This is a genomic window from Burkholderia sp. AU6039, assembly GCF_002223365.1.
Taxonomy (GTDB): domain Bacteria; phylum Pseudomonadota; class Gammaproteobacteria; order Burkholderiales; family Burkholderiaceae; genus Burkholderia.
This window is the reverse complement of the sequence record NZ_NKFK01000002.1, coordinates 169336-219377: the sequence shown is the minus strand read 5'-3', so window position 1 is coordinate 219377 and position 50042 is coordinate 169336. Positions and strand designations below refer to the sequence as shown.

Annotated in this window: 49 protein-coding genes (1 of these 49 running past the window's edge); 28 read left to right on the top strand and 21 right to left on the bottom strand. The window is 66.2% G+C overall.

From position 1 onward, the window contains the following. Positions 1 to 490: 490 nt before the first annotated feature. The gene (locus CFB39_RS02565; protein ID WP_089472093.1) at positions 491 to 1267 is read right to left on the bottom strand and encodes an enoyl-CoA hydratase; all 777 of its coding nucleotides are present in this window, start codon (positions 1265 to 1267) and stop codon (positions 491 to 493) included. A gap of 129 nt (positions 1268 to 1396) precedes the next feature. Here CFB39_RS02565 and paaN point away from each other — a divergent pair, with 129 nt between their 5' ends. The 5 genes from paaN (at position 1397) to paaK (ending at position 7021) form a co-directional block, all read left to right on the top strand. Continuing rightward, a complete protein-coding gene (gene paaN / locus CFB39_RS02560; RefSeq protein ID WP_089472092.1) occupies positions 1397 to 3103 on the top strand; it encodes a phenylacetic acid degradation protein PaaN in 1707 nt (568 codons plus the stop codon). 87 nt (positions 3104 to 3190) lie between these two features. After that, entirely contained in the window at positions 3191 to 4393 is a 1203-nt protein-coding gene (gene pcaF / locus CFB39_RS02555; RefSeq protein ID WP_089472091.1) for a 3-oxoadipyl-CoA thiolase, read from the top strand. A 45-nt stretch (positions 4394 to 4438) separates the two neighbouring features. Further along, positions 4439 to 5230: a 2-(1,2-epoxy-1,2-dihydrophenyl)acetyl-CoA isomerase PaaG gene (gene paaG / locus CFB39_RS02550; protein ID WP_089472090.1), complete on the top strand. Its 792-nt coding sequence runs from the start codon at positions 4439 to 4441 to the stop codon at positions 5228 to 5230. A 1-nt stretch (position 5231) separates the two neighbouring features. Beyond that, the gene (gene paaI, locus CFB39_RS02545; RefSeq protein ID WP_071335534.1) at positions 5232 to 5684 is read left to right on the top strand and encodes a hydroxyphenylacetyl-CoA thioesterase PaaI; all 453 of its coding nucleotides are present in this window, start codon (positions 5232 to 5234) and stop codon (positions 5682 to 5684) included. 38 nt (positions 5685 to 5722) lie between these two features. Then, positions 5723 to 7021: a phenylacetate--CoA ligase PaaK gene (gene paaK, locus CFB39_RS02540; RefSeq protein ID WP_089472089.1), complete on the top strand. Its 1299-nt coding sequence runs from the start codon at positions 5723 to 5725 to the stop codon at positions 7019 to 7021. Positions 7022 to 7285: 264 nt separating this feature from the next. Here paaK and CFB39_RS02535 read toward each other — a convergent pair whose 3' ends face one another. Then, positions 7286 to 8410, bottom strand: coding sequence for a murein transglycosylase A (locus tag CFB39_RS02535; protein ID WP_226275398.1), 1125 nt, complete (start codon positions 8408 to 8410; stop codon positions 7286 to 7288). 28 nt (positions 8411 to 8438) lie between these two features. Here CFB39_RS02535 and CFB39_RS40690 point away from each other — a divergent pair, with 28 nt between their 5' ends. Beyond that, on the top strand, positions 8439 to 8570 hold the full coding sequence (locus CFB39_RS40690) for a hypothetical protein (RefSeq protein ID WP_256940834.1): 132 nt from the start codon (positions 8439 to 8441) through the stop codon (positions 8568 to 8570). A 22-nt stretch (positions 8571 to 8592) separates the two neighbouring features. Here CFB39_RS40690 and apaG read toward each other — a convergent pair whose 3' ends face one another. Then, on the bottom strand, positions 8593 to 8967 hold the full coding sequence (gene apaG, locus CFB39_RS02530; RefSeq protein WP_011350820.1) for a Co2+/Mg2+ efflux protein ApaG: 375 nt from the start codon (positions 8965 to 8967) through the stop codon (positions 8593 to 8595). Between the two features lie 178 nt (positions 8968 to 9145). On the opposite strand from apaG, the gene rpe reads away from it, so the two are divergent. The 8 genes from rpe to CFB39_RS02490 all read left to right on the top strand — a co-directional run bounded on the left by rpe (position 9146) and on the right by CFB39_RS02490 (position 16460). Next, positions 9146 to 9832, top strand: a complete 687-nt coding sequence (rpe, locus tag CFB39_RS02525; protein ID WP_011883156.1) for a ribulose-phosphate 3-epimerase — start codon at positions 9146 to 9148, stop codon at positions 9830 to 9832. Between the two features lie 4 nt (positions 9833 to 9836). Beyond that, on the top strand, positions 9837 to 10601 hold the full coding sequence (locus tag CFB39_RS02520; protein WP_089472088.1) for a phosphoglycolate phosphatase: 765 nt from the start codon (positions 9837 to 9839) through the stop codon (positions 10599 to 10601). A gap of 357 nt (positions 10602 to 10958) precedes the next feature. Next, positions 10959 to 12452: an anthranilate synthase component I gene (gene trpE, locus CFB39_RS02515; RefSeq protein ID WP_089472087.1), complete on the top strand. Its 1494-nt coding sequence runs from the start codon at positions 10959 to 10961 to the stop codon at positions 12450 to 12452. 13 nt (positions 12453 to 12465) lie between these two features. Further along, positions 12466 to 13056: an aminodeoxychorismate/anthranilate synthase component II gene (locus CFB39_RS02510; RefSeq protein ID WP_089472086.1), complete on the top strand. Its 591-nt coding sequence runs from the start codon at positions 12466 to 12468 to the stop codon at positions 13054 to 13056. Between the two features lie 13 nt (positions 13057 to 13069). Next, positions 13070 to 14101: an anthranilate phosphoribosyltransferase gene (gene trpD, locus CFB39_RS02505; RefSeq protein WP_043191545.1), complete on the top strand. Its 1032-nt coding sequence runs from the start codon at positions 13070 to 13072 to the stop codon at positions 14099 to 14101. 29 nt (positions 14102 to 14130) lie between these two features. Next, the gene (gene trpC / locus CFB39_RS02500; protein ID WP_089472085.1) at positions 14131 to 14916 is read left to right on the top strand and encodes an indole-3-glycerol phosphate synthase TrpC; all 786 of its coding nucleotides are present in this window, start codon (positions 14131 to 14133) and stop codon (positions 14914 to 14916) included. Continuing rightward, positions 14916 to 15542 (top strand): CYTH domain-containing protein, encoded by a 627-nt coding sequence (locus CFB39_RS02495; RefSeq protein ID WP_089472084.1) that lies wholly within the window; start codon positions 14916 to 14918, stop codon positions 15540 to 15542. The genes trpC and CFB39_RS02495 overlap by 1 nt, the downstream gene beginning before the upstream one ends. A 12-nt stretch (positions 15543 to 15554) precedes the next feature. After that, positions 15555 to 16460: a uracil-DNA glycosylase gene (locus CFB39_RS02490; RefSeq protein WP_089472083.1), complete on the top strand. Its 906-nt coding sequence runs from the start codon at positions 15555 to 15557 to the stop codon at positions 16458 to 16460. A 117-nt stretch (positions 16461 to 16577) separates the two neighbouring features. Here CFB39_RS02490 and CFB39_RS02485 read toward each other — a convergent pair whose 3' ends face one another. The 4 genes from CFB39_RS02485 to CFB39_RS02470 form a co-directional block, all read right to left on the bottom strand. Continuing rightward, positions 16578 to 17174 (bottom strand): FMN-dependent NADH-azoreductase, encoded by a 597-nt coding sequence (locus CFB39_RS02485; RefSeq protein ID WP_089472082.1) that lies wholly within the window; start codon positions 17172 to 17174, stop codon positions 16578 to 16580. A gap of 147 nt (positions 17175 to 17321) precedes the next feature. Then, on the bottom strand, positions 17322 to 19121 hold the full coding sequence (locus CFB39_RS02480) for a M61 family metallopeptidase (protein ID WP_089472081.1): 1800 nt from the start codon (positions 19119 to 19121) through the stop codon (positions 17322 to 17324). Between the two features lie 103 nt (positions 19122 to 19224). Beyond that, positions 19225 to 19953: a DsbC family protein gene (locus tag CFB39_RS02475; protein WP_089472080.1), complete on the bottom strand. Its 729-nt coding sequence runs from the start codon at positions 19951 to 19953 to the stop codon at positions 19225 to 19227. Positions 19954 to 20047: 94 nt separating this feature from the next. Beyond that, positions 20048 to 21226: a UbiH/UbiF family hydroxylase gene (locus tag CFB39_RS02470; protein ID WP_089472079.1), complete on the bottom strand. Its 1179-nt coding sequence runs from the start codon at positions 21224 to 21226 to the stop codon at positions 20048 to 20050. 246 nt (positions 21227 to 21472) lie between these two features. Between CFB39_RS02470 and ychF the strand changes: the two genes are divergently transcribed. Then, entirely contained in the window at positions 21473 to 22567 is a 1095-nt protein-coding gene (gene ychF, locus CFB39_RS02465; RefSeq protein ID WP_089472078.1) for a redox-regulated ATPase YchF, read from the top strand. Positions 22568 to 22709: 142 nt separating this feature from the next. Here the strand turns inward: ychF and CFB39_RS02460 are convergent, their stop codons facing one another. From CFB39_RS02460 to CFB39_RS02440, 5 genes are all read right to left on the bottom strand, one after another. After that, positions 22710 to 23771 (bottom strand): radical SAM protein, encoded by a 1062-nt coding sequence (locus CFB39_RS02460; protein ID WP_089472077.1) that lies wholly within the window; start codon positions 23769 to 23771, stop codon positions 22710 to 22712. Positions 23772 to 23810: 39 nt separating this feature from the next. After that, complete coding sequence (locus tag CFB39_RS02455) at positions 23811 to 24713, bottom strand: alpha/beta fold hydrolase (protein WP_256991349.1); 903 nt, start codon at positions 24711 to 24713, stop codon at positions 23811 to 23813. A gap of 317 nt (positions 24714 to 25030) precedes the next feature. After that, positions 25031 to 26422 carry a GABA permease gene (gabP, locus tag CFB39_RS02450; protein WP_089472076.1) on the bottom strand — a complete coding sequence of 464 codons (1392 nt, stop codon included), beginning with the start codon at positions 26420 to 26422 and terminating at the stop codon, positions 25031 to 25033. Between the two features lie 417 nt (positions 26423 to 26839). Beyond that, on the bottom strand, positions 26840 to 27184 hold the full coding sequence (locus tag CFB39_RS02445) for an MmcQ/YjbR family DNA-binding protein (protein ID WP_047851577.1): 345 nt from the start codon (positions 27182 to 27184) through the stop codon (positions 26840 to 26842). Between the two features lie 81 nt (positions 27185 to 27265). Next, positions 27266 to 28570 (bottom strand): MFS transporter, encoded by a 1305-nt coding sequence (locus tag CFB39_RS02440; RefSeq protein ID WP_089472075.1) that lies wholly within the window; start codon positions 28568 to 28570, stop codon positions 27266 to 27268. A 192-nt stretch (positions 28571 to 28762) separates the two neighbouring features. Here CFB39_RS02440 and gcvA point away from each other — a divergent pair, with 192 nt between their 5' ends. The 3 genes from gcvA (at position 28763) to ettA (ending at position 31941) form a co-directional block, all read left to right on the top strand. After that, positions 28763 to 29680 carry a transcriptional regulator GcvA gene (gene gcvA / locus CFB39_RS02435; RefSeq protein WP_089472074.1) on the top strand — a complete coding sequence of 306 codons (918 nt, stop codon included), beginning with the start codon at positions 28763 to 28765 and terminating at the stop codon, positions 29678 to 29680. Positions 29681 to 29760: 80 nt separating this feature from the next. Next, positions 29761 to 30069, top strand: coding sequence for a DUF3761 domain-containing protein (locus CFB39_RS02430; protein ID WP_089472073.1), 309 nt, complete (start codon positions 29761 to 29763; stop codon positions 30067 to 30069). Positions 30070 to 30273: 204 nt separating this feature from the next. Further along, complete coding sequence (ettA, locus tag CFB39_RS02425) at positions 30274 to 31941, top strand: energy-dependent translational throttle protein EttA (protein WP_089472072.1); 1668 nt, start codon at positions 30274 to 30276, stop codon at positions 31939 to 31941. 137 nt (positions 31942 to 32078) lie between these two features. Here ettA and CFB39_RS02420 read toward each other — a convergent pair whose 3' ends face one another. The 4 genes from CFB39_RS02420 to CFB39_RS02405 are packed head-to-tail and all read right to left on the bottom strand — an operon-like array spanning position 32079 to position 35393. Then, positions 32079 to 32702 (bottom strand): HAD family hydrolase, encoded by a 624-nt coding sequence (locus tag CFB39_RS02420; RefSeq protein ID WP_089472071.1) that lies wholly within the window; start codon positions 32700 to 32702, stop codon positions 32079 to 32081. Continuing rightward, positions 32699 to 33250 carry a cysteine hydrolase family protein gene (locus tag CFB39_RS02415; RefSeq protein WP_089444871.1) on the bottom strand — a complete coding sequence of 184 codons (552 nt, stop codon included), beginning with the start codon at positions 33248 to 33250 and terminating at the stop codon, positions 32699 to 32701. Before CFB39_RS02415 ends, CFB39_RS02420 begins: the two co-directional genes overlap by 4 nt. Before the next feature lie 55 nt (positions 33251 to 33305). After that, positions 33306 to 35120: an aminopeptidase P family protein gene (locus CFB39_RS02410; RefSeq protein WP_089472070.1), complete on the bottom strand. Its 1815-nt coding sequence runs from the start codon at positions 35118 to 35120 to the stop codon at positions 33306 to 33308. Positions 35121 to 35138: 18 nt separating this feature from the next. Then, positions 35139 to 35393, bottom strand: a complete 255-nt coding sequence (locus CFB39_RS02405; RefSeq protein ID WP_039352130.1) for a hypothetical protein — start codon at positions 35391 to 35393, stop codon at positions 35139 to 35141. 171 nt (positions 35394 to 35564) lie between these two features. On the opposite strand from CFB39_RS02405, the gene CFB39_RS02400 reads away from it, so the two are divergent. The 7 genes from CFB39_RS02400 to CFB39_RS02370 all read left to right on the top strand — a co-directional run bounded on the left by CFB39_RS02400 (position 35565) and on the right by CFB39_RS02370 (position 41662). Then, positions 35565 to 36329 (top strand): response regulator transcription factor, encoded by a 765-nt coding sequence (locus CFB39_RS02400; protein ID WP_089430538.1) that lies wholly within the window; start codon positions 35565 to 35567, stop codon positions 36327 to 36329. 26 nt (positions 36330 to 36355) lie between these two features. Continuing rightward, positions 36356 to 37654 (top strand): glutamyl-tRNA reductase, encoded by a 1299-nt coding sequence (gene hemA, locus CFB39_RS02395; protein ID WP_089424380.1) that lies wholly within the window; start codon positions 36356 to 36358, stop codon positions 37652 to 37654. An 81-nt stretch (positions 37655 to 37735) separates the two neighbouring features. After that, on the top strand, positions 37736 to 38818 hold the full coding sequence (prfA, locus tag CFB39_RS02390; RefSeq protein WP_089430537.1) for a peptide chain release factor 1: 1083 nt from the start codon (positions 37736 to 37738) through the stop codon (positions 38816 to 38818). Positions 38819 to 38825: 7 nt separating this feature from the next. Further along, entirely contained in the window at positions 38826 to 39668 is an 843-nt protein-coding gene (gene prmC / locus CFB39_RS02385; RefSeq protein ID WP_089472069.1) for a peptide chain release factor N(5)-glutamine methyltransferase, read from the top strand. Between the two features lie 67 nt (positions 39669 to 39735). Then, positions 39736 to 40047, top strand: coding sequence for a Grx4 family monothiol glutaredoxin (gene grxD, locus CFB39_RS02380; protein ID WP_006477066.1), 312 nt, complete (start codon positions 39736 to 39738; stop codon positions 40045 to 40047). Between the two features lie 16 nt (positions 40048 to 40063). Next, positions 40064 to 40660, top strand: a complete 597-nt coding sequence (locus tag CFB39_RS02375; RefSeq protein ID WP_048251007.1) for a UbiX family flavin prenyltransferase — start codon at positions 40064 to 40066, stop codon at positions 40658 to 40660. A gap of 210 nt (positions 40661 to 40870) precedes the next feature. Further along, positions 40871 to 41662, top strand: coding sequence for a class III extradiol ring-cleavage dioxygenase (locus tag CFB39_RS02370; protein ID WP_089472068.1), 792 nt, complete (start codon positions 40871 to 40873; stop codon positions 41660 to 41662). Positions 41663 to 41774: 112 nt separating this feature from the next. On the opposite strand, the gene CFB39_RS02365 is transcribed toward CFB39_RS02370, so the two are convergent. Next, positions 41775 to 43373 (bottom strand): APC family permease, encoded by a 1599-nt coding sequence (locus tag CFB39_RS02365; protein ID WP_089472067.1) that lies wholly within the window; start codon positions 43371 to 43373, stop codon positions 41775 to 41777. 420 nt (positions 43374 to 43793) lie between these two features. On the opposite strand from CFB39_RS02365, the gene CFB39_RS02355 reads away from it, so the two are divergent. Beyond that, positions 43794 to 43997 (top strand): cold-shock protein, encoded by a 204-nt coding sequence (locus CFB39_RS02355; protein ID WP_006477070.1) that lies wholly within the window; start codon positions 43794 to 43796, stop codon positions 43995 to 43997. 98 nt (positions 43998 to 44095) lie between these two features. Here the strand turns inward: CFB39_RS02355 and CFB39_RS02350 are convergent, their stop codons facing one another. From CFB39_RS02350 to CFB39_RS02335, 3 genes are all read right to left on the bottom strand, one after another. Beyond that, on the bottom strand, positions 44096 to 45346 hold the full coding sequence (locus CFB39_RS02350) for an Hsp70 family protein (RefSeq protein ID WP_089472066.1): 1251 nt from the start codon (positions 45344 to 45346) through the stop codon (positions 44096 to 44098). A gap of 188 nt (positions 45347 to 45534) precedes the next feature. After that, complete coding sequence (locus tag CFB39_RS02345) at positions 45535 to 46140, bottom strand: nitroreductase family protein (protein ID WP_089472065.1); 606 nt, start codon at positions 46138 to 46140, stop codon at positions 45535 to 45537. A 165-nt stretch (positions 46141 to 46305) separates the two neighbouring features. After that, positions 46306 to 47589, bottom strand: a complete 1284-nt coding sequence (locus CFB39_RS02335; protein WP_089472063.1) for an MFS transporter — start codon at positions 47587 to 47589, stop codon at positions 46306 to 46308. Positions 47590 to 47808: 219 nt separating this feature from the next. Between CFB39_RS02335 and CFB39_RS02330 the strand changes: the two genes are divergently transcribed. Together CFB39_RS02330 and CFB39_RS02325 are read left to right on the top strand one after the other, a co-directional pair. Further along, positions 47809 to 48429, top strand: coding sequence for a TetR/AcrR family transcriptional regulator (locus CFB39_RS02330; protein WP_089472062.1), 621 nt, complete (start codon positions 47809 to 47811; stop codon positions 48427 to 48429). A gap of 55 nt (positions 48430 to 48484) precedes the next feature. Continuing rightward, a complete protein-coding gene (locus tag CFB39_RS02325; RefSeq protein WP_089472061.1) occupies positions 48485 to 49057 on the top strand; it encodes a DUF1415 domain-containing protein in 573 nt (190 codons plus the stop codon). 111 nt (positions 49058 to 49168) lie between these two features. Here CFB39_RS02325 and CFB39_RS02320 read toward each other — a convergent pair whose 3' ends face one another. Continuing rightward, a protein-coding gene (locus tag CFB39_RS02320) for an SAM-dependent methyltransferase (RefSeq protein ID WP_089424408.1) crosses the window boundary here: on the bottom strand, positions 49169 to 50042 show its 3' portion. Its footprint extends 17 nt past the window's final position; 874 of the gene's 891 nt are visible here — the last part of the coding sequence; its start codon lies beyond the right edge, outside the window; the stop codon is at positions 49169 to 49171.

Below are 50042 nucleotides of genomic sequence, written 5' to 3'. Positions count from 1 at the left end.
AACCTGACTTACTTTAGTGTGAGACTCTTGATACTTTCGCTATCTGATCCGAGGATCAGCTCGCTTTCATCAAGCGCCCACACTTATCGGCTGTTAATTTTTAAAGAGCATTCTGCGAGGAACTTCGTGTTTCCCGGCAGCGCTGCGTTTTCAGCAGCAGAGAAGCGAGATTATGAACCGTGTTTCGCAGTTCGTCAACAACTTTTTTACTGCATCGTTGCGACTGCGGGGCTCAACTTCCAGGCCAGCTGCGCGCTCCAGACTGCAAGCACACCGCCACCCTGCTTCCCTTCTCCCGCGCCGCGTTTCCGTTAGCGCGAAAGAGGCGTGATTCTAAGCACCCACCCTCGTCTACGCAAGCCCTTTGTGAAAATATTTTGAAAAAGCCCCCGTGCGCCGGCGCGCACGGGGGCTTTGGGCTCGACGGGCCGGGCAATCATGCAGACGACCGATACCGCAACGTCGCCGGCCAACTACCCCAGCAACTCGATCAGCGGTGCTTGAACACTGGCTTCCGTTTTTCGACGAATGCCGCCATCCCTTCCTTCTGGTCTTCGGTCGCGAACAGCGAATGGAACAGCCGACGCTCGAAGTGGACGCCTTCGGCCAGCGTCGTCTCGTACGCGCGGTTGACCGACTCCTTGACCATCATGACCGCCGGCAGCGAAAACTCGGCGATCGTCGCCGCGGCGGCAAGCGCCTCGTCGAGCAGCCTGTCGGCCGGCAGCACGCGCGACACGAGCCCCGCGCGCTCCGCTTCGGCAGCATCCATGAAGCGAGCCGTCAGGCACATATCCATCGCCTTCGCTTTCGACACCGCGCGCGGCAAGCGCTGCGTGCCGCCCGCACCCGGCATGACACCCAGCTTGATTTCCGGCTGGCCGAACTTGGCTGTGTCCGCCGCGAAGATGATGTCGCACATCATGGCCAGCTCGCAGCCACCACCCAGCGCAAAGCCCGAAACCGCCGCAATGATCGGCTTGCGGATCTCGCGGACCGTCTCCCAGTTGCGCGTGATGTAGTCGCCCCGGTAGACATCCATATAGGAGTAGGTCGCCATCATGCCGATGTCCGCGCCAGCCGCGAACGCCTTCTCGCTCCCGGTCACGACGATCGCACCGATGCCATCGTCCGCATCGAACGCTTTCAGCGCGGCTCCCAGTTCATCCATCAGCGCATCGTTCAGCGCATTCAGCGCCTTCGGGCGGTTCAGCGTAACCAGCCCGACACGCCCCCGGGTCTCCACCAGGATGTTCTCGTAAGCCATCTATTTCTCCTCGATCAATGAAATGAGAAACGCCTCGCACATGCGAATAGTTTGATGCTACCATTCTCCGACCAACCGGTCGGTTAATTAATCGATCCAACCCCTCTCAACGTCCATCAGGCTGCCGCCATGACCCATGCACTGTTCACGAAGCACGAAGACACGCTGAAACACGCACTCGCCGCCATCGAGAGCCGCGGGTACTGGAGCCCATTCGCCGAAATGCCGAGCCCCAAAGTGTACGGGGAAAGCGCGAACGCAGAGGGTGAGGCCGCGTTCAAGTCGCACCTCGACAAGACGTTCGCGATCGACCAGCCGGCATCCGGAGAAACGGTCGGCGCAGAGCGGTCGCCGTACGGCATTGCACTCGGCATCCGGTATCCGAAGTCGACGCCCGACGAACTGATCGCCGCCGCTGCCGCAGCACAACGCTCGTGGCGCGAAGCCGGCCCGAGCGCCTGGATCGGCGTCAGTCTCGAAATCCTCGCGCGCCTGAATCGCGCCAGCTTCGAAATCGCCTACAGCGTGATGCACACCACGGGGCAGGCATTCATGATGGCGTTCCAGGCCGGCGGCCCGCACGCGCAAGATCGTGCGCTCGAGGCAGTCGCCTATGCATGGGACGAACTGCGCCGCATCCCGGCCGACGCGCACTGGGAAAAGCCGCAAGGCAAGAACCCGCCGCTCGCGATGCACAAGCGCTACACGATCGTCCCGCGCGGCACCGGGCTCGTGCTCGGCTGCTGCACGTTCCCGACCTGGAACGGCTATCCCGGCCTGTTCGCCGATCTCGCAACCGGCAACACCGTGATCGTCAAGCCGCATCCGGGCGCGATCCTGCCGCTCGCCATCACCGTCCGGATCGCTCGCGACGTGCTGCGCGAAGCCGGTTTCGATCCGAACGTCGTCACGCTCCTCGCGACCGAACCCAACGACGGCGCACTCGTCCAGGATCTCGCGCTGCGCCCCGAGATCAAGCTGATCGACTTCACCGGCAGCACGCAAAACGGCACGTGGCTCGAACGCCATGCCCACCAGGCACAGGTCTATACAGAGAAGGCCGGCGTCAACCAGATCGTGATCGACTCGACCGACGACCTGAAGGCCGTCGCCAAGAACATTGCGTTCTCGCTGGCACTGTACTCCGGCCAGATGTGCACGGCACCGCAGAACATCTACGTGCCGCGCGACGGCATCCGGACGGCGGACGGCCATGCGAGCTTCGACGAGGTCGCACAAGCCATCGCCGTTGCCGTGCAAAAACTCACCGGCGACCCGGCACGCTCGGTCGAACTGATCGGCGCAATCCAGAACGAAAGCGTGACCGCACGCATCGACAACGCCCGCGAGCTCGGCCGCGTGCTCGCCGACAGCCTGACCCTCCAGCACCCTGCGTTCCCAGATGCCCGCGTGCGCACGCCGCTCGTGCTGCAACTCGACGTGGCCGATCGCGAGAAATTCACGCAGGAGTGGTTCGGCCCGATCTCGTTCGTGATCGCGACCGACTCGACCGCGCAGTCGCTCGACCTCGCCGGGGAAATCGCGGCCGAACATGGCGCGCTGACCCTCTCCGTCTACAGCACCGACGACGCGATCGTCGACGCCGCCCACGACGCGGCGGTACGCGGCGGCGTCGCACTGTCGATCAACCTGACGGGCGGCGTGTTCGTGAACCAGTCTGCCGCGTTCTCGGATTTCCACGGCACGGGCGCGAATCCGGCAGCCAACGCGGCGTTGGCCGACCCGGCGTTCGTCGCCAACCGGTTCCGCGTAGTGCAAAGCCGTGTCCATGTTGCGCCGAAAGCAGCACCGGTGGAAGCCGGCCAACCGGCATAACCCGAATGGCCGACGTGCAAACGCCGCCACGTTCTCTACCATGAACGAATCCGCCACCCGGCGGGTTCGTTGCTCATCGATACGCCCATGACAGACGCCTATATCTGCGACGCGATTCGCACTCCCATCGGCCGCTACGGCGGCGCCCTGAAAGATGTCCGCGCCGACGACCTCGGTGCGGTGCCGCTCAAGGCGCTCGTCGAGCGCAACCGTGACGTCGACTGGACGGCGATCGACGACGTGATCTACGGCTGCGCGAACCAGGCCGGCGAGGACAACCGCAACGTCGCGCGCATGTCGGCGCTGCTCGCCGGCCTGCCGACCGACGTGCCCGGCACGACGCTGAACCGGCTGTGCGGCTCCGGGATGGACGCGGTCGGCACAGCCGCGCGCGCGATCAAGGCGGGCGAGGCGCGCCTGACGATCGCAGGGGGCGTCGAGAGCATGACGCGTGCGCCGTTCGTGATGGGCAAGGCCACGAGCGCGTTCGCACGCCAGGCCGACATTTTCGACACGACGATCGGCTGGCGCTTCATCAATCCGCAGATGAAACAGCTGTATGGCGTCGATTCGATGCCCGAGACGGCCGAAAACGTCGCGGTCGACTACAACATCAGCCGAGCCGACCAGGATCTGTTCGCGCTCCGCAGCCAGCAGAAGGCCGCACGTGCGCAGCAGGACGGCACGCTTGCCGACGAAATCGTTGCCGTCACGATTCCGCAGAAGAAAGGCGATCCGGTGGTCGTCTCGCGTGACGAGCATCCGCGCGAGACATCGCTCGAAGCGCTCGCGAAGCTGAAGGGCGTCGTGCGCCCGGACGGCTCAGTGACGGCCGGCAACGCCTCGGGCGTCAACGACGGTGCGTGCGCGCTGCTGCTCGCCAATGCGCAGGCAGCCGACCAGTACGGCCTGCGCCGCCGCGCACGCGTCATCGGCATGGCGACAGCCGGCGTCGCGCCGCGCGTGATGGGCATCGGCCCCGCGCCGGCGACGCAAAAACTGCTGCATCAGCTCGGCATGACCATCGACCAGTTCGACGTGATCGAGCTGAACGAGGCGTTCGCGTCGCAAGGTCTCGCGGTGCTGCGCATGCTCGGCGTCGCCGACGACGATCCGCGCGTGAACCCGAACGGTGGCGCAATCGCATTGGGCCATCCGCTCGGCGCATCGGGCGCCCGGCTCGTGACCACGGCGCTCCACCAACTCGAGCGTACGGGCGGCCGCTTTGCGCTCTGTACGATGTGCATCGGCGTCGGCCAGGGCATCGCACTCGCGATCGAACGCGTGTAACCGACGCACCGCACGCCTATAACGAAGTCATGAAGGAGACACCGCATGTCCTATCAGGCGATTCAGCTGGAAATCGATCAGGCCTCGAACGTAGCCACGATTACCCTCAACCGCCCCGACAAGCTGAACAGCTTTACGCGGGCGATGCATCGCGAGTTGCAGTCGGCACTCGATGATGTCGAGGCGGCCGGCGCGCGCGCGCTGATCCTGACAGGTGCGGGGCGCGGCTTCTGCGCGGGCCAGGACCTGGCTGATCTCGACTTCACGCCGGGCGCGTCCACCGATCTCGGCGCGCTGATCGACGAGCACTTCAATCCACTGATCCGCCGCCTGCAGCGTCTGCCGATTCCGGTGATCGCCGCCGTCAACGGCACGGCGGCCGGCGCCGGTGCGAACCTCGCGCTCGCCTGCGATCTCGTGTTCGCCGCCCGCTCGAGCAGTTTCATCCAGGCCTTCGTCAAGATCGGTCTCGTGCCCGATTCGGGCGGCACGTGGTTCCTGCCGCAACGCGTCGGCATGGCACGCGCGCTGGCGCTCGCGCTGACCGGCGACAAGCTCGGCGCCGAACAGGCCGAGCAATGGGGCTTGATCTGGCGCGCGGTCGACGACGACGCGCTCGCTGCGTCAGCCCGTCAGCTCGCCACCCAGCTCGCGCAGCAGCCGACGCTCGCGATCGCATCGATCAAGCAATCGATGCGTGCCAGTGTCACGAACACGCTCGACCAGCAACTCGACATGGAACGCGACCTGCAGCGCATGCTCGGCCAGTCGCAGGACTACGCGGAAGGCGTGAAGGCATTCATCGAGAAGCGTGCGCCGCGCTTCGAGGGGCGTTGACATGACAAACGCCACTGCCACGCTCGACCCCGATGCGCTCGCCCGCGCCACCGCGCGGGCCATGTACGACGCCGACGCATGCAGCCGTGCGTTCGGGATGGAAATCGCCGAAGTACGCGCCGGCTACGCGCGCCTGCAGATGCGCGTGCGGCCCGAATTCCTGAACGGGCATCAGACCTGCCATGGCGGAATCATCTTCACGCTAGCCGATTCGACCTTCGCGTTCGCGTGCAACTCGTACAACGTGAATACCGTCGCGGCCGGCTGCTCGATCGAATTCCTGCGCCCCGTGCACGGCGATGACGTGCTGACGGCCGAGGCGATCGAGCAGGCGCGCGCCGGCCGCCAAGGCATCTACGACATCCGCGTCACGAACCAGACCGGCGAAACCGTCGCGATGTTTCGCGGCAAATCCGCCCAGATCAAGGGCACGGTCATCCCGGAAGACCGCTGACGTCGACGGCTCGCACAAAACAAACACTGGAGACATGCATGACTACCCCGCTACCGCTCGAGCCGATCGAGACCGCCTCACGCGACGAGCTGACCGCGCTGCAGCTCGAGCGCCTCAAGTGGTCGCTCCGGCATGCGTATGACCACTCCCCCGTCTATCGTCGCAAGTTCGACGACGCGGGTGTCCATCCGGACGACCTGAAGACGCTCGCCGACCTGTCGCGCTTCCCGTTCACGACGAAGAGCGACCTGCGCGACAGTTACCCGTTCGGGATGTTCGCGGTGCCGCAGGACCAGATCTCGCGCATTCATGCGTCGTCGGGCACGACCGGCAAGCCGACGGTCGTCGGCTATACGGCCGGTGACATCGACACATGGGCGAATCTCGTCGCGCGCTCGATCCGCGCCGCCGGTGCGCGCCGCGGCGACAAGGTGCACGTCAGCTACGGCTACGGCTTGTTCACGGGCGGGCTTGGCGCACACTACGGCGCCGAACGCGCAGGGCTGACCGTGATCCCGTTCGGTGGCGGCCAGACCGAGAAGCAGGTGCAGCTGATCCAGGATTTCCGACCCGACATCATCATGGTGACGCCGAGCTACATGCTGTCGATCGCCGACGAAATCGAGCGCCAGGGTCTCGATCCCGTGCAGAGTTCGCTGCGCATCGGCATCTTCGGCGCGGAACCCTGGACCAACGACATGCGCGTCGCGATCGAGCAGCGGATGGGCATCGATGCGGTCGACATTTACGGGCTGTCCGAAGTGATGGGCCCCGGCGTCGCGTCCGAATGCGTCGAGACCAAGGACGGCCCGACCATCTGGGAAGACCACTTCTATCCGGAAATCATCGATCCCGAAACCGGCGAAGTGCTTCCGGACGGTGAACTCGGCGAGCTCGTGTTCACGTCGCTGACGAAGGAGGCGCTGCCGATCGTCCGCTACCGGACCCGCGACCTCACGCGGCTGTTGCCCGGCACTGCCCGCACGATGCGCCGGATGGAGAAGATCACCGGGCGCTCGGACGACATGATGATCGTGCGCGGCGTCAACGTGTTCCCGACGCAAATCGAGGAGCAGTTGCTCAAGCAGCGCGCGCTCGCCCCGCACTATCAGATCGTGCTGACGAAGGAAGGCCCGCTCGACGTGCTGACGCTTAATGTCGAGCCTTGCCCCGAGACAGCACCCGATACGGCGGCGATCCATGCGGCAAAACAGGCGCTCGCCTACGACATCAAGTCGCTGATCGGCGTGACGGCCGTGATCAACGTGCTGCCCGTGAACGGGATCGAGCGGTCGGTCGGCAAGGCGCGACGCGTCGTCGACAAGCGCAGGGTCTGACGAAAATCGCTGCGCGTCAATCACGCGCGGTGAATCCGTGGCTGCAAATGAAACAGCCTGATCGGCCAACACCGATCGGGCTGTTTCATTCCGGGATGCCTTTGGCCATCCGCCGACGCAACAAGCGCATCACGAAATCTGACACAGCACGTCCGCCCTCACGATCCGAGCGACGTGCCCCGCGCACACCGCCGCTTCCGCGAATGCCGCGTCTACCGCATCGGCGGTGACCCGAGAAACCCCAGCCACCCGCGCCGCGTCACATCAGGAATTCGGGAACAGCAGCCACATCCGGCCGACCTGCTTCATCCGCCCGGCCTGATCGCCAGCATCGTCGCCGAGCCCCCAGAAATAGTCGGCCCGCACGCCGCCCTTGATCGCGGAGCCCGTATCCTGCGCGAACACGAGCCGGTTCATCGGCGTATTCGTCAGCGGGCGCGTGGTCTGCAGGAACACGGGCGTGCCAAGCGGGATCGACGACGGGTCGACGGCGATCGAACGCTCCGGCGTCAGCGGCACGCCCAGCGCGCCGATCGGGCCGTCCGCGCCGCCGTGCGGTGCATCTTCCTTGGTCGGCATGTCGCGGAAGAACACGAACCGCGGGTTCGTGTCGAGCAACGCGTCGACCCGGGTCGGGTTCGCCTTCGCCCACGCCTTGATGCCCTGCATCGTCGCCTGGGCGGGCGTCAGCTCACCGCGATCGAGCAGCCACTTGCCGATCGAGCGGTACGGCTGGTTGTTGGTGCCGCCGAAGCCGACCCGCATCACCGAACCGTCGTCGAGCAGCACGCGCCCCGAACCCTGCACCTGCAGGAAGAACGCTTCGATCGGGTCGTCGACCCACACGAGTTCGTTGCCGTTCAGGATGCCGGCGCGTTCGAGCTGCGCGCGTGCCGGCAGCGCGGCGCCCGCGCGATAACCGGCCGGCCAGCGGTAGAGCGCGTACTGATACGGACCGCGACGCACGCGCGAACCGTGCAGCAGCGGCTCGTAATAGCCGGTCACGAGCCCGTCGAGCGTACCGTCGGTGTTCGCAAGCTGGAACGGCGTGAAATACGTTTCGAAGAACGTGCGTGCACTGCTGACGTCGAGCTCGTCGAGCCGGTCGGCGGCCGCGCAAGCGCGTGCCCAGGCTGGCTGGCGCGCGAGCCGCACGCAGTTCTGTCGCAGCGCGGCGGTTGCGCCGAGCAGCGAATCGTCCTGCCAGCCCGGCACCTGCTGCCACGCGACCGGCGTGAGCCGCTTCGCGGCGACCTGCCCCGGCACGATCGCCGCGCCGGTCGGCGGCTTCAGCGACGACGTCCGCGTCGGCGCGCCACCGCACGCTGCCAGCAGCGCCGCTGCCGCAGCGGCCGCCACCCACCCGGCCACCCGGGGCCCAAACCACATACAATGTCCGTTCTTGATGGAAACCGCCATGTCAGATTTTCTCGACCAATATCCGATGCTCATCTTCGCGCTCGAAGCCTTCGTCGCGCTCGCCCTGCTGATCTTCATCGTCGTGTGGACGTCGTCGGGCAGAAAGAAGCACACCCGCAAGCCGCGCTAACACCCTGACGCACTCCGCCCGCTCAATGCAACGTGCGCGGCATGTGCAGTGCGAACTCGTCGACCGGCGCCTCGAAACGCTCGCCGTCCTCCGCCACGCAGAAGTACGCGCCACGCATCGTGCCGACCGGCGTCGCGATCACGGCCCAGCTCGTGTACTCGAAGTGCTCGCCCGGCTGGAGCAGCGGCTGGTGCCCGACGACGCCGAGCCCCTTCACTTCCTGCACGTGGTTCTCGCTGTCCGTGATGATCCAGTGACGCGCGATCAGCTGTGCTGCGACCTGTCCCGTGTTGCGGATCGTCAGCGTGTACGCGAATGCGTATTGACGGCGATCGGGGTCGGATTGTTCCGGCAAGTAGCTGGTTTTCACCGAAACGGTGAATTGATACTGACTCATGGTGTTTCCGCTGGAAGATGACCGCCCGTGCCGGCATGGGCAACGGGGCCGCGGGCGCGCCGCATTGGTTCGGCATTCTATGCGCAATCCGGCCTCGACCGCACGGCCTGCCGCCGCGCACCGGGTCGCCGGACGGTAGAATGGCGGTTTTGCGCCGCAACGTCCCCGCTCCCCTGCCATGACCCAATTCCGCATCGCTCCCAGCATCCTGTCGGCCGATTTCGCACGGCTCGGCGAAGAAGTCCGCAACGTGGTCGCCGCCGGCGCCGACTGGATCCACTTCGACGTGATGGACAACCATTACGTGCCGAACCTGACCATCGGTCCGCTCGTGTGCGAAGCGATCCGCCCGCACGTGCAGGTGCCGATCGATGTGCACCTGATGGTGCGCCCGGTCGACCGGATCGTGCCCGATTTTGCGAAGGCCGGTGCCAACCTGATCAGCTTCCACCCGGAAGGCTCCGATCACATCGACCGCACGCTGTCGCTGATCCGCGACCACGGCTGCAAGGCCGGCCTTGTGTTCAACCCGGCCACGCCGCTGAACTACCTCGACCACGTGATGGACCGCCTCGACTTCGTGCTGCTGATGTCGGTCAACCCGGGCTTCGGCGGCCAGTCGTTCATTCCGGAGACGCTGAACAAGCTGCGCGAAGCACGCGCACGCATCGACGCGTACACCGAGCGCACCGGCCGCGAGATCCTGCTCGAGGTCGACGGCGGCGTGAAGACCGACAACATCGCGGAAATCGCGGCGGCCGGCGCCGACACCTTCGTCGCGGGTTCGGCGATCTTCGGCAAGCCCGACTACCGCAAGGTGATCGACGAGATGCGCGCCGCGCTCGCTACCGTCGAGCGGAGCTGACGCCGTGGCCGACTCGTCGCTCGCCGGCCATGCGCCGGCCGGGGCCGTACCGGAAGCCACTCCGATCCGCTTCGCCACGTCACGCATCGACGCGGCGCTGATCGATCTCGACGGCACCATGGTCGATACGGCCGACGATTTCACGGCCGGCCTGAACGGGATGCTCGCGCAGCTCGGCGCGCCGGCCACGTCGCGCGACGAGGTGATCGGCTACGTCGGCAAGGGCTCCGAACACCTGATCCAGAGCGTGCTGAAGCCGCGCTTCGCGGCCGACGAGGCGCACGCGCGCTTCGACGACGCGCTGGCGATCTACCAGACCGAGTACGCGAAGATCAACGGCCGCCACACCCGCCTCTACCCGGACGTGGCCGCCGGTCTCGACGCGCTGCGCGCAGCCGGCATCCGGCTCGCGTGCGTGACGAACAAGCCGCATCGCTTCGCGGTCGAGCTGCTCGAGCAATACGGGCTGGCCGATTGCTTCGGCATCGTGCTCGGCGGCGACAGCGTCGCGCGCAAGAAGCCCGATCCGCTGCCGATGCTGACGGCCTGCAACGCGCTCGGCGTCGCACCGGATGCGGCAGTCGCGATCGGCGACTCGGAAAACGATGCGCTGGCAGGCCGCGCGGCCGGGATGGCGACGCTGACGGTGCCGTACGGCTACAACCATGGCAAAGCTATACAAACGATAAATTCGGATGGTATAGTCGATTCGTTGCTGGTCGCAGCTCGCGCAATCTCCGCGCACAACGCCGGCCGGCCAACCCTCTGATTATTTCTTCCATCTGCATGTTTCTGAATAAAAAACGGAGTCTGAGCAGCATCGACCGGGGAGCCTGGCCCTGGCGTCGCTGGTCGCGCTAACCTCTTCGATGAGGTACGCTGAAGCACGTCTTCAGCGCCGTTTTTTATCTCGCTGCGCATCCGCGCGCCGATCGTCGCACCACCTCGAGTTCTACCGCGTCCGAACGCCTGCGTTCAGGCACGGCCGCAGGCTCGCGACGTTCACGCCCGGAGTGCCGGCCGGCAACAGGCACTTCTCGATCGACCGCCCTTTCGCCGACGGCAACCCGCGCAGCGTCAAGTGATCCCTGGCGCACGCGCCGCTCGTCCCGAACAGGACCGGAACATGACCGAACTCGAATTTCAATCGCTCGCGAACGAAGGCTACAACCGCATCCCGCTGATCGCGGAAGCCCTCGCCGATCTCGAAACGCCGCTGTCCCTCTACCTGAAGCTGGCCCAGCCTGAACGCTCGGGCGCCAACTCGTTCCTGCTCGAATCGGTGGTCGGCGGCGAACGCTTCGGCCGCTATTCGTTCATCGGCCTGCCCGCCCGTACGCTCGTGCGGACCCGCAACGGCGTGTCGGAAGTCGTGCGCGACGGCCAGGTCGTCGAGACGCATGACGGCGACCCGTTCCAGTTCATCGAATCGTTCCAGGCGCGCTTCAAGGTGGCGCAGCGCCCGGGCCTGCCACGCTTCTGCGGCGGTCTCGCCGGCTATTTCGGCTACGACGCGGTGCGCTACATCGAGAAGAAGCTCGCGAACACCGCACCGCGCGACGATCTCGGCCTGCCCGACATCCAGTTGCTGCTGACCGAGGAAGTCGCGGTCATCGACAACCTCGCCGGCAAGCTGTACCTGATCATCTACGCGGACCCGAGCCAGGCCGAAGCCTATACGAAGGCGAAACAGCGCCTGCGCGAACTGAAGCAGCGCCTGCGCACGACCGTGCAGCCGCCGGTCACGTCGGCGAGCGTGCGCACCGAGACGTTCCGCGAATTCAAGAAGGATGATTATCTGGCCGCCGTGCGCCAGGCGAAGGAATACATCGCGGCCGGCGAGCTGATGCAGATCCAGGTCGGCCAGCGCCTGACGAAGCCGTACCGCGACAATCCGCTGTCGTTGTATCGCGCGCTGCGTTCGCTGAACCCGTCGCCGTACATGTACTACTACAACTTCGGCGATTTCCACGTGGTCGGCGCATCGCCGGAAATCCTCGTGCGCCAGGAAAAGCGCGGCGAAGACCAGATCGTCACGATCCGCCCGCTTGCCGGCACGCGCCCGCGCGGCAACACGCCCGAGCGCGACGCGGAACTCGCGACCGAGCTGCTCAACGATCCGAAGGAGATCGCCGAGCACGTGATGCTGATCGACCTCGCGCGCAACGACGTCGGCCGCATCGCGGAAATCGGCTCGGTGCACGTGACCGACCAGATGGTCATCGAGAAATACTCGCACGTGCAGCACATCGTCAGCTCGGTCGAAGGCAAGCTGAAGCCCGGCATGACGAACTACGACGTGCTGCGCGCGACGTTCCCGGCCGGCACGCTGTCCGGCGCGCCGAAGGTCCGTGCGATGGAACTGATCGACGAACTCGAGCCGGTCAAGCGCGGGCTGTACGGCGGCGCCGTCGGCTACCTGTCGTTCTCGGGCGAGATGGATCTCGCGATCGCGATCCGCACGGGCCTGATCCACAACGGCAACCTGTACGTGCAAGCGGCGGCCGGCGTCGTCGCGGATTCGGTGCCCGAATCCGAATGGCAAGAGACTGAGAACAAGGCGCGCGCGGTGCTGCGTGCGTCCGAACAGGTCCAGGACGGCCTCGATAGCGACTTCTGACCGGAGACTGACCATGCTGCTCATGATCGACAACTACGACTCGTTTACCTACAACCTGGTCCAGTACTTCGGCGAACTCGGCGAGGACGTGCGCACCTACCGCAACGACGAAATCACGCTCGACGAAATCGCGCGCCTGAACCCCGATGCGATCTGCCTGTCGCCCGGCCCGAGCAATCCGCAGCACGCGGGCATCACGCTCGACGTGCTGAAGGAATTCGCGGGCAGGAAGCCGATCCTCGGCGTGTGCCTCGGCCATCAGGCGATCGGCGAGGCCTTCGGCGGCCGCGTCGTGCGCGCGAAGACCATCATGCACGGCAAGGTGAGCAAGATCGAAACCGACTGCCGCGGCGTGTTCGCCGACCTGCCGAAGCACTTCGACGTCACGCGCTATCACTCGCTCGCGATCGAGCGCGAATCGCTGCCCGACTGCCTCGAGGTGTCCGCCTGGACCGACGACGGCGAAATCATGGGCGTGCGCCACAAGACGCTGCCGATCGAAGGCGTGCAGTTCCACCCGGAATCGATCCTGTCCGAGCATGGCCACGCGCTGCTCGAGAATTTCCTGAAACAGGCCCGCGCCGCGGCCGCGCAAGCCGCCTGACGGGAGCCTCACGATGACGATTACCCCGCAGGAAGCGCTGCAGCGCACGATCGAACACCGCGAAATCTTCCACGACGAGATGCTGCATCTGATGCGGCTCATCATGCGCGGCGACATGTCGCCCGTGATGGCGGCCGCGATCATCACCGGGCTGCGCGTGAAGAAGGAGACGATCGGCGAGATCGCCGCCGCCGCGACCGTGATGCGCGAATTCGCGAACCACGTCGAGGTGCAGGACAACTCGAACTTCGTCGACATCGTCGGCACCGGCGGCGACGGCTCGCACACGTTCAACATCTCGACCGCGTCGATGTTCGTCACGGCCGCGGCCGGCGCGAAAGTCGCGAAGCACGGCAACCGCGGCGTATCGAGCAAGTCCGGCAGCGCCGACGTGCTCGAGGCGCTCGGCGTGAACATCGACCTGCAGTCCGACCAGGTTGCCGCGTCGATCGCCGAAACGGGCATGGGCTTCATGTTCGCGCCGAACCATCACCCGGCGATGAAGAACATCGCGGCCGTGCGCCGCGAGCTCGGCGTGCGCACGATCTTCAACATCCTCGGCCCGCTGACCAACCCGGCCGGCGCGCCAAACCAGCTGATGGGCGTGTTCCACCCCGACCTCGTCGGCATCCAGGTGCGCGTGATGCAGCGCCTGGGCGCGCAGCACGTGCTGGTCGTGTACGGCAAGGACGGGATGGACGAGGTATCGCTCGGTGCGGCAACGCTCGTCGGCGAGCTGCGCGACGGCAAGGTGCACGAATACGAGATCCATCCGGAAGACTTCGGCCTGCAGATGGTGTCGAACCGCACGCTGAAGGTTGAAAATGCCGACGAATCGCGCACGATGCTGCTCGGCGCGCTGGACAACCAGCCGGGCGTCGCGCGTGAGATCGTCACGCTGAACGCCGGCACCGCGCTCTATGCGGCGAACGTAGCCGAGTCGATCGCGGACGGCATCCAGCTCGCCCGCGAAGCGATCGCGAGCGGCAAGGCCCGCGCGAAAGTCGACGAACTCGTGCGCTTCACGCAGCAGTTCAAGCGCTGACTCCCCTTACGAATCAAGCAGGAATCCACATGAGCGACATTCTCGACCGAATCATCGCCGTCAAGCGCGAAGAAGTCGCGGCGGCCATGCGCAGCGCGCCGCTCGAGGCACTGAAACTGGAAGCGTCCGCGCGCGACCTGCGCGACTTCGTCGGCGCATTGCGCGCGAAGCATGCGGCCGGCCACGCGGCCGTGATTTCCGAAATCAAGAAGGCCAGCCCGTCGAAGGGCGTGCTGCGCGAGCATTTCGTGCCGGCCGACATCGCGCGTTCGTATGCAGCGCACGGCGCCGCGTGCCTGTCGGTGCTGACCGACGAGCAGTTCTTCCAGGGCAGCGCCCGCTATCTCGAACAAGCGCGCGCGGCCTGCGAACTGCCGGTGCTGCGCAAGGACTTCATCGTCGACGCGTACCAGATCATCGAAGCGCGCGCGATGGGTGCCGACGCGATCCTGCTGATCGCCGCCGCGCTCGACACGCCGCTGATGCAGGATCTCGAAGCGTATGCGCACTCGCTCGGCCTCGCGGTGCTGGTCGAAGTCCACGACCGCAACGAGATGGAGCAGGCGCTGACGCTCAAGACGCCGCTGCTCGGCATCAACAACCGCAACCTGCGCACGTTCGAGACGTCGATCCAGACCACGCTCGACATGCTCGACATGATTCCGGCGGACCGGATCGTCGTGACCGAATCCGGCATCCTGTCGCGCACCGACGTCGACACGATGCGTGCGGCAAACGTGAACACGTTCCTCGTCGGCGAGGCGTTCATGCGCGCCGAGCAGCCGGGCGAGGAACTCGCACGGATGTTCTTCTGATGGCAATCGAAAAGGAAATCAAGCTCGCGCTGCCGGCCGGCCATGCCGACGCCGCGCGACGCTTCTTCGAGACGCTGACCGGCGAACCCGGTCGCGACGTCACGCTCGCGAACGTCTATTACGACACGCCCGATCTCGCGCTGGCCCGCTCGAAGAGCGCGGTGCGCGTGCGCCGCACGCCGCAAGGCTGGCTGCAGACGTTCAAGACGGTCGGCAGCGCGGAAGGCGGCCTGCATCGCCGCCACGAGTGGGAGCTGCCGGTCGCCGGCGACGCGCTCGAAATCGACGCGCTCGTCGCGGCCTGCGACGTGCCGGAAGCCGCCGCCGCGCTGAATGACGCGGCCGGCTCGCTGTCGGCGCTGTTCCGCACGGATTTTTCGCGTACGCTGTGGCGCATCGCAATCGGCGGCGCAACGGTCGAAGCCGCGGTGGACCTCGGCGAGATCGTCGTCCAGGCGGAACACGAAACGCGCCGCGAACCGATCAGCGAAATCGAACTCGAACTGATCGACGGCCCGGAGGCGGCGCTTGCAACGCTCGCCGCCGAATTGCAGCAAGCGCTGCCGGGCCTCGTTCCCGAAAACATCAGCAAGGCGCAGCGCGGCTACCGGCTGCGCGCGCAATAACCCGCATCACGCATGGCAACCCGCAAGACTTCCCGCGCGCCGCAACAGGCGTCGCTGTTCGATGATCCCGTGCCGGAAACGGCACCGGCCGATATTCCGCCGCCGGCGCCCGAAGCGCCCGCGGCCGGACGCAAGCCCGCCAAGAAAGCCGCCGCTCCTGCTGCGGCCCCGACGGCACCCCAGCCCGTTGCCGCCGACGTCCCGCACCTCGCCGCGCAATTCGACGCGCTGCCGCCCGTCTGGCGCGACGTGCTGAAACCCTTTACCGACAGCGACGCGTACGCGCCGCTGTGCCGCTTCGTCGATGACGAGCGTGCGGCCGGCAAGACGGTCTACCCGACCGACGTGTTCCGCGCGCTGCGCCTGACGAGCCCGGACGACGTGAAGGTCGTGATCCTCGGCCAGGATCCGTACCACGGCGACGATCGCGGCACGCCGCAGGCGCACGGGCTCGCGTTCTCGGTGCCGCCGGCCGTGCGCATGCCGCCGTCGCTGCGCAACATCTTCAAGGAAATCACCGCGAACTTCGGCCACGACACACCGCGCCACGGCTGCCTCGACACCTGGGCGCGCCAGGGCGTGCTGCTGCTCAACACGGTGCTGACGGTCGAGCGCGGGGCCGCCGCGAGCCATGCGAAGCGCGGTTGGGAGCAATGTACGGACACGCTGATCCGCGAACTCGCCGGCCGCCATCAGGGGCTCGTCTTCATGCTGTGGGGCGCCCACGCGCAGGCGAAGCGCGCGCTGTTCGACGCCAGCGCGCACCGCGTGCTCGAGGCGCCGCATCCGTCGCCGCTGTCCGCGCACCGCGGCTTCCTCGGCTGCCGCCATTTCGCGCTCGCGAACGATTATCTGGTCGAGGCAGGCCGCGAACCGATCGACTGGCGCCTGCCTGACGTGGCGGAAACGCTCGCGTAACCGCTGCACCGCCGTTCGTTCGCCACGGCAGCCGGTATGCAAAAACGCCGCGCCCCTTTCGGGACGCGGCGTTTTTTTGTCGGGCGACGCGGCGGGTGCGACGCACCCGCATCGACCTTACGCGGCGGCGATCGCTTCGCGTGCGCCAGCCAGCGCTGCGCTTTGCGCATCCGCGCCGAGGTTCAGGCCTTCCGCGAAGATGAAGTTCACGTCGGTCATGCCGACGAAGCCGAGGAACGTGCGCAGGTACGGGGTCTGGCTGTCGTTCGGCGTACCGGCGTACTTGCCGCCGCGGGCCGTCACCACGTGAACCTTCTTGCCCTTGATCAGGCCTTCCGGACCGTTCTCGGTGTAGCGGAACGTGACGCCTGCACGTGCGATCCAGTCGAAGTACGTCTTCAGTTGCGACGAGATGCCGAAGTTGTACATCGGTGCGCCGATCACGATGATGTCGGCAGCTTGCAGTTCGGCGATCAGTGCATCGCTCTTCGCGACGATCGCATTCTGTTCCGCGGTGCGCTGGTCGGCCGGCGTGAAGAACGCGCCGAGCACCGATTCGTCGAGGTGCGGCAGCGCATCGGCCAGCAGGTCGCGAACCACGACGTTCGCGCCGGGGTTCGATTGTTGCAGCTTTGCCGTCAGTTCGTTGGCCAGCAGCGTGGATTGCGCACCTTGCGAACGCGCGGCGGAATTGATTTGCAGAATGGTCGTCATGTCAGGCTCCAGTAGGGTTGCGCTTTGGTAGCGCGAGTGACGCCATTGTGCGTGGCCGAATGATCGCGAAAAAGCGGGTTCAGGGCGACGGATTGTTGCAACAGCAGAACAATCGTTGATCGTGCCCCGATACCCGCTTCCGACCGCTCACCCCTTCAGCCAGGCCTCCCGGGCCTTCGAGACCGCGGCCGGCTTCGCGGCCGCCGTCAGCCGGTAGCGCGTGACTTCCGGGCCGTCGAGCTTCAGTTTCGCGATGCGCAGCTCGTCGCGACGGAAGGCGTGAACCTCGATCTTGTCACCCGGCCGGTAGCGCGCGAGCAGTGCGTCGAGGTTGGTGCCCGTGACGCGCAGCCCGTCGACCGCGATCAGCGTGTCGCCAGCCGACAGCCCCGCGCGATGTGCGGCGCCGCCTTCGTAGACGGCCGCGAACGTGCAGTCCGCGCCGCCGCGCAGGCGCGCGCCGATCGTCGGCTTCGCGATCGCGCCGTTCGCCACATCGGGCGCGAGCGTCACGCCGAACGGTGCGAGCAGTTCGGCGAGCGGCAGGTCGCGCGTGCCGTGCACGGCATCGGCGAACAGGCGGCCGAGCGCGACGCCCGTCGCCTCCTCGATCAGCGCCTCGACTTCGTTCTCCTCGACGCCCGCCTGCTTGCCGCGATAGAAATCGCGGCCGTAGCGCTGCCACAGCAGGCGCATCACGTCGTCGAGCGACTTCTTGTTGCGCGTCTGCGCGCGGATCGCGAGATCGAAGGCGAGCGCGACCAGCGAACCCTTCGTGTAGTAGCTGACGATTGCATTGGTCGCGTTCTCGTCCTGGCGGTAGTACTTGATCCACGCGTCGAACGAGCTTTCGGCGACGCTTTGCTTCAGGCGCCCCGTGCCGCGCAACACGCCGCCGACCGTACGGCCGAGCGCCGCGAAATATTCGTCCTGCGACATCAGCCCGCTGCGCACCAGCATCAGGTCGTCGTAATACGACGTGAAGCCTTCGAACAGCCACAGCAGCGACGTGTAGTTTTCCTTCGACAGGTCGTACGGCACGAACGCCGCCGGCTTGATGCGCTTCACGTTCCACGTATGGAAGTACTCGTGGCTGCAGAGCCCGAGATACGTGCGATAGCCTTCCGTCGTTTCGGGCCGCCCTTTCACCGGCAGGTCGGTGCGGTTGCAGATCAGCGCGGTCGACGCGCGGTGCTCGAGGCCCCCGTAGCCGTCGCTGACCGCCAGCGTCATGAACACGTAGCGGTCCATCGGCGCTTTCTTCGATTTCGGCTCGAACAGCGCGATCTGCGCTTCGCACACGCGCTTCAGGTCGGCGCGCAGGCGCTCCAGGTCAAGCTGCGTCACGCGCCCCGCGATCACGATGTCATGCGGCACGCCATGCGCGTCGAACGTCGCGAGCGCGAATTCGCCGATCGTCACCGGATGGTCGGAGAGCTCGTCGTAGTTCGCTGCGCGATATGCACCGAACCCGTAGCGCTTGGTGCCGCGCGCCTCAGGCAGCGACGTACCGACGCGCCATGCGCGGAACGCCGCACCGGCCGGCTTCGCGATGTCGACTTCACACGGCGCATCCTCGCGGCCCGCAACGCTCAGGAACACGGCCGTCGCGTTGAAGAAGCCGCCCGATTCGTCGAGATACGCGGAGCGTACCGACAGGTCCCACGCATACACGTCGTAGCGCAGCGTCAGCGTGCCGTTCACGGGTGCGGCCTGCCACGTGTGCTTGTCGGTCTTCGCGATCCGCACCTTGCGGCCCGCGTCATTGAAAGCGCCGAGCGTCACGATATTGCGCGCGAACTCGCGCACCAGGTAGCTGCCCGGAATCCACACCGGCAACGAAAAGCGCTGGCCTTCGGGGTCGGGATCGGTGACCGTCACCGACACTTCGAACAGGTGCGCGGCAAGATCTTTCGGAACAATCGAATAGCGGATCGGCTGGGTCATCGTGGCAATCGGTCGGTCGAATACGGCGGCGGAAACGAAGAGAGGCGCCGGCAGATGCGGGCGCCCCTCGCTGGCCAGGCCATGCGGCCCGGCGTGTGGTCGGTTACTTGCTCGAGGCGAGCGCCTGATTGAGCTGGTCGGCCGACACGGCGCCCGGCAGGCGGCGGCCGTCCGGCAGGAAGATCGTCGGCGTGCCCGTGACGTTCATCCCACGGCCGAGCGCGAGGTTCTTGTCGAGCGCGGTCGTATCGCAGGTACCGGCGCCGGACGGCGCGCGGTGGTCGAGCATCCAGCCCTGCCACGTTTTCGCGCGGTCGGTCGCACACCAGATCGCCTTCGACTTCGCGGTCGAATCCGGCGACAGCACCGGGTACAGGAACGTGTAGACGGTCACGTTGTCGACCGACTGCAGCGTCGTCTCGAGCTTCTTGCAATACGGGCAGTTCGGATCGGAGAACACCGCGATCTTGCGGGCGCCGTTGCCCTTGACGACCTTGATCGCATTCGCGAACGGCAGGCTCGCGAAGTCGATCTTGTTGATTTCGGACAGGCGCGCGTCGGTCAGGTTCTTGTGCGTCTTGGTGTCGACGAGATCGCCGAGCAGCACGTAATCGCCTGCCGCATCGCTATAGATGATCTGCGAGCCGAGGTTGACTTCGTAAAGGCCCGCGACCGGCGCTTTCGACACGCTCTTGATCGGCGCGTCGTTGCCGAGGCGGGCCTGCAGCGTTGCTTTCAGCTTGTCGGTGGTCTGGTCGGCCTGCGCGGTGCAGCCAAGCGTCGCCATCGTGACGGCCAGCGCCAGCGACGCGATGCGGATCGTTTTTTTCATCGAAATCTTCCTTCAGCTCAATCGGAGTGCACGGCACAGTGTACGCCGTAACGGAACCGTGTCCGACCGGCGAAGCGGCCGAAGGTTCGATCGATCAGCCGAGCGCGGCCGATACGAGCCAGCGCTTCACGAGCGGCTGCGCGCCGACGAAGGCCATGCCCGCGTTGCGCACGGCCTTCGCGAGCGAGCCCGGCACCGCGAACAGCCGCTGCAGCCCGTCGGTCGCGACCATCAGCGCGCGGATGTCTTCGCGACGCGAACGCTCGTAGCGGCGCAGCAGCACCGTATCGCCGAGGTTGCGGAAGCTTTCCTTGCCCGCGATCGCGTCGGCAAGCGCCGCGACGTCACGCAGGCCGAGGTTCATCCCCTGCCCCGCGAGCGGGTGGATCAGGTGCGCGGCATCGCCGACGAGCGCGACGCGCGGTGCGATCAGCTTGTCGACCGTCTGCAGCGCCAGCGGGAAGCCGGCAGCCGGCGTCACGCAGTCGAGCGTGCCGACCTGGCCGTGCGACACGCGCTCGACTTCGGCCGCGAGCTGCGCCGGATCGAGTGCGAGCAATTCGTCCGCATGCGCGGTGTGCGCGGACCAGACGAGCGACACATGGCCGTCCGGCAGCGGCAGCAGCGCGACGATCTCGCCTTCGTGAAACCACTGGTAGGCGGTCTCTCGGTGCGGCAGCGACGCCTTGAAGTTCGCGACGACGCCGGTTTGCCGGTAGTCGCGCCGCTCGACCTTGGCCCCCATTTGCGAGCGCACCCACGAATGCGCGCCGTCCGCGCCGACGACGAGGTCCGCTGCCAGCACCTGCCCCGACGACAGCGTGAGCACGGCCGCATCGTCGCGCACGTCGAAGCCCTGTGCGCGCGCATCGAACCACGTGAGGTTCGGCTGGAACCGCAGCGCGGCGTCGAGCGACGCCTCGACCAGCGACGATTCGGCGATCCACGCGAGCTGCGGCACGGACGCCTGGTACGCGGAGAAATGCAGTTCCGCGTGCGCGTCGCCATACACGCGCATGTCGTAGACCGGCGCAAGCCGGCTGTGATCGAGCGCCTGCCAGACGCGCAGCCGCTCGAGCAGCGCCTGCGAACTGGAGGACAGCGCGTAGACGCGCGTGTCGAAGGCGAGATCGGCGGGGCGCGGCGTGGCCGGCTGGGCGAGCAAGGCTGTCTTGTAGCCGGACTGGGTCAGCGCGAGCGCGGCCGTCTTGCCGACGAGCCCGCCGCCGACCACGGCGACGTCGAAGGTGTGGTGGGCAGTCATGGCGGGCATTATAGCCGCGGGGCCAAACCCTTACGCGGCCGGACTTTGCGGGAAATCAGCAGAATCGCAGGCCGATGCGGCAACGCGGCGGCCCGCCGCATCGGCCATTCGGCGCCTGCCCGGAATCCGGGGCGTCGGCACGGTACAATAGCGACTTTGACCGTCGGCCCGCCGCGCCCCACGCGCCGGCCGCCCTTTTTTCCCGCGCCGCCGTGCCCTGTCCGGCCGCGCCGCCTTACCCGTCCGAAGGATTCCATGAGTCTCAAATGCGGCATCGTCGGCTTGCCCAACGTCGGCAAGTCCACCCTGTTCAATGCGCTGACCAAGGCCGGCATCGCCGCCGAGAACTACCCGTTCTGCACGATCGAGCCGAACGTCGGCATCGTCGAAGTGCCCGATACGCGCCTGAAGGCGCTCTCCGAGATCGTCAAGCCGGAGCGTGTCGTGCCGGCCGTCGTCGAATTCGTCGACATCGCGGGCCTCGTCGCGGGCGCGAGCAAGGGTGAAGGCCTCGGCAACCAGTTCCTCGCGAACATCCGCGAAACCGACGCGATCACGCACGTCGTGCGCTGCTTCGAGGACGAGAACGTCATTCACGTCGCCGGCAAGGTCAGCCCGATCGACGACATCGAAGTCATCAACACCGAACTCGCGCTCGCCGACCTCGGCACCGTCGAGAAGGCGCTCACGCGCTATTCGAAGGCGGCGAAGTCGGGCAACGACAAGGAAGCGGCGAAGCTCGTCGCGGTGCTCGAAAAAGTGCGCGCGCAGCTCGACCAGGGCAAGGCCGTGCGCGGGCTCGAACTGTCGGACGACGAAGAGGCGCTGCTGAAGCCGTTCTGCCTGATCACGGCGAAGCCGGCGATGTACGTGGCCAACGTGAAGGACGACGGTTTCGAGAACAACCCGCACCTCGACGCGGTGCGCAAGTACGCGGAAAGCGAGAATGCGCCGGTCGTGGCCGTGTGCGCGGCGATCGAGGCGGAAATCGCCGATCTCGACGACGCGGACAAGGAAGCGTTCCTCGCCGACATGGGCATGGAAGAGCCGGGCCTCGACCGCGTGATCCGCGCGGGCTTCAAGCTGCTCGGCCTGCAGACGTACTTCACCGCGGGCGTGAAGGAAGTGCGCGCATGGACGATCCATATCGGCGACACGGCGCCGCAGGCGGCCGGCGTGATCCACACCGACTTCGAGCGCGGCTTCATCCGCGCGCAGACGATCGCGTTCGACGATTTCATCACGTACAAGGGTGAGCAAGGCGCGAAGGAAGCCGGCAAGATGCGCGCGGAAGGGAAGGAATATGTCGTGCACGACGGGGATGTGATGAACTTCCTGTTCAACGTCTGAGCGTTGCGTTATCGCCTCAGTGAAAAGCCCGCTTCTGCGGGCTTTTTTCTTTTCGGTGTACCGGCCTAGTCACGACCGGAGCCGCCCGTGTCCGATTTAGATCCGGCTATGCATGGCTGCATGGTGACCTCCCTGTGCCGTCTCATTGCATTGCGCAAATCGACGCGCGCTCCATACGGTTGCGCGGATGGTATTTCGACCAGACAAACTGACTGAAATAGCTTTCAGCAACCTCCGTCCATGTCCGAAGTCCGTCGTCTTCCTGCAGTACGTGCCTCGCGTTAACCAGCAACCAGGACATCACGGCCTGGCTGTCGCGACACTTCGCGCATTCTCCTGACGTACAACAGCGCGCAAGCGAGACAAAATCGGCACGATACGCATTGAACCTGGGGAGCGCGGGCCACCCCGACGCGAACCGATCCACGTTTTGCGGATGATCTTCGCTGACGCTCGGACAACTTGCACCATTGAATGCTCCCCAGGCGGTCTCACCCCGCATCAGGGCCGTCAGATAATAGGGATGGCTTGCAATGGTTTCAGGGTATTTCGCTTTCAAGTCGAGCAGGACGTCCAGCAACCGCTCCTCGCCTCGTCGACGTAGCGGGCCGTCAACGTCGTAGGGACTGTAGTAATTGAACAGCAACCGATTCCCGTTATCTCGAATTTTGCGCACCGTTTCCTCGATGTACGCAATACCGTCAATCGTCACGGCATAGACAAAACCCGCACGTTCGTCGTCGCGATAGTTTGCCAGCGCCTTGTCGAACAAGCCGGTGAAGCGTTTTCCGTTCGGACCAATCGCACGCAATTCATCGTCGAGTGGCCCGCCGCCAAATACGGAGATCGCGATGGTGATGTCCTCGAATCCTTCATACGGGATTTTTCGAAGTCCATTCGTCGACACTGACACTTTCGGCATGTATTTCCTGAATATCCGTATCCGATCGAGGTGCAATGCAGGCTCGCCGCCAATCAATAGCGGTGCGTTGACCCCGCGCGCAGCCTCCTCCTTCACACGCTGCTCAAGGCGACGCGCATCGCTCAACTCTTGCGATGCTGTATCGAATTCGTTCTCGAAAAACCAGCAGCCCTTGCAACGGAGGTTGCATTGATTCGTGAGATGGTAAAGCGACGCGCGCGTCTCCTTCGCCTCATTTCTGACGGCCTTGAAGCGCGATTTCATTTCTGTTGAATCATCCATCGTGGTCTCCTGATGTGAGGATGCGAACGACACGCGCGGTCAGCGCAGCAACCCTCTGGTGAGCTCCGGCCACAGCGACGAATGCTCGCGGCGGAACATGCCGACGTGGCCAATTGCTCGGCCGTCGGGATTTTCTGGATGGATGAAGTGGGCGTCGGACTTGGCTCTCGGCAGCAGGCGCAGCCAGTCTGCGATATTGGCCGGCGTGGCAAGCGGGTCGTCGGTTGCGGCCACAACGGTGACCGGAGCGATAAATTCGTCGTAGTAGTGGCGTGCCACCCCTGCCCCGAATTCGTTCGCTACATATCCCGGCCGACGGCACCATCGGGCCCACTGAAGTCCGACGCACGGTGGCAGATCATCACCCCAGCCGAGTACCCTGGCCGGAACGTAACCGAGCAATCGAATGGAAATCGGTACATACATATGCGCAAGCAGCAAGGCCGCGAAACGCTTTGGCCAGCGAATGTTGCCGACATACCCGGAAGACGCCGAGATGGCGCACAGCGAACGAATCGATGCGTGATTCGGCATCAGGCCGACCAGTTGTGCGCCTGCGCTATGCCCGATCAAATGCGCGCTGCGCGCACTGGTTTCGCCAAGGAGCCAGTCGAGCGCCGCGGGCATGTCGAACTGCCCCCAGTCCTGTTTCCGCGCTTGGGACCGGCGGACGTGATCCGTACCGAGCGACGCGCCGATCCCCCGATAGTCGAATACAAACGTCGAGTGGCCGTCTTTGCGTAGCCAATCTGCAAACGGGAAATAAAAGGATTGTCGGATTCCCGTCGCAGGGCAGATGAGCACGGGGGAACGATCACCCTCGGCCGCCGGGAAATAGGTTCCCTTGAGCTGGAATCCGTCGCGGGCGGAGAAAGTTATGCCGACGCGAGCAGTCGAACGCTCAGTCATTGTTGCGACCTCGATACAGTCGACAAACGACAAGGCGTATCGATCGCGCAATTGGCTATCAGGCTCTGCCCGATAATGCCGACCATCAACAAAGGACGCCAAATTGATTTGCCCATCGATTCACCTCGGTAATCGAAGCAATCAATGTACGAGCATGTCTTTGTTGATGAAATCAGACGAGTTCGATTATTCCGCGCTAGTTTCTTCTTGCTTCTCGCCTCTCACAAAAAATCGCGCGTCGACATTTTCCGCCGCATTGAATAATGCCAAAAGCAAATGGCCCGACCGGCAAACGCCGATCGGGCCATTTTTCACGACGCGGGCTTTCCGCCCGCCGTCACTTCACGCCATCACATCGCCGACACGCGCCGCCCTTCACTCGCCTGCGCATCGCGACCACGTTTGTTCAGCCACGACGCCAGCAGCACGATCAGCGCCAGCACGGCCGTCGCCCCCACTTCCATCCGGTGATCCTCGCTCACGAGCATCACCGTCAGCGTGCCGCAGATGAACAGGATCACCGCCCACGTGAGCCACGGGAACAACCACATCCGCAGCGTCAGGTCCGCGCCGGTCGATTCGAGCGTCTTGCGCATCCGCAGCTGCGAGATCGCGATTACGAGATACACGAGCAGCGCGATCGCGCCCGACGTCGCCAGCAGGAAGCCGAATACCTGCTCCGGCATCAGGTAGTTCGCGATCACGGTCACGAAACCGAACGCGGTCGATGCGAGCACGGCCGCGCGCGGCGTGCCGGTCGAATCGGTGCGGTGCAGGAACGCAGGCGCATCCTTGCGCTTGGACAGCGAGAACAGCATCCGCGACGCGGTGTACAGCGCCGAATTCAGGCAGCTCGCGACCGACACCAGCACGATCACGTCGATGATCGCCTTCGCGTTCGGGACGCCGATCAGCTCCATCGCGCGCTGATACGAGCCGTGCTTCGGCAGCAGCGGGTCGTTCCACGGCACGATGGCCGCGACGACGAGAATCGAGCCGAGATAGAACAGCGTGATACGCCAGATCACCGAGTTGGTCGCGCGCACGATCTGGCGTTGCGGGTTGTCCGATTCGGCGGCCGCGATCGTCACGATCTCGGTGCCGAGGAACGAGAACATCGTCGTCAGCATCGCCGCGAGCACGGCGCCGGCGCCGTGCGGCATGAAGCCGTCATGCACGAACAGGTTCGACACGCCCGACACAGCCGGCGCCGGGATGATGCCGACGATCGCCGCACCGCCGATGCACAGGAACACGACGATCGCGACAACCTTGATTAGCGCGAACCAGAATTCGAATTCGCCGTAGTTCTTGACCGAGAAGAGGTTGGTCACCGTCAGCACCAGCGTGATGCCGAGCGCGAAGACCCAGGTTGCAACGCCAGGAAACCATGCATTGAGGATGGTCGCGGCGGCAGTCGCCTCGATCGGGATCACGAGCACCCAGAACCACCAGTACAGCCAGCCGATCGAGAAACCGGCCCAGTGGCCGATCGCGCGATCGGCATAGGTGGAGAACGAACCGCTGTCCGGATGGGCGACTGCCATCTCGCCGAGCATGCGCATCACGAGCACGACCAGCACCCCTGCGATCGCATACGCAAGGATCGACGCCGGGCCGGCTTCCGCGATCGCGTGGCCGGAGCCGACGAACAGGCCCGCGCCGATCACGCCGGCAATCGACATCATCGTCACGTGCCGCTGCTTCAGGCCCGTACCGAGGCCTGTGTTGCTTCCACTCATCTGTCTCTCTCCAAAAAACGGTTCCGGTATGGCCGGGTATCGCGTGAAGGCAGCACGGGGGATTGTCGTTCTTGGGCCGGGCCGGATGCGGCACCTGCATGGGTGCAGGCGCGCAGCCGGATCGGGGGCCGTTCCGGAACGGGTCGCGACGCAGTCTGCGAAGCTGCGGGTGCGATGCGGCACGCAGGGCGCCGGCGCATCGCGTGCGCCCTTTCCGTCGGCTTTCGTCAGCTGCCTTCGAAGCGAAGGAGTGTAAGCATCAAACGGTTCTTCACTAAGAACCAATTGAAGAATTTCGATGGAACCACTTGTTGCATCGACATCGATCGATGCAACGCTTGTACCGTCCGTGGCGACTCGCGAGCGCGCCGAAAGCGCCCGGCGACATCGAGTCAGTCAGCCGCAACCGGCGGCGCGTCAGCGCGTGCCGTTCGCCATCTCGTCACGCCATTTGGCAGGGACGACGGCCTGCCATTCTCGCAGAAGCAGGTTTTTCACGGCGTCCGGATGGGCCGCCGACAGTCGCACCAGCACGATCGGCCAGCCGACGTAGTGATCCGTCACGTAATACACGTCGGGTTCCGATTCGATCAGCCACGCGCGCTCATCGGGGCCGACGCCTTTCACGACGAGCGTGTCGCCGTCCTCGCGCAGCCGCGCGAGCATCTTGCCCTTCACCTTGAGTGCGGGCGTGCCGTAAGACGTGCCTTCCTCGACGCCGCGCCACGCCAGTGCGATCTGCCGAACTTCGTCGAATGTCACGGGGCCTCCCGGCTGGATGCCTTCGGTTCACGATCCGGCCACCCTACCGGAATTCGCGAAGCCGTGCCGTGGGCAGTGCGCTTATCCGCGCGCCGCACGCGCGGCCGTCGACGCACGCCCTGTCGTCGCGACAATCGCGAACGCGATCGCATTCGCGGCGGCACTGGCCAGAATCGGCACGAGATAGCCGCCGCCTGCGTCATAGATGAAGCCGGCCGCGGTCGGCCCGATCAGCGTGCCGAATGCGACGCTCGTATAGAGCACGCCGATGATCCCGCTCACGTTGCGGCCGCCGAAATAGTCCATCACCACCGCCGGCAGCACCGCGACCCAGCCGCCGTAGAACACGCCGAACCCGAGTGCGAACGCGGCAAGCGTGGCGACGGTGCCGGCGCCGGCCCACGCGACGAGCGCGACGGCCATGCCCGCGAACATCGCGAGCAGCGACGTGCGGCGGCCGAAGCGGTCGGCGAGGCCGCCGAGGAAGAAGCGGCCGGCCGTGCTGCCGACGCCGATCGCGCCGAGCAGCAGCACGGCCGTCGATGACGAGACGCCATGATCGAGCGCGTACGGCACAAGATGAACGAACGGCACGAACACGCCGAACGAGCAGATGAGGCATGCCGCGTAGAGGCTCGCGAACGAGCGCGACGTGACGGCTTCGCGCACCGTCGCGCCGGCAGCCGGCTTGCGACTAGCGGCCGCACCGGAGACCGAACGCCCCGTATCGCGCGCGGTGGCCTTCGCGCCGCCGCCCTCGACGGGCTCATGCGCCGCCTCTCCGTCCGGCAGCAGCCCCCGCCCGCGCGGATCGTTCTCGATCAGCAACGCCATCCCCGCGCCGATCACGACCGCGATCACGGCCAGCGTGAAATACGCACCGCGCCAGCCGACGTGCGCGATCAGCGCGGACGCGAGCGGCGGCATCACCAGCGTGCCGACGCCGATCCCGGCGACCGCGAGCCCCGACGCGAAGCCGCGCCGGCGCACGAACCAGCGCTGCACGGCGCCGACAGCCGGTACGTATGCGCAGCCGACGCCGAGACCGACACCGAGCCCGTACGCGACGTAGACCTGCACCAGCGTATGCGCGGCGCCGGCAGCCGCGAGCCCGATGCCCGTCAGCAGCATCCCGGCGACGGCCAGCCGCCGCGAGCCGAAGCGGTCGGCCAGCGGCCCGCTGACGATGCCGAAACCGAAATACAGGAAGCCGGCGAGCGAAAACACGAGCGAGATCTGCCCGCGCGACGCGGCGAAATCCCGCTGCAGCGACTCCACGAAGGCGCTGAACGTGTATGCGCTGCCGAAACCGACGAACGTGACGGCAAACGCGGCCGCCACCACGTACCAGCCGTAGAAAACGCGCGATGCGCCCGGGCGGTTCATGACGATGCTCCTCTCAGGTTCCCCGGCCGCCGGGCGGCGTCCGGATTGCCTCATGGATATAGTTGAACTATGTTGATCGCATCGGTTGCCGACAGGCAGTCGCGCAGCATGCGATCCGATGCGTCAACGGTACTCGCGCATATGCATCGTCTCAAACGATATTTCGTCGGACTTTCGATTTAGAAAAACTGAATGAATCGTTCCCGCTTGCCGCCTCTCAACCCGCTGCGCGCATTCGAAGCGGCCGCCCGCCACCTGTCGGTGAAGGCGGCCGCCGAGGAGCTGTCGGTCACGCCCGGCGCGGTAAGCCAGATGATCCGCACGCTCGAGACGCATCTCGGTGTACAGCTGTTCGAGCGCGTCAACCGCGGCATCCTGCTCACGGCCGCCGGCCGCGACTACCTGCCGCCGGTGCGCAACGCGTTCCGGCAGATCGCCGATGCGTCGCAGCGCGTGTCGGGTGCGGCCGACAGCGGCGTGCTGACGGTGAGCGTCACGCCGTTTTTCGCATCCGCGTGGCTCGTCCCGCGCCTCGCGGAGTTCCGGGAGGCTTGCCCGGACGTCGACCTGCAGGTCGTCACGAGCCACGCACTGGCGGATTTCTCGCGCGACGGCGTCGACGTCGCGATCCGTCATGGCCTCGGGCGCTACATCGGGCTGTGCAGCGAGCGCCTGCTGACGGTGGAGATCGTCGCGCTCGCATCGCCCGAACTCGTCGCGCGGCTCGGCATGCCGGCGACGCCGGCCGAGCTCGTCGGCTGGCCGCAGTTGCACGACGCCGAGCGCAAGGGCTGGCACATCTGGTTCGGCGCGCAGCGGATCGACGATTTCGGCCCGCCGCGCGGCCCCGCGTTCGACGACTCCGGCCTGTTGCTGCAGGCGATCGTCGCCGGCCAGGGCGCCGGGCTGCTGCCGGCCGCGATGGTGCGCGGCGAGCTGGCAAGCGGCCGGCTCGTGCAGCTCGCCGACGTCGCGTGGCTCGACGATTTCGCGTACTACCTCGTCTATCCGCCGCATCACGCGGAACGGCCAAAGGTTGCCGCCTTTCGCCGATGGATCCTCGACGCCGCACTGGCCGACGGTGCGGCATCGATGTCCGGCGCGGCGTAGCGCCCTGCGTCACGGCGCGCTTCTTCTACCGATCGGCTAACATGCGGCCCGGCACCGATAACAACAGACCGAGAGAGACCATGCCCGCCCTGCTCCGCCGCGCGACACGCATCGCGACGCTGTCCGCCGCATTTTTCGTCGCGTGCGCCGCGCTGCCCCTTCCGGCACACGCGTATCGCGCACCGACCGGCTACGGCAACGAAGCCGATCTCGACCGCCACGACACGTATCGCAACCGCGACGGCGAAACCGTGCACGCCCCCGCGCATTCGAAATCGGGCCGCGTGCCCGACGGTGCGAGCGCGCGCTGCCGCGACGGCACGTACAGCTTCAGCCGTCACCGGCGCGGCACGTGCTCGGGGCACGGCGGCGTCGCCGCGTGGCTGTAGCCTCGGCCGAATGGCCAATCCGGACCGCTGCAGCCGCCCGCCGCTGTCAGCGACGCTCGGCGGCGAAGTACAATAGCCGCTCGCGCCGCCCACACGCGGCGACGCCGCCGCGCCTCGCGCGGCACGCTCCGTACCGAATCACCCGACGCCGCCACGCCCACGCGCTGCGCGGCAGTCTCAACCACTTCTGACTTTCACACCGAAATGGCCCAATACGTTTTCACGATGAACCGGGTCGGCAAGATCGTGCCGCCCAAGCGCCAGATCCTGAAGGACATCTCGCTGTCGTTCTTTCCCGGCGCGAAGATCGGCGTGCTCGGCCTGAACGGCTCGGGCAAGTCGACGCTGATCCGCATCATGGCGGGCGTCGACAAGGACATCGAAGGCGAAGCCACGCCGATGCCGAACCTGAACATCGGCTACCTGCCGCAGGAGCCGCAGCTCGACCCGACGAAGACGGTGCGCGAAGCCGTCGAGGAAGGCCTCGGCGACCTGTTCCAGGCCAACAAGAAACTCGAGGAAATCTATGCGGCGTACGCAGAGCCGGACGCCGACTTCGACGCGCTCGCGGCCGAGCAGGCGAAGTACGAAGCAATCCTCGCGTCGAGCGACGGCGGCAGCCCCGAGCAGCAGCTCGAAGTGGCCGCCGACGCACTGCGCCTGCCGTCGTGGGACGCCAGGATCGAACACCTGTCGGGCGGTGAAAAGCGCCGCGTCGCGCTGTGCAAGCTGCTGCTCGAAAAACCCGACATGCTGCTGCTCGACGAGCCGACCAACCACCTCGACGCGGAATCGGTCGACTGGCTCGAGCAGTTCCTGGTGCGCTTCCCGGGCACCGTCGTCGCGGTCACCCACGATCGCTACTTCCTCGACAACGCGGCCGAGTGGATTCTCGAACTCGACCGCGGCCACGGTATTCCGTGGAAGGGCAACTACAGCAGCTGGCTCGACCAGAAGGAAGAGCGCCTGAAGCAGGAAGAAGCGTCGGAATCGGCGCGCCAGAAGGCGATCAAGAAGGAACTGGAGTGGGTGCGCCAGAACCCGAAGGGCCGTCAGGCGAAGTCGAAGGCCCGTATCGCGCGCTTCGAGGAGCTGAGCAGCCAGGAATACCAGAAGCGCAACGAAACGCAGGAAATCTTCATTCCGGCCGGCGAACGCCTCGGCAATGAAGTGATCGAGTTCAAGAACGTCAGCAAGTCGTTCGGCGACCGCCTGCTGATCGACAATCTGAGCTTCAAGATCCCGGCCGGCGCGATCGTCGGCATCATCGGCCCGAACGGCGCCGGCAAGTCGACGCTGTTCAAGATGCTGACCGGCAAGGAACAGCCGGATTCGGGCGAAGTCGTGATGGGGCCGACCGTGAAGCTCGCGTACGTCGACCAGAGCCGCGACGCGCTCGACGGCACGAAGACGGTGTTCGAGGAAATCTCGGGCGGCGCCGACGTGTTGACGGTGGGCAAGTACGAAACGCCGTCGCGTGCGTACATCGGCCGCTTCAACTTCAAGGGCGGCGACCAGCAGAAGATCGTCGGCAACCTGTCCGGCGGTGAACGCGGCCGCCTGCACCTCGCGAAGACGCTGATCTCGGGCGGCAACGTGCTGCTGCTGGACGAACCGTCGAACGACCTCGACGTCGAAACGCTGCGTGCGCTGGAAGACGCGCTGCTCGAATTCGCGGGCTCGGTGATGGTGATCTCGCACGATCGCTGGTTCCTCGACCGGATCGCGACGCACATCCTCGCGTTCGAAGGCGATTCGCAGGTCACGTTCTTCGACGGCAACTACCAGGAGTACGAAGCCGACAAGCGTGCACGCCTCGGCGAGGAAGCCGCGAAGCCGAAGCGCCTGCGCTACAAGCCGATCAGCCGCTGACCGGCACGGCCCGGGTGCCCGGCGCCGCGGCAACGCGGGGCCGGTCGCCGACGGTGGCCGCTTCAGGAAGCGTCACAACAAAAAAGCGGGCCGCTGGCCCGCTTTTTTTATCCGATGGCGGGCTGCTCGCCCGCCGCTTACGCGAGCGCGCCCAGTTCGCGCAGCCGCGCCTCGGTCGTCGCCGCACTCGTGTGATGAATGCCGTGCCAGCCGAGCGCCGTCGCGGCCGCGGCATTCTTCGCGTTGTCGTCGATGAATACGAGTTCGTGCGGCGCAATGCCCGGCAGGTGCGGTTCGATCCGCGCATGCATCTCGCGGTAGATCGCCGGATCGGGCTTCACGAGCTTCACGCGACCCGACACGACGATCTCCTTGAAACGCCGCAGCACCGGGAAGTTGTCCCACGCATACGGAAACGTCTGCGCGGACCAGTTCGTCAGCCCGAACAGCGGCATCCCCTGCGCTTCAAGTCGATCGACGAGCGCGGCGCCCTCTTCGAGCACGCCGCCGATCATTTCGTGCCAGCGCGCGTAGAACGCGCGGATCAGCGCCTCGTGCTCCGGAAACTTCGCGACGAGCTCGGCCGTGCCTTCCTCGATCGTTTGCCCGCCGTCCTGGCGGATCACCCAGTCCATCGCGCACACGTGCGTGAGAAACCAGCGACGCTCCGTGTCGTCGGGAATCAACTCCCGGTAAAGGTACTCCGGGCTCCAGTCGATCAGCACGCCGCCGAAATCGAACACCACGGCCTTGATCGTCATGCGAACTCCGTCGAAAGGACGTCCGCGAGCGGACGCGGCGTCACCGGGTTACCCGCCAGCGAATTGTTTTGCCATACGAAGTGATGGTGCGCGACGATCTGCGCGGCCGACAGGTGCGTGCGCTCGTTCGTCGTGTGCAGATCGGACACGACCGTCGTCCGGTAGCCGAGCAGCGCCGCGCGGCGCGCGGCCGAATCGACGCAGAACTCGGTCGCATAACCGCAGATCAGCACCGAACGGATGCCGTGGCGGTCGAGTTGCGCCGCGAGCGGCGTGTCGTGAAACGAATCGCTCACCTGCTTGCGCACACGCCAGTCGTCGTTCCCGACGACCAGCCCCGCATGCAGCTCCCAGCCCGGCGTGCCGGGCACGATGTCGTCGTCCGCATCGCCGTCGTGCTGCACGAAGCACACGGGCGCGTTCGCCGCACGCGCCGCCGCCGTCAGCCGGTTGATGCCCGATACCACGTCGTCGAGCCGGTAAGCGGGTTGCGCCCGCTCCACCAGCCCGCGCTGCATGTCGACCACGATCACTGCGGTGTCCGCCATTGCCTGCCCTCGGTTGTGTCGTTCGGCCGTTGTCCGGCCGTTATCGCATGTTGTGTCAGATCGGCTGCGTACGCGCGTCGAGCCACGCCTTCGCATCGCCGCTCAGGTGCCGGCCGACACGCTCGCGCACCGTCGCGTGATACGTGTTCAGCCATGCGCGCTCGTCATCGTGCAGCATCTCGATCAGCACGCAGCGCGTGTCGATCGGGCACAGCGTCAGCGTCTCGAATGCGAGGAAATCGCCGAACTCCGTCTGCCCGGCCGCGCGGTTCACGACCAGGTTCTCGATCCGGATGCCCCACTGGCCGGGTCGATACACGCCCGGCTCGATCGACGTGATCATGCCCTCTTCCATCGCCGTGTGGGGCTCGGCCGGCGCGTAGTGCGAGATCACCTGCGGGCCTTCGTGCACGTTCAGGAAGTAGCCGACGCCATGCCCCGTGCCGTGGCCGTAGTCGAGCCCGGCCGCCCACATCGGTGCGCGCGCGATCGCGTCGAGCATCGGCGAGCGGATGCCGCGCGGGAAGCGGGCGCGCGACAGCGCCATCATCGACTTCAGCACGATCGTGAAATCGCGCCGCTGCAGGTCGCTGACGGTGCCGACCGGCACGACACGCGTGATGTCGGTCGTGCCCGTCACGTACTGGCCGCCCGAATCGATCAGCAGCAGGCCGTCGCCGGCGATCGTCGCATGCGACGCCGGCGTCGCGTGGTAGTGCGGCATCGCGCCGTTCGCGTTGAAGCCCGCAATCGTCGCGAAGCTTGCCGACACGTAGCCGGGGCGCCGGGCGCGGGCGGCCGTGAGCTTTTCCTCGATCGTCAGCTCGGTGATCGTCTCGCGGTTCACCGCCTGCTCGAACCACGTGAAGAACTCCGCGAGCGCGGCGCCATCGTGTTCCATCGTCACGCGCACGTGCTCGATCTCGGCGGACGTCTTGCGCGACTTCGCGAAGGTCGACGGATTCACGGCCTCGACGAGCTTCACGCCGGCCGGCACGGCCTCGAGCGTGCCGAACGTCACGCGGCGCGGGTCGATCAGCAGCGTCGCGCCGTCCGGCAGCGACGCGAGCGCGGCGCGCGCGGCGTCGTAGGCGCGAACGTCGACACCATCCTTCGCGAGCGAAGCGGTCAGCGCCGGCGACACCTTGCCGTCGGCGACGAACAACGTCGCGCGATCGGCGCCGATCATTGCGTGCGCAACGAATACGGGATTGAAGTTGACGTCGGCACCGCGCAGATTGAACAGCCATGCGAGATCGTCGAGCGTCGAGACGAAATGCCATTGCGCACCCTGCGCGCACATCGCGCGGCGCACTTCGGCCAGCTTGCTCGCGCGCGTCGTGTCGGCCTGCGGCGCCGTGTGCTCGAACACCGCGTCGCCGGGCAGACCCGGCCGCTCGGGCCAGATTGCATCGAGCAGGTCGAGATCGGTACGCAGCGCGATGCCGCGCGCATTCAGCGCACCCGTCAGCCCGCGTGCGGCCGCGACGCCCAGCACGGCGCCGTCGACGCCGACCGTCGCACCGGCCGCCACGTTCTGCGCGAGCCAGTCGACGTGCGGCGCGCTCTGCTGCCCGCCCGTCATCTTCATCAGTTGCACGCCCGTGCCGGCCAGTTCGGCCTCGGCCTGCACCCAGTAGCGGCTGTCGACCCATAGCCCCGCGAAATCCGCGGTCACGACCAGCGTGCCGACCGAGCCCGTGAAGCCGGACAGCCAGCGGCGGGCCTGCCAGCGCTCCGGCAGATACTCGGACAGATGGGGATCGGCGGACGGCACGAGATAGGCGGCCAGGTCCTCGCGGGCCATGGCGCCACGCAGCAGCGCGAGGCGGGCCGGCACCGGCGAGACTTCGGGAAGACGGGCATTCATGATTTCACCTGAGAACATTCAGCGACGGGCCGACAGCGTAACCGTCACGGCTACGACGAGGAACGCGACACCGGTGCAGACCGGCCATTCGAGCGTCTCGCCATCGTAAAACAGTCCCGAGAGATTGCCGGCCATGCGGGCCGCGCCCGCGCCGACGATGCCGGCGAGCACCGCGATCCACCATGCCGGCCGGCCCGTGCGCCGCATCGGATGCAGCCATCGGCCGAACAGCCCGACGGCCGCTCCCAGGACAAGGATTCCAAACCAGTTCATTCGACGCCTTCTATAAATTCAGATTCGTCCCATAGGCGTGAACGTTGCCAGCGGCTAGCATCGATTCATCCATCGAACCCGAGACCAGCCGGGTGCCGCCAACATTCGAGTGTAGGGGCCGACTCGACGTTATGGCAAGCGCGCGCCGGCTGCCGTATTGAAGAAATTCTCATGCGAATCGCTCTGATCGATCCGGACGCGCGCCATGCCGCGCTCCTGAACCGCCTGCTCTTTGCGGGCGGTCACGTGTGCCACGCGTTTCCGTCCAGCGCGGCGTTGTTCGAGTGGCTCGCCACCGACAACACCTGCGACATGCTGATCACCGGCCACTGGGCCGGCGACCAGCCGGCCGAGGAAGTCATCCCGCGTGCGCAGACGGTCCTGCCGGGGCTGCCGGCCATCGCCGTGATGCTGCTGCCGCGCGAGAGCGAAATCGTATCGTGCCTGCACGCGGGCGCCGACGATTGCCTCGTACGCCCCGTGAGCGGGCCCGAGCTGCTCGCGCGCGTCAACGCGCTGAGCCGGCGCGCCGGCGTCCGCCGGCCACCCAACCGCTCGCGCGAAATGTATGGCGAATACGCTTTCGACGCCACCCACTGCCTCGTTCGCTTCGACGACGCAATCGTTTCACTCACGCCGAAGGAGTTCCGGTTCGCGCAGCTGCTGTTCACGAACCTGTCGCGGCCGGTGTCGCGCGCCCATATCCTCGAAACGGTGTGGGCGCGCCGCCGCGACATGAAGTCGCGCACGCTCGATACCCATGCGTCCCGGCTGCGCAGCAAACTACGGCTGCTTCCGGAGCGCGGCTACCGGCTGCTGCCGCTCTACGGCTACGGCTATCAGCTCGACCGCGTGCCGATCGAGCCCCCAAATTCCCGGCCCCGCCACGCTGATGCCCGGTATGCGGCGAGTGAGGAAATCGCTGAAACGCTATAATATGGGGCTAAACGATAGCCCTCGATATGCAACTCCTCACGATCGGAATCAATCACCACACTGCGCCTGTCGCCTTGCGCGAACGCGTGGCGTTTCCGCTCGAGCAGATCAAGCCGGCTCTCGTCACGTTCAAGAACGTGTTTCTCGGCCCCCAGGCGCCCAATACGCCCGAAGCGGCGATCCTCTCCACCTGCAACCGCACCGAACTGTATTGCGCGACCGACGATCGCGCGGCACGCGAAGGCGCGATCCGCTGGCTGTCGGAGTATCACCGGATCCCGGTCGACGAACTCGCACCGCACGTCTATGCGCTGCCGCAGTCGGAAGCGGTCCGGCACGCGTTTCGCGTCGCATCCGGCCTCGATTCGATGGTGCTGGGCGAAACGCAGATTCTGGGCCAGATGAAGGACGCCGTCCGCACCGCGACGGAAGCCGGCGCACTCGGCACCTATCTGAACCAGCTGTTCCAGCGCACGTTCGCGGTAGCGAAGGAAGTGCGCGGCACGACCGAAATCGGCACGCAGTCGGTGTCGATGGCCGCCGCCGCGGTGCGCCTCGCGCAACGGATCTTCGAAAAGGTGTCGGATCAGCGCGTGCTGTTCATCGGTGCCGGCGAAATGATCGAGCTGTGCGCAACGCACTTCGCCGCGCAAGGCCCGCGCGAACTCGTCGTCGCGAACCGCACGGCCGAACGCGGCCAGCGGCTCGCCGAACGCTTCAACGGCCGTGCGATGCCGCTCGCCGACCTGCCGACCCGCATGCACGAGTTCGACATCATCGTGTCGTGTACGGCGTCGACGCTGCCGATCATCGGCCTCGGCGCAGTCGAGCGCGCGGTGAAGGCACGCCGCCACCGTCCGATCTTCATGGTCGACCTCGCGGTGCCGCGCGACATCGAGCCCGAAGTCGGCAAGCTGAAGGACGTGTTCCTCTACACCGTCGACGATCTCGGCGCGATCGTGCGCGAAGGCAATGCATCGCGCCAGGCTGCGGTCGCGCAGGCCGAAACGATCATCGAAACGCGCGTGCAGAATTTCATGCAATGGCTCGACACGCGCAGCGTCGTGCCGGTGATCCGTCACATGCATACGCAGGCCGACGCACTGCGCCGGGCCGAAGTCGACAAGGCGCAGAAGCTGCTCGCGCGCGGCGACGATCCGGCCGCCGTGCTCGAAGCGCTGTCGCAAGCGCTGACCAACAAGCTGATCCACGGCCCGACGAGCGCGCTCAACCGCGTGAACGGCGCCGATCGCGATTCGCTGATCGACCTGATGCGCGGCTTCTACCAGCACGCCCCGCGCTCGAACGACCAGTCCGGCCACTAGCGCCGCCAATCGCCCTGCCGCCGGCCGCGCGCCGGCCTATCCTTTCCGAATACCCCTTGCCCGGGAGCGCCGCTCCACACCATGAAGACGAGCATGCAACGCAAGCTCGACCAGCTGTCCACACGGCTGGCCGAACTGAACGACCTGCTGAGCCGCGAAAATGTCACGGCCGACCTCGACCAGTACCGCAAGCTCACGCGTGAACATGCGGAACTCGGCCCGGTGGTCGAACAGTACGCGCTGTGGCGCCAGTCGCGCAGCGACGAGACGGCGGCACAGGAACTGCTCGGCGATCTGTCGATGCGCGACTTCGCGGAAGACGAAATCCGCAGCGCACGCGAGCGCATGACCCGCCTCGAGACCGAGCTGCAGAAGATGCTGTTGCCGAAGGATCCGAACGACGACCGCAACATCTTCCTCGAAATCCGTGCGGGCACGGGCGGCGACGAATCGGCGCTGTTCGCGGGCGACCTGCTGCGCATGTACCTGCGCTTCGCGGAACGCCAGCGCTGGCAGGTCGAAATGATGTCGGAGAGCGCGTCGGATCTCGGCGGCTACAAGGAAGTGATCGTGCGGATCGCGGGCCAGGGCGCGTATTCACGCCTGAAGTTCGAATCGGGCGGCCATCGCGTGCAGCGCGTGCCGGCCACCGAAACGCAGGGGCGCATCCACACGTCCGCGTGCACGGTCGCGGTGATGCCGGAAGCCGACGAAATCGGCGAGGTCGAGATCAATCCGGCCGACCTGCGGATCGACACGTTCCGCGCGTCCGGCGCGGGCGGCCAGCACATCAACAAGACCGATTCGGCGGTGCGCGTCACGCACATTCCAACCGGGATCGTCGTCGAGTGCCAGGACGACCGTTCGCAGCACAAGAACAAGGATCGCGCGCTGAAGGTGCTCGCCGCGCGCATCAAGGACAAGCAGTATCACGAGCAGCACGCGAAGGAAGCCGCCACGCGCAAGAGCCTGATCGGCTCCGGCGACCGCTCGGAGCGGATCCGCACGTACAACTTCCCGCAGGGCCGGATGACCGACCACCGGATCAACCTGACGCTGTACCGGCTCGAGGCGCTCATGGACGGCGACCTCGACGAACTGATCAGCGCGCTGGTCAGCGAACACCAGGCCGAACTGCTTGCGTCGCTCGGCGATGCCGACTGAGGCCGCGATGCCCGACACCACCGCCGACGAACTGCTGCGCGCGTCGCCGCTCGACGCGGTCGATGCGCGCGTGTTGCTCGCGCACGCGCTCGGCTGGACCCGCACGCAGTTGATCACGCGCGGCGACGCGCCGCTCGACGCGGTCGCGGTCGAACGCTACCGCGCGCTCGAGGCGCGCCGCCTGGCCGGCGAGCCGGTCGCGCAGCTCGTCGGGATGCGCGAATTCTTCGGCCGCCCGTTCGACGTGACGCCCGACGTGCTGATCCCGCGTCCTGAAACCGAACTGCTCGTCGAAGCCGCACTCGATGCGATCGACGGGCTGCCGCATCCGGCCGTGCTCGATCTCGGCACGGGCAGCGGCGCGATCGCCGTATCGATCGCCGCCGAGCGTCCCGATGCACGCATGTGGGCGCTCGACCGTTCGCCGGCCGCCCTTGAGGTCGCACAACGCAACGCAGGCAAGCTGCTCGACGCGCGCCGCCCCGGCGGCCCGCTGCACTGGCTGCAGAGCGACTGGTACGCCGCGCTCGATCCGGCGCTCGCATTCGACGCGATCGTCAGCAACCCGCCGTACATCGCGCAGCACGATCCGCACCTCGAGCAGGGCGACCTGCGTTTCGAGCCGCGCGGCGCACTCACCGACGATGCCGACGGCCTCAGCGCGATCCGCACGATCGTCGCTGGCGCCGGCTCTTATCTGAAACCGGGCGGCACGCTCTGGATCGAGCATGGCTACGACCAGGCCGAGGCCGTGCGCGCGGTGCTCGCCTCGCACGGCTTCGTCGCGATCGAATCGCTCGCCGATCTGGCCGCCATCGAACGCACGACAGGCGGCCGCCTGCCGGGCTGATGCCCGGCCCGCCCGGTTGAAATCCGCTATCATTTCGATCTAACGCCCCGCTAACGCAAGGTCAGTCATGGACACCCAACAACGTATCAAGCAAATCGTCGACGAAAACCAGGTCGTGCTCTTCATGAAGGGCAACGCGCAATTCCCGATGTGTGGCTTTTCGGGCCGCGCCGTCCAGGTGCTGAAAGCCTGCGGCGTCGACCAGTTCAAGACGGTCAACGTCCTCGAAGACGACGAGATCCGCCAGGGCATCAAGGCATTCTCGAACTGGCCGACCATCCCGCAGCTCTACGTGAAGGGCGAATTCATCGGCGGCTCGGACATCATGATGGAGATGTACCAGTCGGGCGAACTGCAGCAACTGTTCGCCGCCGCGTAATACGTCCCTCCTTTCGATGGCCTCTCCCAGCGCGCCGCCACGCCGGCTGATCGTCGCGATCACCGGCGCCACCGGCGCGATCTACGGCGTCCGGCTGCTCGACCTGCTGCGCGCCGCCGGCGGCGTCGAAACGCACCTGCTGATTTCGAACGCCGGCTGGCTCAACATCCAGCACGAACTGAAGCTGTCGAAGGCCGATGTCGAAAGCCGTGCGGACGTCGTGCATTCGGTGCGCGACGTCGGCGCGACGATCGCATCGGGGTCGTTCGCGACCGACGGCATGGTGATCGCGCCCTGCTCGATGAAGACGCTCGCGAGCGTCGCCCACGGGCTGTCCGACAACCTGATCACGCGCGCAGCCGACGTCACGTTGAAGGAACGCCGCCGCCTCGTGCTGATGGTGCGCGAAACGCCGTTCAACCTTGCGCATCTGCGCAACATGACGGCCGTCACCGAAATGGGCGGCATCGTCTTCCCGCCGCTGCCCGCGTTCTACGCGATGCCGAAGACGATCGAGGAGCTCGTCGACCAGACCGTCACGCGCGTGCTCGACCTGTTCGCGCTCAGCGCACCGCTGACGACGCCGTGGGCCGGTATCCGGCACGCGCAGTAAGCGAGCACCCCACGGTCCGTTCGTCGCACATCCGCGCCGATTTTCACTGAAATTCACTCAATTTCGCGCATACAGCGTCCAGCTGCCGTGAAGCGCACGGCGCCGCCCGGATTATCAACAAACAAGCGTCAATCAAATTCCCGATCGCGGATTTATCAATACCCGGTGCGCGCCTATAGTCACAGGCAAATCCCTTTGCAGGCCACCACCATGAACCGCTTGCCTTCGCTCTACCTGTCCCACGGCGCCCCGACGCTGCCGATCGACCCGACGCTGCCGTCCGGCGCGTTCACGCACCTCGCCGCCGAATTGCCGCGCCCGCGCGCGGTGCTGATGCTGTCCGCGCACTGGGGCACGCAGCGCCCCGTCGCCAGCATTGCCGCACATCCGGAAACGATCCACGATTTCTACGGCTTTCCGCAGGCGCTGTACGACATCCGCTACCCGGCGCCCGGCGCGCCCGACGTCGCCGAACGCGCGGCTGGGCTCCTGAATGCGGCCGGCATCGAGACCGCGACGACCGAGCACGGCCTCGACCACGGCGCGTGGGTGCCGATGCTGCTGATGTTCCCGGAAGCCGACGTGCCGGTGGCGCAGCTGTCGATCCAGCCGCGCGCGGATGCCGCCCACCACTTCGCGCTCGGCCGCGCACTGCGACCGCTGCGCGACGAGGGCGTGATGGTGATCGGCTCCGGCCAGATCACGCACAACCTGCGCGCCGCCGATTTCGGTGCGGCACCGGAGGATGCAGACCCGCGCGTCGCGGAATTCACCGACTGGTTCGAGGCGAAGCTGGCCGCGCGCGACGTCGATGCGCTGCTCGACTACCGCCGGCAGGCGCCGCACGCGGCGCTGATGCATCCGACCGACGAGCATCTGCTGCCGGTGTTCACGGCACTCGGTGCGGCGGACGACGACTACCAGCTCGGCATCCAGTCGCTCGGCACGTACCAGCGCGTGCTCGCGATGACGAACTACGTGTTCGCCGGCGCGGCCGCCTGAGCGGTCGCGCGGCAGCCGCCGACCGCCCAACAAAAAACCCGCCCGAGCATCGCTCGGGCGGGTTTTTTTACGCTGCTTGCTGCCGCCGCCGAATCCGGCGGCAGGTCACGCGTCAGGCACCGACCCCCTCGAGGATCTCGTCGTGCGATTCACGCTCGTCGAGATACTTGGTCCGGTAGCCGGTATTCACGCCCCAGAAGTAGAACACCAGCGAGATCGCCGCGACGACCACCATGTCCCAGCCGTACGGAAGCACGCCGTGGCCGCCGAACTCCTTGCTGCCGATCAGCGACAGCACGGCCATCGTCGGCAGGTACGCGACCAGCCACCAGGCGGCCTTCAGGTCGTCACCCCAGCCGGTCCAGCCCGACTTCGCCTGGAAGTAGAAGTACACCGGCAGCGCGACGATCATCAGCAGGATGATCTCGCCCGTCAGCGGCCACTTCGCCCAGTACAGGATCAGCGACGCGCAGACGAATGCGAACGGGGCGATCAGCTTCATCAGCGGAATCGACAGCGGACGCTCGATGTCGGTCGCCGAACGGCGCAGCGCCATCAGGCTGATCGGGCCGGTCAGGTACGAAATCACCGTCGCCACCGAGATCACTGCCGCGAGCGAGCTCCAGCCGCGGAAGAAGAACAGGAAGATGAACGACACGAGCAGGTTGAACCACATCGCCTGGCGCGGCACGCCGTAGATCGGGTGCACGTTGCCGAACATCTTCGGCATCGTGTTGTTGCGCTCCATCGCATAGATCATGCGGGTGGTCGTCGCCATGTAGGTCGTACCGGTGCCGCTCGGGCTGATGAACGCGTCGACATACAGCAGGATCGCGAGCCAGTTCAGGTTCAGCGCGATCGCGAGTTCCGCGAACGGCGACGAGAAGTTGAAGTGCGCCCAGCCCTTCGCGACGTCGGCCGGATTCACCGAGCCGATATACGCCATCTGCAGCAGCACGTAGATCACGAGCGCGAGCAGAATCGACGTGATCACCGCGAACGGCACGCTGCGCGACGGGTTGCGCGCTTCACCGGCCAGGTTCACCGGGCTCTGGAAGCCGTTGAACGCGAACACGATGCCGCTCGTCGCGACCGCGGTCAGCACCGCCGACCAGCCGTACGGCGCGAAGCTTGCATTCGATGCCGTGCCGAGGTTCTCCGCATGGAAGCTCGTCAGCATCAGGCCGAGGATCGTGAGGCCGGGGATCAGGAACTTGAAGATCGTGATCGCGGTGTTCGCCCGCGCAAAGGCCTTGACGCCCCAGTAGTTCAGCATGAAGTAGATGACGACCAGCACGGCCGACAACAGCAGGCCGAGCGTCTGTAATTCGCCGTTCACGAACAGTGCGTGCGCCCAAGGATACGGCCACGTGCTCATGTACTGGATCGACGCCTCGGCCTCGATCGGGATCACGGATACGATCGCGATCCAGTTCGCCCACGCACTGATGAAACCGACCAGCGAACCGTGCGAGTAGCGCGCGTAGCGCACCATGCCGCCCGACTCGGGGAACATCGCGCCCAATTCCGCGTAAGTCAGTGCAATGGCAAGAATCACGACAGCGCCGATGATCCATGCGCAGATCGCCGCCGGACCGGCAATCTTCGCGGCCTTCCAGGCGCCGAACAGCCAGCCCGAGCCGATAATCGAACCCAGCCCCGTCAGCATCAATGCAAACGGGCCGATGTTCCGTTGAATAGAACTCTTCACATCCTCTCCTGTGTCTCAAAAAGCATGGTCGGCCCGCGGTCCGGGATCGGCTCGGACAGCACCGCGCACGCAATTTTGGGGGGGCGTGTCACCCGATCGGGGCAACCCGTCCACGCGGCGCGTAGTTTAACGGTTGCACCTCAAACGTGGCGCCAAAATCGTTCGGCCCCTACAAAAAATTCGCATCGTTTGCAAGCTTTGTAAACCTGATCTCCGCAATAACCCTGAGTCCATGGAAATACGGTTGACCACGCGGTTGATAAGCCGTATAAAGGACTTCGCAGGATTTCAAGTGGCGAGTGAATTGGTTCTTTCGTAGTTCGCCCATCAACGGTACTCCGGTTGGTCCTATTACCCCTTCCTTGATTTTCCGCACCCCATGGGCCTCGGCCCCGTTTTATCTTTTTAGGAACAAGTAACATGGCAACCGGTACCGTCAAGTGGTTCAATGACGCAAAGGGCTTCGGCTTCATCACCCCGGAAGGCGGCGGCGACGATCTGTTCGCGCACTTCTCGGAAATCCGCGTCGAAGGCTTCAAGACGCTGCAAGAAAACCAGAAGGTTGAATTCGAAGTGAAGACGGGCCCGAAGGGTCTGCAAGCTGCGAACATCCGTCCGGTCTAAGCTTGGCGCGATAATTCGTGAAAAAAGCCCCGCTTCGGCGGGGCTTTTTGTTTTTCGGCGCCGGTCGACCGGCATCGCGGCCTTTCAGCCGCCCGCATTCAACCGAACAATCGCTGCGCGTGAATGCCGAGGCCCGTCGCGACACTCGCGAGGCGGTCGCCGAACACCGGTTGCGCATCCGGGAATGCACCCGCGAGCGCGCCCGACAGGAACGCGAGCCCCGTCGAGCCACCGGTGAAATACAGGGCGCCGACATCGCGCGGCGCCACGCCCGCCAGCCGCACCGTCTCGCGCGCGGCGTCGACGATGCGTGCGGTGTCGTCGCGGCTCGCGTCGACGAGCCGGTCGGCATCGAATGCGATCTGCAGATCCTCTTCCACGTCGTTCAGGTCGATCATCGTCTCCCCGCCCGCCGCGACGCCGATCTTCGCTTCTTCCGCACGCGCCATCAGCGCATGCCCGAGCCGCTGCTCGACCACGCTCGTGAGCCGGTCGTACTGCTGCACGTCCCGGTACAGGTGCTTCATCAGCTTCAGCTCGCCGAGCCGCTTCGGCGTGTAGACCGTGTTGATCAGGTGCCAGGTGGCGAGATCGAAGTAGATCTTGTTCGGCAACTCGCGCCCTTCGGGGTCGAGCGAACGGTAGCCGAATGCGGGCAGGATCGCCGCCAGCTCGACACGCCGGTCGTAATCGGTGCCCGCGACGTGCACGCCGTGGTGGGCCAGCACGTCGTCCTTGCGCTCGAGCCGCGCCATCCGTTCGGGCCCGACGCACACCAGCGAGAAGTCGGACGTGCCGCCGCCGATGTCGGCGACGAGCACGAGGCGCTCCGCCTGCTGGCGCGACTCGTAGTCGAACGCGGCCGCGATCGGTTCGTACTGGAATTGCACGTCCGCAAAGCCGACCGATCGCGCGGCGGCCTCGAGCTGGTCCTGGGCGAGGCGGTCGGCGCGCGGATCGTCGTCGACGAAGAACACCGGCCGGCCGAGCACCGCACGGCCGATCGGCGCGCCCGCGCGGGCTTCGGCCTTGCGCTTCAGGTGCGTCAGGAAGCGCGCGATGATTTCGGTGTACGCGATCGCGCTGCCGTCGCCGAGATCGGTCGTCGTTTCCGCGAGCGGCGAGCCGAGGATGCTCTTCATCGAGCGCATCAGCCGGCCGTCGAAACCGTCGATATAGGAAGCCAGCGCCGCACGGCCGTATTCGACCGTCTCTTCGTCGTTGTTGAAGAAGATCGCGGTGGGCAGCGTCAGGTGGTCGCCCTCGACGGGCGCGAGGCGCATGCCGTCGCCGTCGGGCAGCGCCACGGCGGAATTGGACGTGCCGAAATCGATCGCGCAGTAAGTCATGGGAAGTTGCCGCAGCAGGGCCGGCGCGAAAACGGAAAGGACGGGCTTTTTAACATGAAGCCCGCGGGATCACAACCGGGGCCGGCCACCAGTCCCGCGCAATGGGCCCGGGAGGCGGCGGCGCGCAACCTGGCGCGCCGGAGAGCGATGCGGGCGGGATGCGCGACGCAGCCCGTCCGCCAGGCAGGTCAGGCTACCGCGTCGAAACCCTTCTTCCACGCGCCCGCATAGACGACCTCGCCGATCGCATGGCGCGTGCGCGGCGCCTTCTCGCGATCGCGCAGCACCGGATCGAGCTTGTCGACGTTGCCGTAGTGACCGAGCGAGATGATCGCTGGAATCGCGACGTCGGCCGGAATCGCGAACGCATCGCGGAACGCCTTCGCGTCGAAGCCGCTCATCTGGTGGGCGGCCAGGCCCAGTGCGTGCGCCTGCAGCACCAGCGACATCGCGGCGGCACCCGCGTCGTACAGCGCGGTGGGAGCCGGCTCACCCTTCGGCGTGAGCGTGTGCGCGGTCACCGCGATCAGCACGGGCGCCGGCGCATTCCAGCCCTGGTTGAACGGCACCAGCGTCGCGAACGCGCGTTTGAACGCGTCTTCGTCCTGCGTGCGGTCGAATACGATGAAGCGCCACGGCTGCGCGTTGTACGCGGACGGCGCCCAGCGGGCGGCTTCGAGCACCGCGTGCAGATCGCCGGCGCTGACGGCTTCATCCGAATACGCGCGCGGGCTCCAGCGGCCCGCGATCAGGTCGTGAATCGAAACAGTGGTGGGAGCAGGTTTGACGGACATGCGGTTCCTCGCTGACATCGATGAAGGGGCGCGAACGCCCTGGCGAACCGCAAGCATACCCGCTTGAGCCGATGCGCGCCCGATCCTCCCGCGCTATGCAAATCTCCGTGCGTGCATTGCCCGGCCATCCGTCGCGCGGCCGGCCGGGCCATCGGATTGCCGCGCTCAGGCCGCCTGCGCGGCTGCGCGCGACGGGCCGCGGTTGATCCGCAGCACGATCAGCGCGCCGACGATGCACAGCCCGCCCGAGATCATCGACGCGATCGTGTAGGTGCCGAGGCTCGCGCGCAGCAGCCCCGCGCCGAGCGCCGCGAACGCCGCGCCGAGCTGGTGGCCGGCGACGATCCAGCCGAACACGACCGGCGCCGCGGCCTTGCCGAACACGTCGGTCGCGAGCCGCACGGTCGGCGGCACGGTCGCGATCCAGTCGAGCCCGTAGAACATCGCGAACAGCGGCAGCCCGAAGAAATCGACCCCGAACGCGTGCGGCAGGTAGATCAGCGACAGCCCGCGCAGCCCGTAGTACCAGAACAGCAGCACGCGGTTGTCGTAGCGGTCGGACAGCCAGCCCGACAGCGTCGTGCCGAACAGGTCGAACACGCCCATCGCCGCGAGCAGCGACGCGCCCTGCACTTCCGTCATCCCGTAGTCGCTGCACATCGCGATCAGGTGCGTGCCGACGTAACCGTTGGTGCTCGCGCCGCAGATGAAGAAGCTGAAGAACAGCAGCCAGAAATCGCGCGAACGGCTCGCCGTCAGCAGCGTGCGGAACGCGACCGTGAGCGGGTTCTCCTTCGTCGCCTCGGGGGCGGACGGCGCATCGGCCGGTTCGCCGTACGGGCGCAGCTGGACGTCGGCCGGCCGCTCGGGCAACAGGAACGCCACGAGCGGAATCACGATCGCGGCCGCGACCGCGACGACCAGCACGACCGGCCGCCAGCCATGGCGCTGCGCGATCGCCGCGAGCATCGGCAGGAACACGAGCTGGCCGGTGGCCGTGCTCGCGGTCAGGATCCCCATCACGAGGCCGCGCCGCGCATGGAACCAGCGCGTGACGAAGGTCGCGGACAGCGTCAGCGCGACAACGCCCGTCGAGCAGCCGACCATCAGGCCCCAGATCACGACCATCTGCCAGCTCTGCGTCATCATCGACGACAGCGCGACGCCCGCGCTCATCGTCACGAGCGCGGCGAGAATGGTCGGACGCAGCCCGAAGCGCTGCATCGCGGCAGCCGCGAACGGGCCCGTCAGTCCGTACAGCGCGATATTCACCGAGATCGCCAGCGAAATCGCCGCGCGGCTCCAGCCGAGCTCGCGCTCGAGCGGCACCATCAGCACGCTCGGCGTCGCGCGCGTGCCGGCCGCCGCCAGCAGGATCAGGAATACCACCGCCGCCGCGAGCCATCCGTAGTGGAAGCGCCCGCCGATTCGTGTCACCGCCCAGTTCATCTTCGCATTCTCCAGTTGGCGGCTCCGGTGCCTCCGCACCCGCGCCGCTCGCCCTGCCAGGCCACCTCCGCCGCACGCTGCATCGGCTGACCCGGGCCGACGCTTGGCATTTGTCTGTTGATCCGGTCTGCTTTGTTACCGACCGGTCACAAGTGTGTTGCGATCGTAGTGACCAATCGGTAACATGTCAAGCAATCCAATATGCAGTCGAGGGTCATCATGTCGGGCATCGAGATCGCCAAACCGCTGCCGCGCCGCACGCGCCGGCCGATCGACGGCGCCACCGCGCAGGAGCACCTGCTGCGCGCCGCCGAGGAGCTGTTTTACAAGGAAGGCGTTCGCACGGTGGGCGTCGAGGCGGTGGTGGAGCGCGCGGGCGTCAACAAGATGAGCCTGTATCGCCAGTTCTCGTCGAAGGACGAGTTGATCCTCGCGTACCTGGAGCGGATGGATGCGTGCTTCTTCGACCGCTTCAACACGAGCGTCGCGAAGCACCCGGGCCAGCCGAAAGCGCAGCTGATCCAGTATTTCGTCGATCTCGCCGAGCGCGCGACGCAGCAGGATTACCGCGGCTGCCCGTTCGTCAACGTCGCGGCCGAATTCCCGGATGCGTCGCACCCGGCGCGCGAGCGCGTCGCGCAGAACAAGGAACAGCTGATGAAGCGGCTCGCCGCGCTATGCGAAGACGCCGGCGCGCGGCAGCCGCAGGCGCTCGCCGACTCGCTCGCGCTGGTGATCGAAGGCATCTACGCGGCAAGCCAGACCTACCGGCACGGCGAAACGCCGATCGGCGTCGCGCCCGCGCTCGTCACGCAGTTGATCGAAGCCGCCTGCGCGTGACGGCGCGCCCGCTACAATGCGGCCCTCGCCGCCCTTCCGCCCGACTGGTTTCACGATGACCGACACCCGCCCCGAATCGCACGACGACATCCTCGCCGCCACGCGGCACTGGCTCGCGCGCGCGGTGATCGGGCTCAATCTGTGCCCGTTCGCGAAAAGCGTCTATGTGAAGGAACAGGTGCGCTACGCGATCAGCGAAGCGACGACGCTGGAAGACGCGCTCGCCGAACTCGAAACGGAACTGCGCGCGCTCGACGCGGCGGACCCGCAGCAGATCGACACGACGCTCGTGATCTTCCCGCATGCGTTCGCCGATTTCATCGACTACAACGATGCGCTGTTCTTTGCCGACCGGATGGTGCGGCAACTGCGGCTCGACGGCGTGCTGCAGATCGCGAGCTTCCATCCGGACTACCGGTTCGAGGGCAGCGAGCCCGACGACATCGAGAACTACACGAACCGCGCGCCGTACCCGATCCTGCACCTGCTGCGCGAGGACAGCATCGCGCGCGCGGTCGACGCGTTCCCGGACGCGTCCGCGATCTACGAAAGGAATCAGGAAACGCTGCGGCGCCTCGGCCATGACGGCTGGCGCGAATGGATGCGCCGGCCGGGCGACGACGTCTGACGCGACGTGCAACGGACGGCGTGTAACGTGCGACGTGCAACGGACGGCGTGTAACGTGCGACGGGCGGCGTACAACGTGCGCCGCACGCGACGCGCCCGCCCACGCGCAGGTCAGCCGGCGGCCGGTTCGACGACCTCGCCGCCCGCGGCCGCGGCCTCCGGCACGAAGAAGCGTGCGTTCAGCTCGGCCAGCCCGAACATCCCGAGGATCTCGTTCAACCGCTCGCCGGGCCGCCGGCGCGGCAGGTTCTTGTACTGCGCGATGATCAGCTCGTTCTTCATCGAATGCTCCCAGCCGACCAGCTCGGTCACGCTGACCTGGTAGCCGTGCGCTTCGAGCTGCAGGCAGCGCAGCACGTTGGTGATCTGGCTGCCGAATTCGCGCGTATGCAGCGGATGCCGCCACACCTCCGTCAGCGCGTTCGCGAGCGACTTGCCCTTGTTCTTGCGCAGCACGCCCGCGACTTCCGCCTGGCAGCACGGCACCAGCACGATGTGCTGCGCGCGCTTCGCGAGCGCGAAACGGATCGCGTCGTCGGTCGCCGTGTCGCACGCGTGCAGCGCGGTGACGACGTCGACCGTTTCAGGCAGTTTCGGCGACGTGATCGAATCGGCGACCGACAGGTTCAGGAACGACATGCCGCCGAACCCGAGCCGCGCGGCAAGCTCGGCCGAACGCGTGACGAGCTCCTCGCGGGTCTCGATCCCGTACACGTGCGACGCGAACGCCGGTGTGCCGTGCCCCGGCTGCTGCTTGAAGAACAGGTCGTACAGGATGAAGCCGAGATACGACTTGCCGGCGCCGTGATCGACGAGCGTCACGCTGCCACGCTCGGCCTGCACGCCGGCGAGCAGCGGCTCGATGAACTGGAACAGGTGATAGACCTGCTTCAGCTTGCGACGGCTGTCCTGGTTCAGCTTCCCGTCGCGGGTGAGGATGTGCAGTTCCTTCAGCAGCTCGACGGACTGCTCCGGGCGGATTTCG

Excerpts from the sequence above, each read along its gene's own strand:
- CFB39_RS02565 (WP_089472093.1), bottom strand. The coding sequence starts at position 1,267 with ATGGCTTACGAGAACATCCTGGTGGAGACCCGGGGGCGTGTCGGGCTG.
- paaN (WP_089472092.1), top strand. The coding sequence starts at position 1,397 with ATGACCCATGCACTGTTCACGAAGCACGAAGACACGCTGAAACACGCA.
- pcaF (WP_089472091.1), top strand. The coding sequence starts at position 3,191 with ATGACAGACGCCTATATCTGCGACGCGATTCGCACTCCCATCGGCCGC.
- paaG (WP_089472090.1), top strand. The coding sequence starts at position 4,439 with ATGTCCTATCAGGCGATTCAGCTGGAAATCGATCAGGCCTCGAACGTA.
- paaI (WP_071335534.1), top strand. The coding sequence starts at position 5,232 with ATGACAAACGCCACTGCCACGCTCGACCCCGATGCGCTCGCCCGCGCC.
- paaK (WP_089472089.1), top strand. The coding sequence starts at position 5,723 with ATGACTACCCCGCTACCGCTCGAGCCGATCGAGACCGCCTCACGCGAC.
- CFB39_RS02535 (WP_226275398.1), bottom strand. The coding sequence starts at position 8,410 with ATGTGGTTTGGGCCCCGGGTGGCCGGGTGGGTGGCGGCCGCTGCGGCA.
- CFB39_RS40690 (WP_256940834.1), top strand. The coding sequence starts at position 8,439 with ATGTCAGATTTTCTCGACCAATATCCGATGCTCATCTTCGCGCTCGAA.
- apaG (WP_011350820.1), bottom strand. The coding sequence starts at position 8,967 with ATGAGTCAGTATCAATTCACCGTTTCGGTGAAAACCAGCTACTTGCCG.
- rpe (WP_011883156.1), top strand. The coding sequence starts at position 9,146 with ATGACCCAATTCCGCATCGCTCCCAGCATCCTGTCGGCCGATTTCGCA.
- trpE (WP_089472087.1), top strand. The coding sequence starts at position 10,959 with ATGACCGAACTCGAATTTCAATCGCTCGCGAACGAAGGCTACAACCGC.
- CFB39_RS02510 (WP_089472086.1), top strand. The coding sequence starts at position 12,466 with ATGCTGCTCATGATCGACAACTACGACTCGTTTACCTACAACCTGGTC.
- trpD (WP_043191545.1), top strand. The coding sequence starts at position 13,070 with ATGACGATTACCCCGCAGGAAGCGCTGCAGCGCACGATCGAACACCGC.
- trpC (WP_089472085.1), top strand. The coding sequence starts at position 14,131 with ATGAGCGACATTCTCGACCGAATCATCGCCGTCAAGCGCGAAGAAGTC.
- CFB39_RS02495 (WP_089472084.1), top strand. The coding sequence starts at position 14,916 with ATGGCAATCGAAAAGGAAATCAAGCTCGCGCTGCCGGCCGGCCATGCC.
- CFB39_RS02490 (WP_089472083.1), top strand. The coding sequence starts at position 15,555 with ATGGCAACCCGCAAGACTTCCCGCGCGCCGCAACAGGCGTCGCTGTTC.
- CFB39_RS02485 (WP_089472082.1), bottom strand. The coding sequence starts at position 17,174 with ATGACGACCATTCTGCAAATCAATTCCGCCGCGCGTTCGCAAGGTGCG.
- CFB39_RS02480 (WP_089472081.1), bottom strand. The coding sequence starts at position 19,121 with ATGACCCAGCCGATCCGCTATTCGATTGTTCCGAAAGATCTTGCCGCG.
- CFB39_RS02475 (WP_089472080.1), bottom strand. The coding sequence starts at position 19,953 with ATGAAAAAAACGATCCGCATCGCGTCGCTGGCGCTGGCCGTCACGATG.
- CFB39_RS02470 (WP_089472079.1), bottom strand. The coding sequence starts at position 21,226 with ATGCCCGCCATGACTGCCCACCACACCTTCGACGTCGCCGTGGTCGGC.
- ychF (WP_089472078.1), top strand. The coding sequence starts at position 21,473 with ATGAGTCTCAAATGCGGCATCGTCGGCTTGCCCAACGTCGGCAAGTCC.
- CFB39_RS02460 (WP_089472077.1), bottom strand. The coding sequence starts at position 23,771 with ATGGATGATTCAACAGAAATGAAATCGCGCTTCAAGGCCGTCAGAAAT.
- gabP (WP_089472076.1), bottom strand. The coding sequence starts at position 26,422 with ATGAGTGGAAGCAACACAGGCCTCGGTACGGGCCTGAAGCAGCGGCAC.
- CFB39_RS02440 (WP_089472075.1), bottom strand. The coding sequence starts at position 28,570 with ATGAACCGCCCGGGCGCATCGCGCGTTTTCTACGGCTGGTACGTGGTG.
- gcvA (WP_089472074.1), top strand. The coding sequence starts at position 28,763 with ATGAATCGTTCCCGCTTGCCGCCTCTCAACCCGCTGCGCGCATTCGAA.
- CFB39_RS02430 (WP_089472073.1), top strand. The coding sequence starts at position 29,761 with ATGCCCGCCCTGCTCCGCCGCGCGACACGCATCGCGACGCTGTCCGCC.
- ettA (WP_089472072.1), top strand. The coding sequence starts at position 30,274 with ATGGCCCAATACGTTTTCACGATGAACCGGGTCGGCAAGATCGTGCCG.
- CFB39_RS02420 (WP_089472071.1), bottom strand. The coding sequence starts at position 32,702 with ATGACGATCAAGGCCGTGGTGTTCGATTTCGGCGGCGTGCTGATCGAC.
- CFB39_RS02415 (WP_089444871.1), bottom strand. The coding sequence starts at position 33,250 with ATGGCGGACACCGCAGTGATCGTGGTCGACATGCAGCGCGGGCTGGTG.
- CFB39_RS02410 (WP_089472070.1), bottom strand. The coding sequence starts at position 35,120 with ATGAATGCCCGTCTTCCCGAAGTCTCGCCGGTGCCGGCCCGCCTCGCG.
- CFB39_RS02405 (WP_039352130.1), bottom strand. The coding sequence starts at position 35,393 with ATGAACTGGTTTGGAATCCTTGTCCTGGGAGCGGCCGTCGGGCTGTTC.
- CFB39_RS02400 (WP_089430538.1), top strand. The coding sequence starts at position 35,565 with ATGCGAATCGCTCTGATCGATCCGGACGCGCGCCATGCCGCGCTCCTG.
- hemA (WP_089424380.1), top strand. The coding sequence starts at position 36,356 with ATGCAACTCCTCACGATCGGAATCAATCACCACACTGCGCCTGTCGCC.
- prfA (WP_089430537.1), top strand. The coding sequence starts at position 37,736 with ATGAAGACGAGCATGCAACGCAAGCTCGACCAGCTGTCCACACGGCTG.
- prmC (WP_089472069.1), top strand. The coding sequence starts at position 38,826 with ATGCCCGACACCACCGCCGACGAACTGCTGCGCGCGTCGCCGCTCGAC.
- grxD (WP_006477066.1), top strand. The coding sequence starts at position 39,736 with ATGGACACCCAACAACGTATCAAGCAAATCGTCGACGAAAACCAGGTC.
- CFB39_RS02375 (WP_048251007.1), top strand. The coding sequence starts at position 40,064 with ATGGCCTCTCCCAGCGCGCCGCCACGCCGGCTGATCGTCGCGATCACC.
- CFB39_RS02370 (WP_089472068.1), top strand. The coding sequence starts at position 40,871 with ATGAACCGCTTGCCTTCGCTCTACCTGTCCCACGGCGCCCCGACGCTG.
- CFB39_RS02355 (WP_006477070.1), top strand. The coding sequence starts at position 43,794 with ATGGCAACCGGTACCGTCAAGTGGTTCAATGACGCAAAGGGCTTCGGC.
- CFB39_RS02350 (WP_089472066.1), bottom strand. The coding sequence starts at position 45,346 with ATGACTTACTGCGCGATCGATTTCGGCACGTCCAATTCCGCCGTGGCG.
- CFB39_RS02345 (WP_089472065.1), bottom strand. The coding sequence starts at position 46,140 with ATGTCCGTCAAACCTGCTCCCACCACTGTTTCGATTCACGACCTGATC.
- CFB39_RS02335 (WP_089472063.1), bottom strand. The coding sequence starts at position 47,589 with ATGAACTGGGCGGTGACACGAATCGGCGGGCGCTTCCACTACGGATGG.
- CFB39_RS02330 (WP_089472062.1), top strand. The coding sequence starts at position 47,809 with ATGTCGGGCATCGAGATCGCCAAACCGCTGCCGCGCCGCACGCGCCGG.
- CFB39_RS02325 (WP_089472061.1), top strand. The coding sequence starts at position 48,485 with ATGACCGACACCCGCCCCGAATCGCACGACGACATCCTCGCCGCCACG.